Source organism: Mesorhizobium sp. 2RAF45 (assembly GCF_052115225.1).
GTDB lineage: Bacteria > Pseudomonadota > Alphaproteobacteria > Rhizobiales > Rhizobiaceae > Mesorhizobium > Mesorhizobium jarvisii.
In genome coordinates, this window is sequence record NZ_JBFRGG010000020.1 from 1 (window position 1) to 53905 (window position 53905).

A 53905-nucleotide genomic window follows, 5' to 3' on the forward strand; every position below is an offset into this window, starting at 1 on the left:
TCAAGCCCAGCCTGGTCGAGCAGATGGAAGATGGCCTTCGCTTCGCCCGGCAATGGCTCGCTGAACTGAATACGCCCGCCGGGCTCGATCATGCTGGCCAGGATCTCGCGGCGCTCCTCCAGCGCCATTTCGCGAAGGTCGTGGCCGTTAAGGTGCAGAAGGTCGAAGGCCACGAAATACAGGTCGTGTTGCCGCCTGGTGATCGCCTTTCGCAGCTCGCCGAAGTCGGACAGGCCGGCCTCGTTCAAAACGATGATCTCACCGTCAACGATCGCATTGTCGGCGCCGATGTTCGCCGCCTCTTTCACCAGGTCGCGATATTTGGCCGTCCAGTCGTGACCGTTACGCGTGTAGATCCTGGTGCCGTCCTCATCGATGATCAGTTGCGAGCGGTAGCCGTCGAACTTCACCTCGTGAATCCAGCCGTCGCCTTCTGGAGGCTGCTCGACAAGGGCCAGCATCAAGGGAGCGATGAACCTCAAACGCATGCACAGGACTCACAAACCGCTATTCAATTAGCCTGCGCTAAAATAGTTCCGGAACATTTTAGACGAATTGCATGTTTGAACGTGATGAAGATCGAAGCCGACGAATGCCGGGCAGCCCTGACGCTTATCCGGCGCACGATCGAGGAACACTGCCCGCCGGCGTGCTGCCGAGCGAGGAAGCGGTGAACGGCCTCTATGGGCCGGAGTTAATTCATGAGGCGGAAGCGCTTGCGGCTGCCATCGTCGCGACTATCGAAAAGATGCAGTTGCGCGTGATGATGAAACCGCCTGCCTCCAGCATCAAATAGCAGGCCAGGAAGCCCACCAGCGCGCGTTTCGGCTGGCCGCCGCTCTAAGCGTAAGCGCGGCTTGCTGCGGGCCGCATCAATCGGGCAAGTAGCCGCCGATGCATATCTTAAGGGGTGGGGATCCTTCCCGAGCTCTTATTGCGCAAGCCGTAGCGATCTTGGCCTTGACGTCGTTGATTTGCATCTGCAGTACGTTGAGCTTCTCAACAAGCTCGGGCATTCGAGCGACCGTTTCCTCAACGAACTTCATCGCGGGGGCGCAAGCCAGATACTCGCCTCGCAGATGATCTGCCGCATCACGTTCAGCGCTTGCTAGCATTCCCGGGCTAAAACTATCCTGATGGCGAGCGGTCTCCTTCAACGTGACGCCGACAACATTGGCGTACGACTTTGCAGGGAAGCAATATCGGTCAATCGCTTCCGCGTAAGCCCATGCTCTGATGAACGGCATTTCCTCGATCTGGCCCGTGATGCCCCTGACAAGCCCTTCAAGTTCAGGTGTCCAGTTCTCGAGAATGACGGTAGCCTTGGCAGTTCCCGCGAAGCAGGTGACGATCAACAGGCAGAAAGCAATGGCCCGTTTCATTGCCCGGCTCCCCCAAAAGACCGAACTTAGACCGACTAGCCGCGCCACGCCAGCGCGCGTTTCCCTCTGCCCGCTCTCCTTACGCCGCCGAAACGTCCGGCTCGCTCATGCGCTTGCCTGTGCGCCCAATAGCAGTCGCGCCGACCCCACCCTGCGATACAATGTGGGCGATGGAGGAGGTGCGTATGAGAAAGGCATTATTGACGACTCTGACCGTCTTGATCTTAAGCGCCATGGCCTTCGCGCAGCCGGCCATGGCCAAGGGGAAGGGCTTCAAGAAGCAACTCCGACAAGCCGCCGACGAAGCAGCAATAGCAGCCGGAACCGCCACTCCCGAACAAAAGGCAAGGGACGCTAAACGCAAGAAGAGACAGGCCGAGCTTGAGGCTATCCGTGCCAAATTGCACTCTGCCATCGACCCGAACAAAAACTGACTGGCCTTGACGGCCTTATGCGGCCTGCTGCGTCTGATAGGCCCGTGCCAGCGCCATGCACCGTAGGGCCATGCCGCGGCTCAAGCGCGGCTGCTTCTCTACCCACGGCCCGAAATGGCCATGCGGCAACTGTGCCTTGACCTTGAGCAGCCAGCGGCCGACGGCGAGCTTCTGGTCGACGGATAGGTGGCAGCGCGGAATTGCCCGAGTGTCGGCCGGCGCCGGGTCGCCCAGCGGCACGACATTGCTCGGCGACATAAGGGCGAGTCAGGGGAACATTTTAGCCGTGTTGAATGTTCCGTGCCTATGGACAGCCGACACCTCCTCACAGCAGATCAAGCAAGGGCAGCGCGAGCCCTACTGAACTGGTCGCGAGTGCGCCTCGCCGCAAAAGCCAATCTTAGCGAGATGACGATCGCCGTTCTTGAGAACGGCACTAGGAAACCCCGTCCCCACAACATCACGGCCATTCGCAAAGCATTTGAGGACGCCGGAATTGTCTTCACCTCGGAAGGCTCTTCATCGCTAGCCCGCCCTGAAGGTGACAGCGGTCTCGTCACCGACAATAGAATGTGGCGCGGCCGGCAGAGAAAGGCGTAGTGGCAACTAGAGCAGCCTGGCCGCCCACCAATGGCTAGCTTTGGACTGTCTCGTTTCGGGACGAAAAATGTTGGCACCCGTTTTGCATTGCAGAGATTGCCGGTGCTCCTCCCACCGGTCCTGATCGGGGATCAGGAAGTAAACTTCGCCGGGCTTGAGGTATTGGGGTTCCTCGCCCGGCGAGTTTTCTGTCAATGCAGCACAATTGGCACCGACAACAGTTTAGCGGCGTCTGATGTATGGACTCACACGTCGATTGGAAGCATTCTCCAGTTGGGGGGAAATTGGACGTGGCAAAGTCCAGCATCAAATAGTTCGTGAGCAGGCTGACCAATGGGGAGCGCATTTACCACGTGCCCGGCCAAGAACATTACTGGGAAACGCGGATAAGCCCCCAGTATGGCAAGCGGTGGTTTTGCACCGAGGACGAGGCGCGCGCGGCCGGCTGGCGCAAGGCTCGGCGATGACGGATACCAGTCAATGGCCGGCCGCCCCGGTCTACACTCCTCATGATTACGCACTCATCCTCAAGCTTTCGGAAGTCGGTGATCTGCCGCCGACCTGGGAGGAGTGGTGGGAAAGTTTTAAAGCGTCTGAAGTTGAGCAACGCCGCCAAGGCTTTCCCGCCATCAGAGTGCAGGTCCACGCCGGCAAATTCAAAGCCTGGCTGCGGGCCAATTCCCTTTCGTCATCGAAACAGACCCGGCAGCAATTCGCTCAGCAGCGACTTGATATGAAACGAGCCAGGAAGGCAGAGCGTCGAATTCCGAAGCTTTCAGCGCCGCCCTCCTGGACGGTTCCGCCGCCCCTTCCAATGCACTGGACGCACAGGCCGTTAGAGGTGCTAGCCTATTTCCTACTGGCGATCGCGATAGGCTCTTTGCTGCTCGCGCTGTTTGACCCTATTCGCGCCGCTCGCGGTCTCGAGATGATGGCCGCCGTCGTACCTACGCCCGCGCCGGTAAATGGGCGTTAACGGCTTGTTGGCTAGTGGCTGTCTAGCATCTGCTGATGGAAGCCACGTTCGAACACCTGATTCAGGCTGTGAAAGCGCCGCCAAGGAGCCCTCGGGTTGCCATTGCGCTGGCCGCCTCTGCCGTCCTCGCTATCTTGGCCGGCGCGGGACTTCTGTTGAAAGGCGCCGTTCACGACGAGCCGCAGCGGCCAACTATCGATATCGGCCAAATACTTCACCCTGGAGTGGTTTAAAGCTAAGCCCGCCAGCATGAGCCCGGGCCGGTCACGGCCTTGCGGGCGCGCGGATCCAGCCGATCGCCGATCCTGCGGCGAAAGCGTAGACAACTGCAGCCATCACCGCGACAATCCATAGAGCCGCGGGCAGGTTTGGCGTTAGCGTCGAGGCGGCGCTCGCGGCGGCGACGCCGAGCAGGCTCCCGGTCTGGCGCAGCGCGTTCAAGAGACCGGAAGCCACGCCCGACGCGGCCTCGGGAACCTGCTCGAGCACGGTGGCTATCACCGGGGGCACGGACGTGGACGTGCCCGCACCGAAGATGGCAAGCGTCCCCACGATAGCCGGCCAGGACGCATGGCCGACCAGCAGCCCGGCCGCCAGGGGCGCGGAAAGGGCCGCACAGATCAAGCTGCCCGCGATGAGGCGCTGTGGCGACACTTTCGCCTGGAGCCTGCCCGCGATCACATTGCCGACCGACAGGCTCGCCGCGACGGGCAGCAGTGCAAGCCCGGTTCGCCTGGCGTCGAGCCCGTAGTCGCCGTGCAGATAAAGGCTCAGGATGAACAGCATGCCGAAATAGCCGACATAGACGAGGCAACCGACAAGGTTGGCCGCGAGAAAGGTCGGGTTTCGGAACCACACGAGCGGGACCATCGGATCGCGGGTGCGGCGCTCGATCAGGAACCAGCCTAGGGCGGCGCCGACGGCGATGGCCGCCGCAAGCCGGATCGCAAACGGCCCTCCTCCCCGTTCCGGCAATTCGATCGCGGCGAAGCAGAAGGCGCCGAGCATGACGATGCTGGTGAGTTGCCCGCCCCAGTCGAACCGCTTCGTCGGCTGCGTCGATCGGAGCCGCACGACCCAAATCGTCAGGCCAAATGCCAGCAAGCCCGCCGGCAAGTTGACGAGGAAGACGCTGCGCCAACCAAGACTGCCTACCAGCAACCCGCCGAGCACGGGCCCGATCGCCGCCGCGACCGAGGCGATGCCGGCCCATGTCGCGATCGCGCGCGCTCGTTCGTCGGGATCGTCGAAGGTTTCCCGCACGACGGCCAGCGAAGCAGGCAGGAACAAGGCGGCCCCGACGCCCTGCGCCAGCCGGGTCGCGACAAGCCACGCGACCGCTCCGGCGGCGCCACACAAGGCGGAAGCGAGGACGAACAGGGCCAGCCCGGCGAGATAGACGCGCTTCCCAGCGATCCGCGAGAACGCCTCCGGCGAGGATGAGTGCCGCCATGCTCAGCGTGTAGGCATCGACGATCCAGGCGAGGTCCCCGACCGTCGCATCGAGATCGGCGCGCATTGCCGGCAGTGCGACGTTGACGATCGTGGCGTCGAGCACCGCCATGAACATGCCTCCGGCCACGAGCCACAGGGTGAACCTGCGCCGCCTCGCCGAGATTGCGTCGTCGGTACCGGCTGAACCAGCGCGGCTGTCTTCCAGTGTTTCGCATCCTGCCATCGGACACCTCCTGCAGGTTCCAATCTAGGGAAGCATTTGATGCGATAAAGCAGTATATCTGCCTTTCTCTGATGCAAACTTGCATCATCCACTTCGCGTCGCCGGGAGGGTCACGATGAACTGGGACAATGCACGCTTCTTCCTGGAGATTGCGCGGGCGGGCACGCTGCGCGCCGCCGCGCGGCGGATGCGCGTCGATCAGGCGACGGTCGGCCGACGGCTGGCGGCGCTGGAGGACGAACTCGGCGCGCGGCTGTTCCTGCGCACGCCGTCCCTTTATGTGCTGACGCCGGCCGGCGAAGCGCTGGTCGAACCGGCCGAAGCGATCGAGCGGTCCGTCGCGCAGATGGAGCGACGGGTAATGGGCATCGACGAGCGGTTGATCGGCACGGTGCGGGTAGCCACGACCGACTCGCTCGGCAAGCGGTTCGTCATTCCGGCCATCGCCCGCATGCGCGCCGAACATCCCGGCATCGAGGTCGTCTGCCTGACCTCGCAGGACGTCGCCAGCCTGACCCGGCGCGAGGCCGACATCGCCATCCGCACCATCCGGCCCGACGCGCCCGATCTGATCGTGCGCCGCCTCGCCACGCTCAAAACCGGAATCTATGCCTCCCGTATTTATCTCGCCGCGCGTGGTACGCCGGCCCTCGGCAATGGGTTCGCGGGCCACGATCTCGTCGCATACCAGCAGCCGGTGGTGCCGACGAAGCCTTCGGTCCTCTGCGGAGAGCCGGCCGGCGCCGGCAAGGTGGTGTTCCGGACATCATCATCCGTCACCCTTGTCGAGGCGACGGCAGCCGGCATCGGTGTTGCCGAACTGCCCTGCTACCGCGCCGACGCCGAGCCGGAGCTGGTGCGGATCATGCCCGAGCGCTCGGCCGATTTCGACGTCTGGCTCGTCGCTCACGCCGATCTCTACAAGACCGCGCGGATCCAGGCGCTGATCCGCGAACTGGTCGGGGCGTTCGATCCGGCCGCGTGATGATTGGAAGTGAATGAGCTGAAGGACCGTGGCACGCAATGTCCGCCGAACCTTGCCGATTGCCACATCGGGCGCGGCCAATACCTTGGACAAAGATGTCGAGGATGACGGCTGGTTCAAGCGGATCGCAACGGTCAGCGATGGCGGAATAGCTCAAGGATATCTCCTCCATCAGCTTACCCGCAAATGCGTTTGCGTTACCATATTAGGTTTCGCGCATGAATAGGAGTAGAGTCTTCATTGGCGCGCACTAGGCATGGGGCAGCAGCCAACTCCAAAGAGCGGGAGCTGACCGTTGTGACGCGCAGATCACCCTGACGCTCGCGAGGGGAGTAAGCAATGCGCATCCATTCAAGCCGTGTGTTTTTGGCATCTATTGCCGTCGCTTGGGTATCTGCCGCCGTGGCAGCCGACAAAACCGATGAGCAGCTGATTGAGAATGCGATTTCGGCAGCACCTGAGGCAGTCGGCAAGAATGCCGCTGTCGTGAACTGGGAGATGAAGACGCTCAGAAAGGGCACGAATGGCTTCACTTGCATCCCTGACGACCCCGGCACTCCCACAGACGATCCCATGTGCACAGATGAGAACGGGATGGCGTGGATGCACGCGATCATGTCCAAGAGCGCGCCGCCCGAAGGCAAGGTCGCTTTCGCCTACATGCTGAAGGGGGGCGATGCGGCGAGCAATGCCGATCCCTATGCCCCTAGGCCGCCTGCAGACGGCAAATGGGTACACGATGGCCCCCACGTAATGGTCATGAACGCCCCGACCATAATGGCGTTGTATCCCCACGAGCCGGATCAGACACAGCCATATGTCATGTTTCCCGACACGCCCTATGCGCACCTGATGATTCCAGTGAAATAGTCCAGATCGGAAGCCGCCGCCTTTACCGCGGCAGGTCACCTCAAGGACGGAAGTCTGGTTGGTCAAGCTCTCGGCCATGACGTCCATGGCGGGGTGTCCTGTGCTGACCGTAGGCCACACGACAACAAGGACAATTCGCGACTGCCAAGATGGAAATAGAAAACCCCGCCGGCAGGGAACCGGAGGGGTTAGTCCTGGGAGGACGCGCGGCACGCGCTGCGTTCGTCGACCGCGCCTTGTCCACATATCGCCCGGTTACGACACCGATGTGACACTCTCGCTCCGATCCCATGGCTCGGCCATGCCTATGGCTCGGACACCGGCATCAAGCCTTTGGAAAGGAGAAATGTGGTTCTCTCCCGGAAGCCGAGGCGCGAGCGTTCTGGCTAAAGACGGCAATAGAGGCGGGCGAATGGACATATTTGGCATCAAGGGGCTGTTGATTTGCGCACTGATCTTCATTCCGTTCGAACATCTGTTTGCCGAGCGGCCCCAGAAGGCACTGCGCAAGGGCCTGGGTGTCGATCTGATCTATGTGCTGTTCAATGGGCTTATCGTAAAAACGGTCATCGTTCTGATCGCGGCCAACACACTCGAAGCCGCTGCGATCCTCGTTCCGCAATCGATCACGCAGGCCGTCGGCGGCCAGCCCGTCTGGCTGCAGGTTCCCGAAATCATCCTGATCACGGATATCGGCGTCTACTGGGCACACCGGGCATTCCACACAATCCCGGCGCTTTGGAAATTCCATGCGGTGCACCACGGCATCGAGGAACTGGACTGGCTCGGCGCATTCCACTCCCACCCGGTCGACGCCATCCTGACAAAGGCATTGTCGCTGACGCCGATCTTTTTCCTCGGCTTCTCCGAAGCCTCGATCGCCATCTTTTCGGTCATCTACTTCTGGCACACGCTGCTCGTTCATTCGAATGTGCGGATACCGTTCGGCCCCTTGAAGTGGTTGATCGCCAGCCCGCAGTTCCATCGCTGGCACCATGCCAACCAGCGCGAGGCCTATGACAAGAACTTCGCCGGGCAATTGCCTGTCCTCGACATGGTGTTCGGCACCTACAATGCCACCGGCAACAAGGTGCCGGAAAAATACGGCGTCGATGATCCGATCCCCTCCAGCTATCTCGGGCAGGTCAGCTATCCGCTCCTGCCGGGCGAGAAGCGATCGAACCGACCGGTGCCGAGCACCGAAGCCTGACGGCTGACACCGACACGCAGGACTTGTGCCGCTCGAAACTGGCGGTGTCGCCAGGTGGCAGCAGACGTTCCGTCGAGGGTTGGTTTCAGCTGATACCGGCAATAATTGTGGGTCCTGCGCATTCGCCTCGAGGCTTTCCCGGCATGGACCATCACGACGACGATCTCAGGAAATTCGAAGCGCATGGCGTGACGCCCCTGCCGGCCGCAAGGGACGAAGGCCGGGTGGCACATGAGGGCGCAGAAATCTGGTACGCCACGTTTGGCGCCGGCCTTCCGGTGATCCTGCTGCATGGCGGCCTCGGTCACAGCGGCAATTGGGGATTTCAGGTCCCCGCGCTGGTCAAGGCCGGCTACCAGGTCGTGGTGATCGACAGTCGCGGCCACGGGCGCAGCAGCCGCGACGAACGGCCGTACAAATATGAACTGATGGCTTCCGATGTCCTGGCGGTGATGGACACGCTACACTTAAAAAAGGCGGCTATGGTGGGTTGGAGCGATGGCGCCTGCGTCGCCCTGATCCTTGGCATGAAGGCCGCCGACCGCGTCACCGGCGTGTTCTTCTTCGGCTGCAACATGGATCCGAGCGGCACTAGGGAATTCGAGCCCAGTCCGGTCATCGATCGCTGTTTTGCCCGGCACGCCAAGGACTATGCCGAATTGTCGGCGACGCCGGACCGGTTCGACGCATTCGTTAAAGCCGTCGGCCTGATGATGAAGACCGAACCCAACTATACCGCCGCCGACCTGGCGCGGACGCGCGTGCCCGTGGCGATCGTTCACAGCGAGCATGACGAGTTCATCAGACACGAGCACGCGAGCTGTCTCGCCCGCAGCATCCCGGCATCGGAATTGATCATCCTGCCCGGTGTCAGCCATTTCGCGCCGCTGCAACGGCCCGGGCAGTTCAACAGCGTGCTGCTGGCCTTCCTCGAAAACATTCATTCTTGAACGTCGGGTGCGCGCCCCCAGGAGCCGGAAGGCTTTTTCGCGTCGAATCGGCTAAGCCTTGAAGCATGAACGAGACCTCACTTTATGCGCCGGTGAAGCGGTTCCTCGAAAGTCTCGACTTTGTCGTGAAGGGCGAGATCGGCGGTTGCGACATCGTCGCGCTGCGCGAGGGCGAACCGCCGGTGGTCGTCATCTGCGAATTGAAACTGCAATTCAATCTGGAATTGGTGCTGCAGGGCGTCGACCGCGCGGCCGCTTGCGACGAAGTCTGGCTGGCGGCGCGCATGTCGGCGCGCGGCAAGGGACGCGAAAGCGACGCCCGGTTCCGCAATCTCTGCCGCCGGCTTGGCTTCGGTGTGCTTGGCGTGACAGCCAACGACAAGGTCGAGGTGCTTGTCAGTCCCGCCGCGCCGGAGCCGCGCAGGAATGCGCGGCGGCGATCCCGCCTTGTCGACGAGCACCAGCGTCGCCGCGGTGATCCTGTCGCCGGTGGAGGATCGCGCAATCCGATCATGACCGCCTACCGCCAAAGTGCCCTCACCTGTGCAGCCGCGATGGCGGACGGACCCAAACGACCGCGCGATCTGAAGGCCTTGACGCCGATCGCGCCGAAAATCCTGCAGCACAATGTCTATGGCTGGTTCGCCCGCGTCGACCGCGGCCTCTACGATCTCACCGATGCTGGCCGCGCCTCGCTGGTCCGTTGGCCGCAGACACCGCATGATGATGTCCGACACGAGATTTTGATTGCGTCGACCGCCTGAATGCCGGGGCTTGCCAGCTATGGCGCGCCCCGCTTGGTTGATTTTTCAGACAAAACATGCTGCTAGTCCCGCCCATGAAGACACTCTGCATGATGGCCATTGCGTCCCTGACGCTGGCTTTCCCGGCCAGCGCTATGGACAATGCATTGCGTGCCGGGCTGATGAAACTTGATCCGCAAACACGCCTCGAACAGCGCTGCGATGCTGAAGTCCTGGACCGGATCACCCACGATGACCGCAAGTTCAAGGCCGACCGGGTCGTCGCCTACGCCTTCGCGACGCCCGAGATGAGCGCCGATGCGATCAGGAGTCCGGGTGCGGCGTTCCGCAGCAAGGGACAGTGGTACCGGCTGAAGTTCAAATGCCAGACCGGCCCCGACCATATGGAAGTCCTGCAGCTGCGCTACCGGATCGGCGACGAAATTCCGGAAGCCGACTGGGTGAAATACAATCTCTACGATTAGTTTTTCGCGGCTTGCGTAGGCTTCGGCTCACGTGCCGGCAGCGGCTGAAAATCCCCTGTAATACCCCTGCCACGAAAGTGGTTTTCCAGTGTTGTCTGTCCCTGCGTCTTGACGCCAGCGGACCATGCCTTTAGGCCCGTCTGGACAATCGACAACGAACACTCGGCGAAGGGCTTCCTGGTCGATGGAAATATTTACCGCCGCAGGCGTTTCGGCTCTTCTTCAGGTCATTGCCATCGACCTTGCGCTCGCGGGCGACAACGCCATCGTCATCGGCCTCGCCGCGGCCGGCTTGCCGGCCGCCCAACGCAAGCGCGCCATTTTGGTCGGCATCGCGGCGGCCACCGTGCTTCGCATTTTCTTCGCCCTGATCACGCAATGGCTGCTGACGATCGGCCCGATGCTGTTGATCGCCGGCGGCCTGCTTCTGCTGTGGGTCTGCTGGAAGATGTGGCGCGAATTGCGCGTCAGCCACGATGAGGAGCGCGACGCGACCGAAGCGCTGTCGAATGGCGATTTCGACAAGGACGGCGTCATCGGCGGCAAGGTATCCGGCAAGACCTTCTCGCAGGCCGCCTGGCAGATCGTCATTGCCGACGTGTCGATGTCGCTCGACAATGTCCTGGCCGTGGCAGGTGCTGCCATGAACCATCCGACGGTGCTGATCATCGGACTGGCCCTGTCCATCGCCTTGATGGGCTTTGCCGCGTCGTTCGTCGCGCGCCTGCTGCACAAATACCGTTGGATTGCCTATATCGGTCTGGCAATCATCCTCTATGTCGCGGTCAAGATGCTGCTTGACGGGGCCGTGCAGCAATTCCCCGAGCACTTCGCTTTCCTCGCGCCTTGGTTCGGATCCGGAGGCCACTGAGCCACCCGATGGCGCGGACCAGCCTGTCGGCCGGTTTGCTTGATTGCGCAACCCATGCTATTGCGCCGCGCGTATTGGCTCCTGCCATGCGCCACAGACCGACATTTACAGCGATTTGAGGCCGGACCAGCGTTTCGGCCCGTGCCCCCATTGGAAACTTGCCTATGTCCGCCCCTCGCGTCAGTTTCGTCAGCCTTGGATGCCCGAAGGCGCTCGTGGATTCCGAGCGCATCATCACGCGCCTGCGCGCCGAAGGCTATGAGATCGCCCGCAAACATGACGGCGCCGATCTCGTCGTGGTCAACACCTGCGGTTTCCTCGATTCCGCCCGCGATGAGTCGCTCAACGCCATCGGCTCCGCGCTTTCGGAAAACGGCAGGGTCATCGTCACCGGCTGCCTCGGCGCCGAGCCGGAGGTGATCCGCGAAAAGCATCCCAATGTGCTGGCGATCACCGGGCCGCAGGCCTATGAGAGCGTCATGGCAGCCGTGCATGAGGCAGCCCCACCCTCGCACGATCCCTATATCGACCTGCTGCCGCCACAGGGCGTCAAGCTGACGCCGCGCCACTATGCCTACCTGAAGATTTCGGAAGGCTGCAACAACCGCTGCACCTTCTGCATCATCCCCGCACTGCGTGGCGATCTCGTTTCGCGCCCGGCGGCCGATGTGCTGCGCGAAGCCGAAAAGCTGGCCAAGGCCGGCGTCAAGGAACTCCTCGTAATCTCGCAGGACACCAGCGCCTACGGCATCGACATCAAGTATCAGACGTCGATGTTCGGCGACCGTGAAGTGCGCGCGAAATTCCTCGACCTCTCGGAGGAATTGGGCAAGCTCGGCATCTGGGTGCGCATGCACTATGTCTACCCCTACCCGCATGTCGCCGACGTCATCCCGCTGATGGCCGAAGGAAAAATCCTTCCCTATCTGGATATCCCGTTCCAGCATGCCTCGCCGCAAGTGCTGAAAAACATGCGCCGGCCGGCACATGGCGAAAAGACGCTGGAGCGCATCCGCGGCTGGCGTGACGTGTGCCCGGATCTTGCCATCCGCTCGACCTTCATCGTCGGCTTCCCCGGCGAGACGGACGAGGATTTCGAGATGCTGCTCGACTGGCTGGACGAGGCCAAGATCGACCGTGCCGGCTGCTTCAAATACGAACCGGTCAAGGGCGCCCGCTCCAACGACCTCGGCCTCGAGCAGGTGCCGCAGGACGTCAAGGAGGCGCGCTGGCACCGCTTCATGCAGCGCCAGCAGAAGATTTCGGCGACGCAGCTGGCAAAAAAGGTCGGCAAGCGCCTGCCGGTGCTGATCGACGAAGCGAATGGCACATCGGCGAAAGGCCGCACCAAATACGACGCGCCCGAGATCGACGGCTCGGTCCACATCCAGTCGCGCCGCCCGATGCGTGCCGGTGACATCGTCACCGTCAAGATCGAGCGCGCCGACGCCTACGACCTCTACGGTTCGGCCGTCTGAGCTTTCCGTCGCTTTCTCCCGACAAATGAAAAGGGCGCCTCGCGGCGCCCTCTCCATATCCGATCGATCGTCCGTCGCTTACTGCGGCAGCTTGTCGTCAACGCCCTTCACGTAGAAATTCATGCCGAGCAGCGTGCCGTCGTCGGCGACCTCGCCGTCCTTCAGCCACGGCGTGCCGTCCTGCTTGGCGATCGGTCCGGTGAAGGGGTTCCAGCCGCCGGCGATCTTCTTCTCGGTCGCTTCGGCCAGAGCCTTCACGTCGTCGGGCATGTTGGTGTAGGGCGCGAGCTTGACCGCGCCGTCCTTGATGCCGAGCCACACATTGTCCGGCTTCCAGGTGCCGTCGATGGCTGCCTGCACGCGGCTGATGTAGTACGGACCCCATTCGTCGGTCAGCGAGGTCAGCTGCGCGTTCGGCGCGAACTTGATCATGTCGGACGACTGGCCGAAGCCATGCAGCTTGCGCTCCTCGGCGACCTGCAGGGCGGCGGTCGAATCGGTATGCTGGACGATGATGTCGGCACCTTGGTCGAACAGCGCCTTGGCGGCGTCGGCTTCCTTGCCCGGATCGAACCACGAATTGACCCAGACGATCTTGGCCTTGAAGTTCGGGTTGATCGACTGCGCGCCGAGCATGAAGGAGTTGATGCCCATCACCACTTCGGGAATCGGGAAGGAGACGATGTAGCCGGCAACGCCGGACTTCGATTCCTTGGCGGCGATCTGGCCGAGCACATAACGGCCTTCGTAGAAGCGTGCATTGTAGATGCCGAGATTGTCACCGGTCTTGTAGCCGGTGGCGTGCTCGAACATCACTTTCGGAAACTTCTTGGCGACCTTCACTTCGGCATCCATGAAGCCGAACGACGTGCCGAAGATCAGCTTGCAGCCTTCGCGCGCCAGGCGTTCGAAAGCACGGTCGGCATCGGGACCTTCGGAGACGTTCTCCAGATAGGCGGTCTCGACCTTGTCGCCGAGCGCCTTCTCGACTTCGAGCCGGCCCTGGTCGTGCTGGTAGGAGTAGCCGAAATCGCCGATCGGGCCGGTATAGACCCAGCAGGCCTTCAACTTGTCGGCAGCCTCTGCGGACGCGGCCAGCGACAAAGCCGCTGTCGTCGTCATCAGGGCAATAAGCAGTTTTTTCATCGTGTTACCTCTCTGTGTTAAGCCTTGGAGCTTCCCGTCTTTTTGTTTTGTCAACGATCCGGAACGAATGGCTGCCCCAGTGATGCCGGCGTGTTCATCATCGTCAGACGCTTGTTGCGCGAGATTAGAACGAGAACCACGACGGTTGCCAGATAGGGCAGAGAAGAAAGCATCTGCGAGGGCACCGGAATGCCAAAAGCCTGTGCATGAAGCTGGCCGATCCACACCGCGCCGAAGATGTAGGCACCGGCCAGCACCCGCCATGGCCGCCACGAGGCGAACACCACCAGCGCCAGCGCGATCCAGCCGCGGCCAGCGGTCATGTTCTCGACCCATTGCGGCGTGTAGACCAGCGACAGATGGCCGCCGGCCAGACCGGCGCAGGCGCCGCCGAAGATCACCGAGAGATAGCGGTAGCGGATGACCTTGATGCCGAGCGCATGTGCCGAGGCATGGCTGTCGCCGATCGAGCGCAGCGTGAGGCCGGTTCGCGTCTTGAACAGGAACCACATGACGGCGGCGGTCAGCACGATCGAGATGTAGAACACCGGATCCTGGCCGAACAGCAGCTTGCCGACAACCGGGATGGAGCTCAGGCCGGGAATGTCGAGATTGGGCAGCCTGACGCCGGGCTGGCCGACGAAGCTCGTGCCAATCATGCCGGAGAGGCCGAGGCCGAGCAGCGTCAGCGACAGGCCGGTCGCCACCTGGTTGGTGGCCAGCGACAGCGTCATGACGGCAAACAGCAGCGAGAACAGCGCTCCCATGGCGATCGCCGCCAAAAGGCCGATCCAGGGCGAGCCGGTCAGATAACCGGCCCCAAAGCCGCCGACCGCACCCATGATCATCATGCCCTCGACGCCGAGATTGAGCACGCCGGAGCGCTCGACCACCAGTTCGCCGATCGCCGCGATCAACAGCGGTGTCGCCGCCGTTGCGATGGTCAGGAGGATGTTGACGGTGATGTCCATCAGCGGGCTTCCTTCAACTTCGGTGCAGCGTCGAGCTTTGCCGCGCCTTCTTGTTTCGTCAGCGCCAGGCCGATCAGGCGGATGCGGTAGTGGATGAGCGTGTCGCAGCCGAGCACGAAGAACAAAAGCATGCCTTGGAACACCCGCGCCACCTTGTCGGAAATGCCGAGCGCGCTTTGCACCGCCTCGCCGCCGAGATAGGTCAGAGCCAGAACCAGGCCCGCGGCGATGATGCCGAGCGGATTGAGGCGGCCGAGGAACGCCACGATGATGGCGGTGAAGCCGTATCCGGGCGAAATCACCGGCTGCAATTGCCCGATCGCGCCGGAGACTTCAGAAATGCCGGCAAGTCCGGCCAGCGCGCCCGACAGCAGGAAGGCGAAGAACACCATGCGGCTGAGGCCGAAACCGGCAAAGCGCCCTGCCCGCGGGCTGGAACCCAGCACGCGCACCTCGAAGCCCTTGAGCATGCGCCCCATCAGGATCCAGATCAGCACCGCGGCAACCAGCGCGAAGACAAAGCCCCAATTGGCGCGTCCGGCGTCCGGCATCAGTTCCGGCAGCACGGCGGAGTCGCCGAACTGGATCGTCTGCGGGAAACCATGGCCCTGCGGATCGCGCCAGGGGCCGCGAACCAGCCAGTCGAGGAAGAGCTGGGCGACATAGACCAGCATCAGACTGGTCAGGATCTCGTTGGTGTTGAAGCGGGTCTTCAGAAACGCGGGTATCGCCGCATAGGCCGCGCCGCCGACCATGCCGAGCAAAAGCATCAGCGGCAACACCAGCGGGCCTTCGAATTGCGGAAATAGCACCGGAATGGCCGAGCCGAAGATGGCGCCGAAGATAAACTGGCCCTCGGCGCCGATGTTCCAGATGTTTGCCTTGTAGCAGACCGACAGGCCGACCGCGATCAGGATCAGCGGTGCCGCCTTGATCGCCAGCTCATGCAGCTGCCAGACCTGGCTGACTGGCTCGACAAAATAGATGCGGAACGCGGTCAGCGGATTGACGCCGAGCAGCGCGAACATAATGGCGCCGGCGATGATCGTCAGCGCGAAGGCGATGAACGGCGACAGGGCCGAAAACAGCGCGGAGCGCTGCGGGCGTTTGACGAGTTCGAGGCGCATCATGCCGTCTCCAGCGTATGTTCGGCGTGGCCGGGCTCGGCGCCGCCCATCAGCAGGCCGACCTTCTCGAAGGTTGCTTCGGCGATCGGCATCGGCTTGGACAATTCGCCATTGTGCATGACTGCGATCGCGTCCGAAATTTCGAACAGCTCGTCGAGATCCTGGCTGATCACCAGCACCGCCGATCCGCTCCGCGACAGTTCGATCAACGCCTGCCTTATGTGGGCTGCGGCGCCGGCGTCGACGCCCCAGGTCGGCTGGTTCACCACCATGACGCTGGGCCGGCGGTCGAGTTCGCGGCCGACGATGAATTTCTGCAGGTTTCCGCCCGAAAGTGCCGCAGCTTCCGGATCCGGCGCGCTCTTGCGCACGTCCATCGCCTCGATGATGCGTTGGGAGGCAGCGTAAATGGCGCCGCTCTTGACCATTCCACCGGTGCCGACAAACGCCTTGCCGTCCGTGGCGTGGCGCGACAGCAAAAGGTTTTCCGAAAGTTTCATGCGCGGCGCCGCACCATGGCCGAGGCGCTCTTCCGGCACGAAGGCGGCACCCAGCAACCGCCGTCCGGTTATGGTGAGCCCACCCGCATCCTTGCCGCGGATGCGCACCGAGGCGACGTCCTGCTGCAACACTTCGCCGGAAACGGATTCGAAGAACTCACCCTGGCCGTTGCCGGCGACACCGGCAATGCCGATCACCTCGCCGGCACGGACATTGAGGCTGATGTTCTTGAGCGGAATGGAGAACGGCGTTGCCGGCTTGCGGGTGAGACCGCGGACTTCAAGCAGCGGCTGCGCGGTCTCGATCCCCTCGACCGGTGCACGCACCACGGCCTGCACCTCGTTGCCGACCATCATGCGGGCGAGCGAGGAGGCTGTCTCCTCGCGCGGGTTGCAATGGCCGACCACCTTGCCGTGCCGCAACACGGTGGCGCGGTCGCAGATGCGTTTGACCTCTTCCAGCCGGTGCGAAATGTAGAGGATCGATTTGCCTTCCGAGCGCAGCCGCTCCAGCGTCTCGAACAGCTTGTCGGCTTCCTGCGGCGTCAGCACCGAGGTTGGCTCGTCGAGGATGATAAGCTGTGGCGTCTGCAGCAGGCAGCGGATGATCTCGATGCGCTGGCGTTCGCCGACCGACAGGTCGCCGACCAGCGAGTCCGGATCGAGCGGCAGGCCGTAGCTGTAGGAAAGCGCCCTCGCCTTTGCGGCGATGCTGCTGATCGGCGAGCCGTCGTCCAGGGAAAGCGCGATGTTCTCGGCCGCGGTCAGCGCCTCGAACAGCGAAAAATGCTGGAACACCATGCCGATGCCGAGCTTCTTGGCGGCACCCGGGCTGGTGATCCGCACCGCTTGGCCGTTCCAGAAAATCTCGCCGGAATTGGGCTCCAGCGAGCCGAACAGCATCTTGACCAGCGTTGACTTGCCGGCACCGTTCTCGCCGAGCAGCGCGTGGATTTCACCTTTGGCGATGTTGAGATCGATATGATCGCACGCCGTCAGCGTGCCGAATATCTTGGTCAGGCCACGAACCTCGAGCAGGTTCGCCCCATCATGATTTGCACTCACAGTGCCTCCCATCTGGTTCACCAGATATGTTCTGTGTTCCCGCAAGCATGGTAGGCGCCGCTGGCTCTCAACGGAAAGCGGCACGCGTCTTGAAAGAGCTTCAAGAATTTCAGCGGAAATTCAAGGGATAGCAAGCCCGGCGGGACTAAGGGATGAGAATGGTCGTCCCTGTTGTCCTGCGCCCCTCGAGGTCGGCATGCGCCTTGCCCGCATCCTTCAGCGCATAGCGCTGGTTGATCTGGATCTTGACGGCGCCACTGAGCACCACGTCGAACAGCGCGGCAGCGGAGGCGTCGAGATCCTCGCGCTTGGCGTTGTAGACGAACAGCGTCGGCCTTGTGGCGAACAGCGAGCCCTTCTGCGCCAGCAATGACATCGAGAAGGGCGGGATCGGTCCCGAGGACTGACCGAAGCTGACGAACATGCCGAGAGGCTTGAGGCAGTCGAGCGAGGCCGGGAATGTATCATTGCCGACCGAATCGTAGACGACATCGCATTTCTTGCCGCCGGTGATGGCCGCGACGCCGGCGACGAAATCCTGCTCCTTGTAGTTGATGACATGGTCGAAACCGTGCGCCTTGGCGAGTTCGATCTTGTCGGTCGAGCTTGCCGTGCCGATGACGGTTGCACCGAGATGTTTCGCCCATTGGCCGAGAATGAGCCCGACGCCGCCGGCAGCGGCATGGAACAGGATCGTGTCGCCCGCCTTCACCTTGAAGGTCCGGCGCAGGAGATATTCTGATGTCATGCCTTTCAGCATCATCGCGGCCGCCTGCTCGTCGCTGATGCCCTCGGGAATCTTGACCACGAGGCTTGCGGCGATAACGCGTTGCTCGGCATAGGCCCCGACATTCGTCGAATAGGCGATCCGTTCTCCTGGCTTCAGCCAGTCGACGCCCTCGCCGACCTCCTGCACCACGCCGGCGGCCTCGCTGCCCGGAATGAGCGGAAAACCTCCGGGCGGCGGATAAAGGCCAGAGCGATGATAGACGTCGATGAAGTTGAGGCCGATGGCCGTATGCCTGACCAGGATCTGTCCGGAACCCGGCCGGCCGGGACCGGCGTCCTCATAGGTCAGAACTTCCGGGCCGCCATGGGCGTGGATGCGGATCGCTTTGGACATGGATTGGGATTCCTGTGGGAGCGGCTAGTCAGGCCTTTTTGGCGCCGAGATTTGGAAAGAACTGCATGATGCCACCGATACAGGCCAGGTAAAGCCCGGTAATGGTGATGCCGATCTTGATGAAGGTGCTGACCTGTGCGCCCAACACACCGATCTGGTCATAGAAAGCGGCAAGCGCCGCCTGTGCGAGGGCAAGCGCGCCGAAGGCGCACCACAAAAGGGTCATTGTGAGATTGATGGGCCGCAGCCGCACGACCCGCACCGGATGAATGAAATTGATCGGGATGAAGGTCAGAATACCGGCCACCACCACCACCGCGAATGACACCCATTGTCCGGGCTCGATGACGAACAGCGTGAACACCACCATGTTCCAGACCACGGGGAAGCCCTTGAAGAAATTCTCCTTCGTCTTCATGCCGGTGTCGGCATAATAGATCGCGCTGGAGACAACGATGATCGCCGCCGACAGGAACGACAGACCCTCGCCCATGAAGCCGCGCTGGTAGAGCGCGAAGGCCGGGATCAGCACATAGGTCACGTAGTCGATGATGTTGTCGAGGAGCTCGCCCGACCAGGTCGGCAGGATTTCCTTGACCTCGAGCTTCCTGGCGATCGGCCCGTCGATGCCGTCGACGAACAGCGCCAGTCCAAGCCACCAGAACATTGCCGTCCAGCGTTCCTCACTCGCCGCCACCAGCGACAGGAAGGCAAGGAACGAGCCCGACGCCGTCAGCAGATGGACCGAGAATGCCCTCGCCTGCGGCCAGGTGACCTTCTTCTTCGGTCGCGGAATCCGATCCGTGATCTTCTTGGCGGCTCTCCGTGCCGCCATGTTCCTGGCCGATGTGTTCTTGCTCACGGGCCCCGCCAATCCAGCTTGCAGATTTCGGCCGATCGACCGGCAAAATTCCAGTTGCGGCCAAAGGCTCGCATCTTGCTCTTGTCGGATCTCGCCACGATGATCTCCGGTGCAATCCAGTATTCCGAATTGGTGATCACCGTATCCCTCTCGCGATCCTTGCCCGCGATTGGCGTGACTGCGCCATCGATGATCTTCGGTATCTGGAAGATACGCGTCTTGTCCCGTGTCTCATAGGTGATCGGCACCTGTTCCACACCCAGGAATTTTCCGACCAGGATCGACAGCAGCGATGTGGTTCCGCCGGCCTTGCCGGTGAAGATCTTCGTCAAGGCCTTGATCGCGTAGACCGAGGCGCGTTTGTCGATGAAGAGGCCGGCGGTCCAGTTGCCGCGGCTCATGTAACCGGGGATTTCCATGATCAGCCCGAGGTTGAGGCCGGACAGGTCGACCTCGCCGAAATGGCCGGCATCGATACGGAAACCCGCCCAGGTCTGGCAGTAGCCCTCGGTCGGAGGGTGACTGCCGAGCGACAGCACGCAAGGGCAAAAAACCGTGCAATTGCAGGAGAGTACGAGCTCTCCTTTCATTGCCCAGCCCTGATCTGTCATTGAATTTCCCCCACTCACAGCGAGACTACTAGCAGCGCGGCTGCCCAGACAAGCAGTATCGCACCGGCCAGCCGGGTTGGAAGACGGCCCGTGGTCTGTTTTTCAATCAGGGTGAACACGCCGATCAGCGCCATCCAGAAGATGTTCATCACGCCGACTGCGAACATCACCAGCATCAGCGCCCAGCAGCATCCGAGGCACCAGATGCCTTGCGCCGCACCAAGCCGGAAGACGCGGACGGGTTTGGCGCTCCAGTTCGAAAACAGGATCGAGAACGGGTTGCGGCATTTCTTCAGGCAGGCCTCCTTGAGGCCGCTGAACTGGTAGAGGCCTGCAACCAGCAGTGCGAGCGCCCCGGCAAGGCCAAGCAGCGGATCGTAGATTTCGCCGGACACGGCGAATGCATGCACGCAGAGCGTCAGCGCCGCAAACAGCATCGAGGCGGCGAGCCAGACACCGAGATAGCCGGCAACCAGCACCAGCGGATGGACGACCGGCTCGCCCTTGAGCCGGGCCGTATCGGCGATCTCGCAATAGGTGCGGATCATCGGCGCCGCCGACGGCAGCATCGCGGCGATCGCCATCAGGAACCACATCAGGATCAACGCCAGGGCACGCGGGACGATGCTTGCATCCAGCGGCGCCGGCGACAGGCAGAGCGCGAAGAACCGCTCCAGGAAATCGGGCAGCGGCAGCTGCGGCAGGCCGCGCAGAAGTGTGTCGCCGGGCGCACTGCCCCAGGCCTCGGCGCCGCGAATCGCCATCGTTGCCAGCGACGACCATGCAAGCAGAATGCTGGCGCCGACGACGATATTGACCATCAAACGTGGGTGGCGCGCAATATCAGCCGTGGCGCGGCCGGCGCGGTCGAGATGGCTGAAATCGTCCTGGGGGCCGGTCATGACACCCGAATGAGCCGAATCGCCGCGTTGATCAAGCCGCATGAACTGACCTATATGCTTCTCGACTGGCAGGTCTGGTGACCCGCCTCGCATCGCAAGCCGGAAACCGATCTTGGAGCATCAGGAAACAGCGCGAATACTGATTGCCGGAACCGGTCCGGCAGGGCTGATCGCGGCGCTGGCTTTCGCCGATGCCGGCTTCCCGGTGACGCTGGTCGGGCCTGAGGCGTCGGCCCCCGATGGCCGCACCACGGCCTTGATGAACCCTGCCCTGAAAGTGCTTGAGCGGCTCGAGGTCCTCGGAGCCATCAGGCCCAAGGCCGCTCCCTTGAAAGTCATGCGCATCGTCGACGCGACCAGCCGGCTGATCCGCAGCCCCGTCGTCACCTTCCGCGCCAGCGAGATCGACGAGGAGCAGTTCGGGCTAAACCTGCCCAACAGCGTCCTTGGCCCGGCGCTTGGCGACAAGGTGGCCGCGCATTCCGGGATCGAATGGCGCAGGTCGATGGTGAAGACCTGGCACCTCGATGTCGATCGGGCTCATGCCGTTCTCGCCGACGGCAGCGAGATTGGCGCTTCACTGGCGGTCGCCGCCGATGGTCGCCAGTCGCCTGCGCGCGAGGCGGCGGGCATTTCGACCGGTTCGCACGCCTATCCGCAGGCCGCACTCGTGCTTAATTTTGGCCATAGCCGTGAGCACGCCTCCACCTCGACCGAGTTCCACACCGAAACCGGTCCGTTCACTCAGGTTCCGTTGCCCGGTAATCGCTCAAGTCTCGTCTGGGTGGTGAAGCCCGAGAACGCCAAAGAGCTTGCCGCCCTGGATGATGCAACGCTCTCGTTGCGGGTCGAGCAGCAGATGCAGTCGATGCTGGGTCGGGTGACGGTGGAGCCGGGCCGCCAGATCTATCCGCTTTCGACCGTGACGCCCCTGCGTTTCGCACGAGACAGGGTGGCGCTTGTCGGCGAAGCCGCGCATGTGTTCCCGCCGATCGGTGCACAAGGCCTCAACCTTGGCATCAGGGATATTGACGATCTGGTTGGAATTGCAAAAGAAAATAGCGGAGATCCAGGCGCGGCCAAGGCCCTTGCCGCCTACGATTTCAAGCGCCGGCCCGACATTCTGGCGCGCAGCAGCGCGGTCAACCTGCTCAACATGTCGCTGCTTTCCGACATGCTGCCCGCGCAGATGGCACGCGGCGCCGGTCTCGGCGTAATCGGCGGCTTTGCACCGCTGCGCGCCTTCTTCATGCGCGAAGGGCTTCGCCCCGGCAGTGGTTTTGCAGCACTCGCGGGCGGCCTGCGAAAACCCATGCGGCAGCAGTAGCGATTTTGCGGATTTTATCGCGACATCGCGACATCAATCAAAACCTTTGCGTCGCATTCTGCGTAGCTTGAAGGCGCTCGAACGCTTCGGGATTGAATTGACTCGGAGTCTGCGCCAAATAAAGTCAAGGAATTCAGTGGTGAGTACGATGAAAACGGCCAAATTCGCGATCGGACAGGTGGTTCGCCACCGGCTGTTTCCGTTTCGAGGCATCATTTTCGACGTCGACCCCCAATTCGCCAACACCGACGAATGGTACGAAGCCATCCCCGCCGACGTGCGGCCGCGCAAGGATCAGCCATTCTACCATCTGCTCGCCGAGAATTCGGAAACCGAATACATCGCCTATGTGTCGGAGCAGAATCTCCTCGAGGATCGGTCGGGCGAGCCGGTCCGCCACCCGCAGATCAAGGAAATGTTCGACAAGAGGCCGGACGGGCGTTACGAGCCGAAACGCCAGTCCAGGCACTGACCTTGCGGCATTCTGTTCGTCGGTCAGGAAATCCGGGCCAAGGCCAGACACGAAAAAAGCGGGGCATGACCCCGCTTTTTCTTTGACTCGAGAATGGCCGAGCCGGTGATCAGTTGGCGGTCTTGGCCTTGTCCTGCTCATCCTTGAGCTTCTTGGCGAAGTCCTGGTTGTTCTTGGCGACGAAGTCCTGGAGCTTCTTCTGCCGGTCCTCGATGTCCGACTGCTGCAGCGGCGGACCGTCATAGGCGCCGCTGAAGCCCTGGAGCGCGATCTTGATCGGGTTGGCCTGGTTCTGGAAATTGATCGAGGTCAGCGTGATCCCCTGACCCTTCTTGAACGAGGCCACGAGCTGGTCGGTCAGCGGCACTTCGGCCACGCAACGATCCGGGAAGCAGATGACATAGTCGAGCTTTACGGCCTTGCCGGTGTCGATCTGCAGGCCGATGCCGGGAGGTACCAGGCGGCCGGTCGGGACCGTCACCTGAAACACCTTGCGGTTCACCTTGCCCTTGAGCTCGATCAGGCTCACACCCGTGACGAGCTGGCCGTTGCCGGCCGTGACGATGTTCTGGACGTTGCAGATATCGACGTCTTCCTGCTTGGTGCAGGCCTTGAACCAGCCCTGTGGAATCTGTTGCTGCTGCTGTGCGGAAGCAGAGGGAAGTCCTGCGCCCAGAAAGCCGACCACGCCCGCGGCCATGACCGAAAGGCGGTACGCATTGCTGTTCAGGCTCGTCATGTCGTGCACTTCCTCTCAAATGATCCCGGAACCGGCTTCTCTATGCCGTGTGGTCCAGCTACCTGTTGCCGAAATGAGGCAACAGAATGACTTCGGACGGCGTGTTACACTGCAAGCGGTGCCGAATCCAGCCCCGCCCACTTGTAATTCTTGATGACACGATTGGCCGGCAGGGACCTGCCTCATGCTAGGGTGCGCACCGAATCATCAAGCCGACCTGTTAAGGAGACGGTCATGGGCCGCGTTCTTGTTTGGCTGATCACCGCGATATCGCTTTTCACCCTTTCGCTGCGGCCGGCCATGTCGGAACCGAAGCATGCCATCGCCATGCAGGGCGAGCCGGCACTGCCGCCCGACTACACCCATTTCGACTACGTCAATCCCGATGCGCCGAAGGGTGGCAACATCACCTATTGTGTTGTCGGCAGCTTCGACAACCTCAACCCTTTCATCCTGAAAAGCCTGCGCACGACGGCGCGCGGCATGATGGATCTGACCTACGGCAACCTCGTTTTCGAACCGCTGATGCAGCGCAACTACGACGAGGCCTTCAGTCTCTATGGACTGCTCGCTGACAGCGCGGACATGGATCCCGAGCGCAAGTCGATCGAGTTCCATCTCAATCCCAATGCAAAGTGGTCGGACGGCGAGCCGGTGACGCCGGAGGATGTGCTGTTCACCTACGACGTCTTCACCGACAAGGGTCGCCCGCCCTACAACGCACGCATGAGCCTGATCGCCAAGCTTGAAAAGACCGGTGATCACAGCGTGCGCTTCACCTTCAATGACAAGGCCAATCGCGAAACGCCCATGATCATTGCGCTGACGCCGATCCTGCCGAAACATGCCTTCGACAAGGAGACTTTCGACAAGACAACGCTGAAGCCGCTGATTGGCAGTGGCCCTTACACCATTGCCCAGGTGGCGCCGGGTCAGCGCATCGTGTTCAAGCGCAACCTCGATTATTGGGGCAAGGATGTCCCGGCCAAGCGCGGCTTCGACAATTACGACCAGATCACCATCGAATATTTCCTCAACGCCAACGCCAAGCTCGAGGCTTTCAAGAAAGGCCTCTGCGCCATCGACGACGACGGCGACCCGGTCAAACGGGAGCGCGATCTGGACTTCCCGGCGTTCCATAGGGGGGACGTGGTTTCTGAAACCTTCGACACCGGCATTCCGCCCGTGGTGACCGGTTTCCTGTTCAACACAAGGCTGCCGAAGTTCTCCAATCCGGTGGTTCGGCGCGCGCTCGGCATGCTTTACGACTTCGAATGGGCGAACAAGAACCTGTTCGGCGGCAAATACACCCGCACGATGAGCTACTGGCAGAACTCGGAACTTTCCGCGCTCGGCCATCCGGCCGACGACAGGGAAAAGGCCTTGCTCGCCCCCTACCCCGGCCGTGTGCCGCCCGATGTCATGGACGGCACCTGGAAACCGCCCGTGACCGACGGTTCAGGTCAGGACCGCAAGGTGTTGAAGACAGCCTTCGATCTCCTGAAAAGCATCGGTTACCACGTCCAGGACGGTACGATGCTCGATCCCGACGGCAAACCTTTCGCATTCGAGATCCTGACTGCTTCGCAAGACGAAGAGCGCCTGGCCGGTATCTATCAGCGCACACTGGAGAAGATCGGCATCAACGTCAGCATCCGTAGCCTCGACGGCGACCAGATCCAGTCACGCAAGCAGCGCTTCGATTTCGAGGCTCTGATCGGATCGAGCGGCTTCAACAATTCACTGTCGCCAGGCTTCGAACAGCTCGGGCGCTGGAGCTCCGAGGCGGCCAAGGCCGAAGGCTCGTTCAATCTCGCCGGCGTTGCCGATCCGGCAGTCGATGCGGCGATCGACGCGATGCTGCGCGCCCGCTCGAAGGAGGATTATGTCGCCGCCGTCCGCGTTCTCGACCGGCTGCTGATCTCGGGCAATTACATGGTGCCGATGCAGTACAACACGCAGCAGTGGCTTGCTTACTGGAATTATCTGGAACATCCGAAGAAGACGCCCATATTCGGTTATCAGCTGCCGACATGGTGGCGCAAACCGAACTGAAAATCCGGAGATCGAGATGAGCGAAGCGAACGCCATAACCGTTGATGTGGTGTCGGATGTCGTCTGCCCATGGTGTTTCATCGGTCAGAAGCGGCTGGACAAGGCGGTTGCCGCGGCCGGCGACGTCGATGTGCATATACGCTGGCGGCCGTTCCAGCTCGATCCGACCATTCCGCCGCAGGGCAAGGACCGCCGGGAGTATATGCGGGCCAAGTTCGGCAGCGATGAGCGCATTCGCGAGATTCATGCCCGCATCGAGCCGCTTGGCGAGGCAGAGGGCATTTCCTTTGCCTTCGATGCCATCAAGGTGGCGCCGAACACGCTCGATGCGCACCGCCTGATCCGTTGGGCGGGTGCTGCCGGTGAAGCCGTGCAGAACAGGCTGGTCCGTCGCCTGTTCCAGTTGAATTTCGAGGAAGGTGTCAACATCGGCGACCATGCCGTGTTGGTCGAAGCCGCCCGCGAGGCCGGCATGGATGCGTCGGTGGTCGCCACGCTCTTGCCGACCGACGCCGATGTCGAGGCGGTGCGCACGGAGATCGCCACGGCGTCGCGCATGGGCATATCGGGCGTGCCGTGCTTCCTGCTTGAAGGCAAATATGCCGTGATGGGCGCCCAGGACGTCGACACGCTGGCCGATGCCATCCGCCAGGTGGCGGCGGCAAAGGCAAGCGGCGAATTGGACAAGGTCGGCTGAGGCCGGTCATTCCTTCACCTGCGACAAGACCGTTTCAGGTCACTTCTCGGCTCCCGGAAAGGTCGATCGCGGCAGGAATCAGACGTTAAAGGACGGCCGGTTTTCGGGAATTTGGTTAGCCCCAACAAAAAATCGGCTCGCCGGACAAGCCAAAATGAGTCACGAAATCGTGTGGACGCCTTCCCTAAGGGAAGGTTGTGGCTCACCGCGTCGTATCCAAGTAACCATCTGACATTGTTATGTTAAATCGCCTTCCTGCCGGCTTACGCGAAGCACTTGGAAAGCCTGCTCTGTTGCCTTCCCGACACGGCCGGATCTTCAAATACGCTGACCCCCTATAAAAATTAATGGAAAATGATCAATTGGTGTTACCATCCGTAACAAAACAAAAAAGGTTTGGGCGGGATCGTGATTCGGATCGGCAGACGATCGCAGGAGTCAGTACCGGATAGACTACACCGCGGCGCCGCAGGGCGGTCGCATTTGACGCCGGTATCCTCGATGCGCAGTTTCTGGGGGCTGATGAAGGCCTACTGGTTCTCCGAGCGCTGGAAGGAAGCCTGGACGCTCACCATCGTCATCGCTCTGCTGACGGCGCTTTCCAGCAAGGCCGGCGTCTGGTTTGCCCTGGCATTGGGCGAGTTGGGCAATTCGATTGCATTCTTCCACGATGCAGCCAATACCAGCCCACTGCAGGCAATTCTGACCAATGCCGGCATATTGGTTCTGCTGGTCGTGCTCAAGGATGCCGGCTTCACCGGCGTGCGTGGTCTTGTCTCGGCAACCCTGCACCGAAAGTGGCGTGGCTGGCTGAATAGCCAGTTCAACGAGGCTCTGCTCGACGGCAATCATACCCACTTCCACGCTCAGCATGGTTCGGCGGCCGGCGATATCGTCGCACCCGACAACATCGACCAGCGCATCCAGGAATCGATCAAGGACATGACGGGCGGGGCGATCGGTCTCGCCATGGGCGTTCTGGGTGTCGCTACCTCGCTCTATTTTATCGGCGAAAATCTGATCGGATCCTCGGTTGAGGTCAAAGGACTGGAGTTCCTCGGCAGTTATGGCAGCGCAGTGCTGGCCTTCCTCGCCGTCGCCATTTACGTGCCGCTGAACACTTGGATTGCGGTCAAGCTTGGCCGCTTGCTCGAGCGGCTCAATATCCGCATGCAGCAGGCCGAGGGCAGCTACCGCAGTGAACTGACGACGTTCCTGCGCCGCAGCTTCCATGTCGCCGCCTCGCATGGCGAAGATGTGCAAAAGTCGATGCACGACAAGCTCTACGTCGATATCGACAAGACCTGGGGCAAGCTCAATGTCGTCAACAATAGCTACACGTCGTTCGAGCTGATCTACAACTTCCTCGGCGCCCGGATCGTCGCCTATGGTCCCGGTCTGGTGTCGTTCATACACAATCGCTTGGACTACAAGGGCTACATCACCGGCTCCGAAATGGTCGCCCAGCTGATCAGCCAGTGCTCGTGGTTCATCCATGTCATGCCCGCCATCGCCACGCTGCGCGCCAACAGCCAGCGTGTCACGGAACTGGCAAACGCGATCGAGAGCGTCCAGCATCCGCAGGCGTTCTACAGCCAGACCGGCCAGTCCGACTTCCACTATGCCAGCCAGAACCCGGTGTTCGGTCTGACCATCCAGAAGCTCGAACTGGCGCATCAGGGCGAGGACGCGACACCGTTCCTCAGCGCCGCCAATTTGCGCTTCCGGCGCGGCGAGTGGACATTCCTGAAGGGCGAATCCGGTTGCGGCAAGACATCGCTGGTCAAGGCGATCAACGGCCTCTGGCCCTACGGCCGCGGCACCATCGTCTTCCCCGATGGGGTGAAGAGTTTTTATGCCGCCCAGGAGATCAAGCTCCAGCAGGTGTCGCTGAAACAGCTGGTCTGCCTGCCGGGCTCCGAGCACGACCACGGCGATGCGCAGGTCGCGTCCGCGCTGCACAAGGCCGGCCTTGGCGACTTCATCGAGCATATGGCCAATGAAAGCCGTGAAGGCAAAAGCTGGGATCAGGTCCTGTCGGGCGGCCAGAAGCAGAAGCTGGTGGTGGCCCGCATCATCCTGCAGCAGCCGGGGCTGCTGTTCCTCGACGAGGCGACCGGCGCCCTTGACCCGGAAGGCAAGATTGCCTTCCATCAGGCGATCAAGGACAACTGCCCCGATGTCACGGTGATCAGCGTCATGCACGAAGCGGTGGCGCCACGATCGGCTGCCGGCACCGAGTTCTATCATTCGATCGTGTTGATCGCCGACGGCGTCGCCACCAAGAAGCCGCTGGTTCCGACCCTGCCGGTCGAACTCACCACGATTCTGACCCAGCCACGTCCGGTCGAGGACAAATGGCTGCGTTTCTCACGTCGGCTGAAGCAGAAATAACGTTGGTTTCACGGCGACTTGCCGGGCACCGCGGCAGTCGGCGATCACAGTATCGCGATCGGAGCCATCAGGCGCCGTTTTCCTCACTCACCGCGATTGACTCGGCAAGGCGCGCTCCTATGTTGCGCCGGCTTGCTGATAGTCAAACGCGAACCCGCAAGCGGAAAGGTCACCGCGCCATGCCTGGCGACAGTATTAGTCGAACGCAACCGCCGTCCGCCTAGACGTGACCTGAATGGTTCATGTCCTGCCGGACGGCAAGGAGTGAACCATGAACGATTTTTCCCCCGTAGCGGACGACGAGGCCGTCGCCATCGCCCGCATCCTTGCAAACGACCATGTCGCCGACGTGGTCGAGGCGCTCAACCACGAATCGCGCGAAACCGCGACTGATCTGCTTTGCGCGGTACCCTTCGAGCGCCTGGTCGAGATCTTCGACCAGCCCGAACTCGACGGTGCGCCCGAACTCGCGGAAGCCCTGCCCCGTGCCAAGGCAAGCAAGCTGCTCACCGCCATGTCGGTCGACCGTGCGGCCGACATACTGCGCGAGCTCGATGAGCCGGCACGTTCCGAACTGCTCGGCGCACTGGCGCCGCCACTGCGCGCCACCCTGTTGTCCATTCTGGGCTATCCCGAAGGCAGCGCCGCATCGATCATGACGACTGAGTTCGTCAGCGTTCCCTCTGACTGGACCGTCGGGCGCACGCTGGACTACATCCGCAAGGTCGAGCGGACGCGCGAAACCGTCTACGCGATCTACATCGTCGATCCGCAAACGCACCTCCTGGTGCGGTCGACCGGCCTGCGCCGACTCATCACCGGTGAGCCGGACGACCCGATCCTGTCGGTCGCGCCGGACCGTGTGCCGGTGACGGTCACCCCGCTGACCGATCGTGAAACCCTGGCGCAGACGATCTCCAAATACGATCTGCTCGCCTTGCCTGTCGTCGACCACGGCAAGATTCTCGGCATCGTCACCATCGACGACATCATCGACACGATGATCGAGGAAACGACGGAGGATGTGCATCGCTTCGGCGGCATGGAAGCGCTCGACGAGCCCTACATGAAGATGAGCTTCCTCTCCATGATCAAGAAGCGGGGCGGCTGGCTGTGCGCGCTGTTCATCAGCGAGATGCTGACCGCCAACGCCATGCAGAGCTACGAGGGTGAGTTAGAGAAGGCGATCGTGCTCACCCTCTTCATCCCGCTGATCATGAGTTCCGGCGGCAATTCCGGCTCGCAGGCAACCTCGTTGGTCATCCGCGCGCTGGCGCTGCGCGAGATCGGCCTTCGTGACTGGTGGCGGGTGGCGTTGCGCGAGCTACCCACCGGTCTCGTGCTGGGCGCCATGCTTGGCGTGGTTGGCATCTGCCGCATCGCTCTCTGGCAATATATGGGCTTCTACGACTACGGCCCGCATTGGCCGCTGATTGCCGCGACGGTTGGCGCGGCACTGGTCGGCATCGTCACCTTCGGCTCTTTGTCGGGCTCGATGCTGCCCTTCGCGCTGAAACGGGTCGGTTTCGACCCCGCCAGCGCATCGGCGCCGTTTGTCGCCACGCTGGTCGATGTCACCGGGCTGGTGATCTATTTCTCGGTGGCACTGGTGATCCTGCGCGGCACGTTGCTGTAGCCGCATTGCTGTCTCCGCCGCTGGCCATGGCCGGCGGCGGCTTCCGCCCTTCAGGCTTGCCTGCCGTGGATGGTTCCGTCGACCTTGATGGAGCAAACCGCGCCCGTCACTGGACGCGCTGGCCGTCCTTCACGCGGTAGGTCGGCTTGTACATGGTGACGAGTTCTTCCGACGCGGTCGGGTGCACGGCCATTGTGCGGTCGAAATCATCCTTGGTCAGGCCGGCCTTCAGCGGAATGCCGAGCAGCTGCGCCATTTCGCCGGCATCCGGCCCCAATATGTGGGCGCCAAGCACTTTGCGGGAAGCGCCGTCGACCACCAGCTTTATCAGCATCTTCTCGTCACGGCCCGATAGCGTATGCCGCATCGGCCGGAAGCTGGCCCGGTAGATTTCGACATCGGCGAAACGCTTGACGGCTTCGTCTTCCGACAGGCCGACGGTACCGATTTCCGGCTGTGAGAAGACCGCGGTCGCGATCGTGTCGTGATCGGGCGCGGTCGGGTTGCCCTTGAAGGCCGTCTCGACAAAGCACATCGCTTCGTGGATCGCCACCGGTGTCAGCTGCACGCGGTTGGTGACGTCGCCGATCGCCCAGATATTGTCGATGTTGGTGCGGGAGTACTCGTCGACCTTGATCGCGCCGGCCGGGGTCATCTCGAGGCCGATGCCTTCCAGGCCCATATTCTCGGTGTTGGGGATGCGCCCGATGGCCAGCATGACCTGGTCCACTGTCAACGTCTGGCCGCTGGTGAGAAGGGCGTCGAGCCGGCCGTCCGGCCGCTTGTGCACCCGCTCGCTCACTGCATGGCAGAGTATCTTGATCCCCTTCTTTTCCATGGTCTCGTGCAGCGTGCGGCGCAGATCCATGTCGAAGCGGCTGAGGATCTCCTTGCCGCGATAGACCAGCGTGGTGTCGACGCCGAGACCGTGGAAAATGTTGGCGAATTCGACCGCGATATAGCCGCCGCCTTCGATCATGATCGCCTTCGGCAGTTCCTTGAGGTCGAAAGCCTCATTGGAAAAGATGCAATGCTCATGACCGGGAAGCGCTGGGTGGGCCGCCGGACGGCCGCCGGTGGCGATCAGGATCTGGTCGGCGGTGACGGTGCGGTCGTTGTCCAGGAGATGCACCACATGCGGGTCTACGATCATCGCCCGCGAATGGAAGGTCTCGCCGCCGGCGCCCTCGACATTCTTCTTGTAGATTGCCTCCAGCCGGCTGATCTCGCGGTCCTTGTTGGCGACCAGTGTCTGCCAGTTGAAACTGGCTTCCGGCACCGTCCAGCCATAGCCGGCGGCATCGGCGAAATGCTCCGGAAATTGCGAGGCGTAGACATAGAGTTTTTTCGGCACGCAGCCGCGGATAACGCAAGTGCCGCCAAAACGGTATTCCTCGGCGATGCCGACGCGCTTGCCGAGTGCGGCGGCAATGCGCGCCGCCCTCACCCCGCCGGAGCCGCCGCCGATGACGAAAAGATCATAGTCATAACCGGCCATGAGGCGGCTCCTTGAACGTCGGAAAATGTGAGAGACAGGTAGGCCGCCAAAGGCCAAAAGAAAAGCCCGGACAAGCCGGGCTTCACAGATGGCCGCAAGGCCGCATTTGAAAACGCAGGATCAGTTCTGCGTGCCGTCGGCGGGAGCCGAACCGTCGGCCGGTGCTGAACCGTCTGCGGGCGCGGCGCCATCCGCCGGAGCCGCATTGTCGGCCGGAGCGGCACCATCGGCGGGCGCAGGCGCGGCCTTGGCCTTTGCCTTGGCGGCCGCTGCCAGCGTTTCGCCGACCTGCTGGGCGAGGTCACGGCCAAGGCCGTTCTGCCAGATGTCGGCTGCCTTGACCAAATCACGCGTCACGGTCGGGCCGCTGTCGAGCAGCTTCTTGCCGGAGTCGGAGTTGTAGAAGGCCGCGATATCGTTGAGTTCCTTTTCGGAAAACACCTTCGCATAGGCAAGGGCTGCTTCCTTCTCGAGATCGGCGCGGCGCGAGGCCAGCGCCAGCGCCTTCTCGTTGATCGTCTTGCCGATCAGCTCCTGCATGTCCGGGTTCTTCTGGATGAGCTGCGATTCGAGCGCGGCCGCCGCCTGCGGCAGGATATTGTCGAACGGGTCGGTCGCATGGATCGCCGCGACCGCCGCTCGGGCCGCCTTGAGGTGCGATTCGGTAACGTCCTGCGAGAACGCCGGCGACGACAAGGCGAAAACGGCCGAAGCCGCCAGAACGACGCAAAGGCCGCGAACCCGGTTATGCAACATCATGGTTGGTAGAACTCCCTGGTTTTCGGGCGGCATGGACGGTTTGGATACCGTCGCCGCCGGCGATGATGGCCGCTGACGCCAGCCCGATGAAAAGACCATGCTCGACCACGCCCGGAATGGCGTGGAGAGCATTCGAAAGCGCTCTTGTATCCGGAATGCGGCCAAAAGATGCATCGAGGATAAAATGGCCGCCGTCTGTAACAAAAGCCTGGCCTCCCGTCATCCTCAATGTAATCGGACCGGAAAGGCCGAGCTCCGCAGCCGCCTTGGCTACGGCGATCTCGGTGGCGCGCAGGCCGAACTGGTTGACTTCGATCGGCAGCGGAAAACGGCCGAGCGTCTGGACCATCTTCGACCGGTCGGCGATGACGATCATGCGCTGCGACGCCGCCGCAACGATCTTCTCGCGCAGCAGTGCGCCGCCGCCGCCCTTGATCAAGGTCAGTTCCGGGTCGACCTCGTCGGCGCCGTCGACGGTGAGATCGAGCTCGGGGGTTTCCTCCAATGTCGACAGCGGCACGCCAAGCTCGCGGCAAAGTGCTGCGGTGCGCTCCGACGTCGGCACGCCGATGACAGTCATGCCGGTGGCGACCTTGTCGGCGAGCAGCCGCACGAACTCTTCCGCCGTGGTGCCGGTGCCGATGCCGAGCCGCATGCCGTCGCTGACATGGGCAAGGGCGGCCCGCGCGGCCTCGACCTTCAACTGTCTTGCATCCATGCCGCTTGCTGCCCAGAAACCCGAGTGTTCGGGGCTCCTAGCATTTTTGCCGGCCGGGTCAAAGCTTTTGCCCGTGGTCAAAGCCTTTGGGCACCTATCCACCGCTCTGCTTGCCTTGACGCGCCGCAGCCGCTATCGCCTCCGGATGTATAAACCTGCGCAGGATGGATCATGAGTCGCCCGATCGTCGTGTTCGACCTGGACGGAACGCTGGTTGACACGGCGCCGGACCTGCTCGACAGCCTGAACCACAGCCTGGCCGCCAGCGAACTCACGGCCGTCGACGAGGCCGGCTTCAGGCGCTTCGTCGGCCATGGCGGCCGCGTGATGATAGAGCGGGCGCACGCCGCCCAGCAGCGCTCGCTCGACGTCGCCGAGCATGACCGGTTGCTCAAACTGTTCCTCGATCACTACACCGACAACATCCCCGGCAAATCGCGCCCTTACCCCGGTGTCATCGAGGCGATCGCCCGCTTCGAGAAGGCTGGCTATCTCCTGGCCATCTGCACCAACAAATACGAGGCCAATTCGCTGGCGCTGATCGAAGCACTCGGCCTGACCAGGCATTTCGCGGCCATCGCCGGCCAGGACACGTTCGCGTTCCGCAAGCCCGATCCACGCCACCTGACCGAAACCATCCGGCTGGCCGGCGGCGATCCGCACCGCGCTCTGATGGTCGGCGATTCGCAAACCGACATCGACACCGCCAAGGCCGCCGGCATTCCGGTGGTGGCCGTCGATTTCGGCTACACCGACCGGCATGTCCGCGAATTCGAGCCCTCGGCGGTGATCTCGCATTTCGATGCCCTGACCGTGGATCTGGCGGAGCGGCTGATCCGCGCCGCGGGACACTGAACGGACAGCAGCGAGAATACAGTCGGCACGGCCCCGAAAGGCGCGGAATCCGATCTCTGAAAGAACGCCTAACACCGCCTTGACTTAACCGGCCGGCCTCCCTTATATCGCGGCTCGCTTGGCCTTCGGGCAACGAGCGGGCGATTAGCTCAGCGGGAGAGCACACCCTTCACACGGGTGGGGTCGCAGGTTCAATCCCTGCATCGCCCACCATTTCCCAAATGGTTTTCCAGCCTTAGCCCGTCGACACTCTGTTGGCAGCGGCGCGGCGAATTGCAGCTTGCGCGGACATGGCCGGGCACGCATGGCGTCCATCTGGAACCAACCGCCACGCCAGCTCGTTTCCTTGCGTCGAAACTTGAGGGAAAACCATGTCCAGATTTCTCGTAGCGACCAGCATCGCCGTTCTTCTCGCCGCCGGTCCTGCTCTGGCCGCGGATGACAAGCCGCTGCCGCCGCCCAACGCCAAGAAGCTGTCGGAGATACTCGCCAAGGTCGAGCAGCGCGACGGCTTTCGCTATGTGAAAGAGGTCGACTGGGACAATGGCGCCTATACCGTCACTTATTACACGTCGGACAAGGCGAAGGTCGAAATCACCTACGATCCAGTGACGGCCGAGCCTAAGTAAGAGCTGCCAGCAGAGACTCTCCATTTCGACGGGTCTGCCCATTTTCTCCGTGCACCTGGACGGCCAATCCGATTGCCGCAAATTGTCCATCCTTGGCGTGTGATATGCACGCCAGGCGCGGGCAGCGCCTGTTGGCTTGGGGGTAGTCATGCGATTTTCCGTTCGAACCGATCTCTTGCTCGTCTTAGCCATCGTCCTGGCTGGCGGCATGCTTGCGGCGACTTCGGCGCGAGCGGACGGGCCGTCCTTCGACTGCGCCAAGGCGAGCCTGCCGGCGGAGAAGGCGATCTGCGCCGATCCTCAGCTGTCGGCCATCGATCTGCTGGTCGCCAAGGCCTACAAGGGGTTCGAGCCGGCCTTCGGCGGCGACAAGCGCAAGATCGCCCGCGGGCTGATCGCCGACCGCAACGCCTGCAAGAGCGATACCGCCTGCATCGTCAGCGCGCTGAACAACGCCTTGCAGACCTATGGCAATGCGCCGTCATGGGTACAGGACTACAACATCGCCCTGATCGGCAAGAAGGCTCTGGATACCGCCGCGCGCAATCCCGGCAACAACGATCAGCCCCTGCCCTCGGCCGTCGGGCAATGCGCGTCCACGCATATCAAGACGCTGACCGCGCGGCTTGGCGACGATCCGCTAGAAACCGCCTCGCCCGACGCCGGCAGCGCAGCCACCTTCACCAATGGCGGTGGGGCCGTCTCCTATGATCGCGAACCGGGCCTTGCCGCCTCCAAGGTCGGCGAACCCGCCATGATGTGCCTGATCGCGATTCCCAGGGATTGTCCGAAGGGCGACGACCGTGGCCGGGTCTATTATTCGATCGATCTGGTTGCGAAAGGCTCGTGGGCCTTGCCGGACTCCGAGCATCTCTGTGGCGGCGCCTGATCGGCTCCGCTTCATGTTCGCGAGCCCGCCAAAGCCGCCCGCTCGGTGCCTGCCCTTGCGCTGGATCGTCTTTGATGGCTGATTGCAACGGTTGACTCCGCCGCATGGGGGGATGGGCATGGCGACGGCGAAGCATGTGATGAAGCGCATCCTGATGATGCTGGCCGGCTATCTGGTCGCGGTACTGATCGGCCTGGTCGCTGTGGCGGCGATCTACGCCGCGCTCAGTTCCCTGCCCAACGCGCCGGCCTATTTCGACGTCATGGGCGTCAGCCCGATCGCCGTCCTGGCGGTGCCGCCGCTCGGCATGTTCGTCTACTTCCTGACGATCGTCGTGACGGGGCTGCAGACGCTGATCTTCGCGCTGATCGCCGAGTTCTTCTCGCTGCGCAATGCCCTGATGCACATGGTCTTCGGCGCCGCCGCCGCCGCCGGCGGCTTCTTCCTCATCTGGCCGAGCTCGGCGGAAGACATAGACCCGGAGCGATGGGCCGATATCGGCATCATCGCCGCCGCCGGCCTCGTCGCCGGATTGATCTGCTGGCTGATCGCCGGGCGGGAGGCGGGTTTCCGCCGCCCGTTGTCGCAAATCTAACCGATCAGCTCGACGGCGAGCGAACTGCTTCCGTGGCATCCAGCGCCTGCTTCAGCCGCGAATCGCGGTCGTAGACATCGCTGAAATACTCGACCTTGCCGGACATGTCGGGCCATGCGGTGAAATAGGCGACATAGACTGGAATCTTGCGCGTCACATCCTCGGTCGAATGTCCGTGCTTGAGCTTCTCGGCGACATAGTCGACCGAGGTGCCGAGCACCGCCGCCGCCATGCCGCGCGGATCCTGCAGGCGCACGCAGCCGTGGCTGAGCGCGCGCATATCCTGCTTGAAGAACGATTTCTGCGGCGTGTCGTGCATGTATATCGCATGTTTGTTGGGGAACAGGATCTTCAGCTCGCCCAGCGCATTGGCCTCGCTCGGCTGCTGGCGCACGCTGTAGGGAATGTTGGCGCCATAAGCGCCCCAATTGACCGCCGACGAGGGAATGCGCTTGCCGCGCGAATCCGTCACCTCGTAGCCGGCCCGATCGAGGTAGCCGGGATCGCTGCGCAATCTGGGCAGCATCTCATTGACGATGATCGATTGCGGCACGCCCCAATAGGGATGGAAGTCGACCTGCTTGATCTGGTCGTAGAAGAAAGCCGTCTGGTTGGTCACCCGGCCGACGACGACGCGCGTCTTCAGCTTCTCCTCGCCATTGTCGATATAGCTCGCGGTGAACGCCGGCTGGTTGATGAAGACACGCGGGCTGCCGAGATCGGAAGGCAGCCAGCGCAGCTCCTCAAGCGCCACCTGCACCTTGAGCAGCCTGTCGGCCTTCGACGTGCCGGCCAGCAAGGCGACAGTGCGCGGACCGATGACGCCGTCGCCCTTCATGCCTTCCTTCACCTGCACCGCCTTGATCAGCGGTACCAGCTCGGGGACATAGACCTCGCTGGTCGCCAGCCGGGACAGCAGCTCGCCATAGGTGCCGCCCATATTGTCATCGAGATTGCGCGCGATCAGCGACAGCAGTTTTGGCAGCTCGGGGCTGGTCTCGCCGGGCTTAAGCAGCAGCTTTGGATCGACGACGATCTCATTTTCCGCACTGGCCTGCAGGGCCTCCAGTTCGACGCGCAGCGCCTGATATTCCGCATTCTGCGGATGCCGCGATTCGAGATAGGTGCGCACTTCCTGCGTATGCGCCAGCGTCTTCAGCACGCCGACCATGTCGAGCGGCTTGGCTGGGAAATCATAGTAGCCGGTCATCCGGTTGGGCTCGACACGGCCGTTCTGGGCGTCATGGGCGTAGCGCAAGACGCGTGCCGACAGCGCCATCTCGAAGCGCACGAGTTCCTTGAGCTTGGCTGCGTCATCCGTTGAGGCCGAAGTCGTGGCCGGCACATCGACGGTGTAGTCGGCGGGCGTCAGCCCGTAGCTCGCGGCCTCGCCAAGCACCCGCACCGCATCCTGGGCGCGGTTGTTGGGGCTTGTTCCGTTCACCCAGATGAAGTCCGGATTGGCCGAGTAGTAGGCGATCAACGCCTTGGCGATATCGGGCTCGGCATAGAGTTCGTAGTCACTGAGGCTGGCAATGGCATCGTGGAACGCAGCCCCGGTGGCCGACGGAACGAAGGCCGCGTCCTGCGCCGTCGCCGGCTGCGGCGCGGCGGACAGCGTCGAGAAGTCGACGCGAACAAGCTTGTCAGCCTTGTAGGTGTAATAGGACGGGCTGCTGATCTTTGCGCCGCCACCGCCACCGCTGCCGGCCGGGGCTTTGGGTTTGTGCTTTGGCGGAGGCGGAAATTCGCCCTGCGGCTCATGCCTGATGCCGCCGCCGAACAGCATGTCGAAGAGCCCCTGGGCGCCTGCCTGAGGCGCGCCCAGGGCGAGCGTTGCCGCGATCGCCACAAGCGGCATCGCGGTTGCTTTGTTACCGAGGAATTTCATAGATCACCCGCTCCGGTCGCAACCGGTTCCCGTTCCGCACGCTAGACCGTCTCGCTCACCGCATGGCGGATGTAAGGCGCGACTATACCGATTCATACCGATTTCGTTAAGCTTTCATAAATTTTGGAAAGCCTGTTGCAGAACGGTTTCACAAGATCGTGACGGCTGGAGCGCGGGTGCTTCGCTCCAGCCTGCAGAGCTCCCCAAATTCAGGCGTTGGCGCCACCATCGATGGTCAATGCGGCGCCGGTGACGAAACGTCCTTCCGGACCGGCAAGCCAGGCAACCATGCCCGCGATGTCATCGGCCTTGCCGAATCGCGGCGTCGCCATCTTCTGGCGCTGATGCTCGGCATGCGGTCCATCCGCCGGGTTCATGTCGGTGTCGGTCGAACCGGGATGGACGACATTGGCTGTGATGCCGCGCGGACCGAGGTCGCGTGCGAGCGCCTTGGTCAAGCCGACCAGCGCTGCCTTGCTGGCGGAGTAGGCGCCGAGGTTGGTGTCGGTGACGCGTTCGGCGAGATTGCTGCCGATCGAGATGATCCGGCCGCCCTCGCCCATATGCGCCGCCGCCGCTTTCGAGGCGATGAACGGGGCTCTGAGATTAACCGACATGGTCTCGTCGAAGTCGGCTAACGACAATGTGTCGATGGGGGCCACGCGCCAGATGCCGGCGCTGTTGACCAATATGTCGAGCCGGCCGAAGGCGCCAACGGTCTCATCGACGGCCCTGTCTATCGCCACGGCATCACGATTGTCCGCCTTGATGGCGATGGCGCGGCCGCCCTTGGCCTCGATCTCGGCAACGACCGCGCGGGCCTGTTCCTCGCCATGCACATAGGTCAGCGCGACTTTGGCTCCATCGGCCGCGAGCCTTCGCGCAATCGCCGCCCCAATGCCGCGGCTGCCGCCGGTGACGAGTGCCGCCTTGCCGTTCAAATTGCTGGAAGACATTAGTTTCTCCATTTACGTATCGATTGATACATAAATGTCTGGCAGCCTTGCTCGACCGCGTCAACTCATTTATGTATCGATCAACACAGAAAAGAAGAACATGTCGGAAAGAGGCCGTCCCCGCACCTTCGATCGAACGGCCGCCCTGCGGCGCGCGATGGAGCTGTTTTGGGCCAAGGGCTATGAGGGTACGTCGATCGCCGAGCTGACCGCGGCAATGGGTATCAATTCGCCCAGCCTCTATGCGGCCTTCGGCAGCAAGGAGGCGCTGTTCCTCGAAGCGACCGAATACTACACGCAAGCCGAAGGAACCGAGATCTGGGCCGCCTTGGACGAGGCACCGACCGCATGCCAAGCGATCGAGAACTTCCTGCGCCAGACAGCCAAGGCCTATTCGCAGACCGATCGCCCGCAGGGGTGCCTGATTGCGCTGGGCGCACTGCATGAGGATTCAAGCAGCGGTGCCATCTGCACGGATTTGCGCCGCCGCCGCGCCGAAAATCTTGCGGCCCTGCGCAAGCGCCTGGAGCGCGGTGTGGCCGAGGGCGAATTGCCTGCCGATTTCGACTGCGATGCCGTGGCGACCTTCTACGCCACGGTCCAGCACGGCATGTCCATCCAGGCGCGCGACGGCGCGTCACGCACCGCGCTGATGGCGACCGTCACTGGCGCGATGGCTGCCTGGCAGGTATTGGCAGGCCCCGACAGAGCGTGACAAACGCAGGCTGTTGTGCTCGAAATTCCGACCTGCCAGCAAGGCCGGGAGGGATGATAGTGAAAAAGGGTTATCGCGAACTGCTGGACGAAGCCAACGCCGAGATCGAAGTGGTTTCGCCTGAGGAAGCCGCGGGACTGCTCGAGGACGAAGGCACCATCTTTGTCGACCTGCGCGACCCGCGCGAGGTCGAACGCGACGGCAGGATTCCCGGCGCCAAACATGTCACACGCGGCATGCTGGAATTCTGGATCGATCCCGAAAGTCCCTATCACAAGCCGTTCTTCGCCTCGGGCAAGAGCTTTGTGTTCTTCTGCGCCGGCGGCTGGCGTTCGGCGCTCGCCACCAAGACGGCTCAGGATATGGGGCTTGGGCCCGTCAAGCATATCCTTGGCGGCTACACCGCCTGGAAGGCGGCCGGACTGCCTGTCGAGCCCGGCGAGAAGAAGAAGTAACCTGACCGCGGCTCAATGTAGCAAGGACGGCTCGCGGTCCGCGACGAAGGCAACAGCGCGTGCCACCACGCCCTTGTCCGCAAGGATGCGGCGGTGGCCGAGACCGTCGGCCCAGTGCAGCCGCACATGGCCGCCGGCACCGGCGTAGCGTTTCGCATGCTCGGCCGGCACCTCGCGATCGTCCGGCGCGTGCATGACCAGCGTCGGCACAGGCGCCTGGGCAAGCTGGCGGTCGCCGGTGAATTCATGCAGCGGCCGGCCGGACAGGTGCTGGACACGGTCCGCCATCGCAACCTGTGAGCGCGGCCCGACATTGAGCATGCGGCTGAAATCGGCGAAGATTGCCGGCAAGGAGCTCGGTGCTGCGATCAGCACGAGACGTCCGGCCGCCAGCGGCGGAATGTTCTTGATGGAACCGGCAATGGCATTGGCGGCGACAGCCCCACCGAACGAATGCCCCACCGCCGCGACAAACGGGCCGAACCATTCGCCGGCGACGCGCACCGCGTCGACCGCGTTGGCCATGTTCAGGTGCCGGCCCTGCGAATGACCGTGCCCCGGCAGGTCCAGGGAAACGACCCTGTAGCCGGCCGCGCGATACCCCTCGATCAAGGCGCGCATATATTCGGTGCGCGAACGCCAGCCATGAACGACAAGCACGGTGCCAAGTGCGGCCCTGCCCGGCTCCGGCCGGAACTCGTGCACCATGACGCAGCCGGTTGCCGTCTTCAGCCGATGATGGCGCGCCTCGGTCATGAACTCGGCGGCACGGCCGATGGCGCGGCGCTCGCCATCGGTCAGCGCCTTTGCGCTCGGTGTGCGGCAGAACAATTCGAAAGCCGCGCGCCCGCTGATGCGTGGCGCAATATGTTCGGTCGCACCAAATACGCTCCGGATGACCTTCAGCCCGATTGATGCCATAGTGAGAATCCATCCATACGTTCAAGCATGAACATAATAGTTCAAAGATGAACAATAAACAAGAGCTACCCTGGGACAACCCGCGTTTTCGCAACTGGGTCGCGGTGGCGCGCGCCTGCCATGTGCTGGAGCGCACGCTGGCGGTGAAACTCGCGCCGCTGGACCTGAAGCCGGCGCAGCTCGACGTGCTGATGAACCTCTACCGCCATCCCGGCATGTCGCAGCACGACCTTGCCCGCAAACTGCTCGTCGGCCGCTCCAACATCACCATGCTTTTGCCGCAGCTGGAGACGCGCGGCCTGCTGCGCCGCGAAGGCGACGAGAAGGACAAGCGCATCCTGCGGCTCGCCTTGACCGAGGCTGGCGAGGCGCTGCTGATGCAGGCGCTGAAAGTGCATATGGCACTGATCGAGAAAGCGATGAGCCAGTCGACGCCGGAGCAGTGTGACATGATCGGCGAACAGATGCGCAAGATCTATGAGGTGCTGAAGGAGGCCTGACAGCCTTTTCAGTCACTCACCACATGGTATTCTTCGCCCGCTCCGGCCATTCCTTGTCGTAGGCCTCGCCGTCGATGTTCTTGCGGCTGGTGATTTCCAGGATTGTTCCGGGCGTCGGCAGCGATTTCGGATCGACATGTTTTGCCGGGTTCCAAAGCTCCGACCGCACAATGGCGCGGGCGCACTGGAAATAGACCGAATCGACGTCGATGACGGTCACCGAGCGCGCCGCCTTGCCGTCGACCTTGAAGGATGCGCAAAGTTGGGCGTCCGTGGTGATGTGCGCGCGGCCGTTGATGCGCAGCGTCGTGCCCGAGCCCGGCACCAGGAACAGCAGCCCGACACGCGGATCCCGGATGATGTTGCGCAGCGAATCGGCGCGATTGTTGCCGCGCCGGTCCGGCATCATCACTGTCTTGGGATCAACGATACGCACGAAGCCGGCGAGATCGCCGCGCGGCGAACAGTCCAGTCCCTCCGGGCCGCTGGTGGCAAGCGCGACAAAGGGCGAAGCTTCGATGAAGGCGGCGTATTCGGGAATGACATGGTCGAGTTCCTTGACCAGCGAGGCTGCGCCTGGAACGCCGTAAAGCGCCTCGAGCTGTTCGACCGTGGTGACAAGCGACATCTTCTTCGTCTCCGAACCTTTGCCGGCGCTACTCCACATCGATGACGTTTTGACGACAGCGAAGGGATCTAGCGATCGCGGCTCAAGCCTTTTTCCGCAAGCTCCGCCAGATAGGCGTTCCAGCGCTCATCCCTCTCGTGGCCGAGCGTATGCAGGTAATTCCAGGTGAAGATGCCGGTGTCGTGGAAATCGTCGAAGGTGATGCGCACCGCATAGTTGCCGACCGGCTCGATCTTGAGGATGGCCACGTTGCGTTTGCCGGGAACCGTCACCCGCTGGTCGGGCGAATGGCCCTGCACCTCGGCCGATGGCGAGGCGACGCGCAAAAGCTCCGCAGGCAGTTCGAATGGCTGATGACTGGGAAAGGTGACCGACAGCAGCTTGCGGTCCTTGGAGACCCTGAGTTCTTTTGGCGCGGTCATGCTGTTTGATCCCATGTCGATTGCCTTTCCCTACGCCGCTTCGCGAAAGGGGAAAAGTCCTGATAGAACAACCGACATACCGTGTCGGCTCCGGGATGTTACCAAAGATCGAGAAGCGGTATCTTGAATGCCGGGCTGGATCGTATCACATAGCTGTATATAACGGCGCCGCCAACGGCCACGGAAACGCTCGAACATGAACATGATCGACCCCTTCGGTCGCACGATCAGTTATCTCAGGGTGTCAGTCACCGACCGCTGCGATTTTCGCTGCACCTATTGCATGGCCGAAGACATGGCCTTCCTGCCGAAGAAGGACCTGCTGTCGCTGGAAGAGCTGGACCGGCTCTGCACCGTCTTCATCGAAAAGGGCGTGAAGAGGTTGCGCCTTACCGGCGGCGAGCCGCTGGTGCGCAAGAACATCATGCATCTGGTGCGCCAGCTGTCGCGCCACCTCGATAGCGGCGCGCTGGAAGAACTGACGCTGACCACCAACGGCTCGCAGCTGTCACGCTTCGCCGCCGAGCTCGCCGAGTGCGGCGTCAAGCGTATCAACGTCTCGCTCGACACGCTCGATGCCGACAAGTTCCACCAGATCACCCGCTGGGGCCATCTCGACAAGGTCATGCAAGGCATCGATGCCGCTCAGGCGGCCGGGCTGAAGGTCAAGCTCAACGCGGTGGCGCTGAAGGATTTCAACGACGCTGAACTGCCCGACATGATGCGCTGGGCGCATGGCCGCGGCATGGATCTCACTGTCATCGAAACCATGCCGATGGGCGAGATCGATGCCGATCGCACCGACCAATATGTGCCGCTGTCGCTGCTGCGCGCCTCGCTGGAGCGCCAATTCACGCTGACCGACATTCCCTTCAAGACCGGTGGCCCTGCCCGCTATGTCCACGTCGCCGAGACAGGCGGAAAGCTCGGTTTCATCACGCCGATGACGCATAATTTCTGCGAAAGCTGCAACCGCGTCAGGCTGACCTGCACCGGCACGCTCTATATGTGCCTTGGCCAGGAAGACGCAGCCGATCTGCGCGCGCCGTTGCGTGCATCCGAAAGCAACGAACTTGTCGCCGACGCCATCGACGAGGCCATCGGCCGCAAGCCGAAGGGCCATGATTTCATCATCGACCGCCGCACCAGCCGTCCCTCGGTGTCCCGGCACATGAGCGTCACCGGCGGCTGATTTCTTCTCCGATTTGGTGCAAGAGTATCTTTGGTCACCAAGGCCAAGGGGGCATCGTGCTGCGTCTTTATCGTATCGGCTTGTCGTCGCTGACCACAGTTCTGTCCTTGGCGACGCCAGTTACAACAACTGCAAGCGCCAAGCCCTTCACGTATGTGAACGCGCGCTTCGGCACCGTCTGCACCTTTCCCGATGAGATATTCACCGATCGTCAGCCCGAGCCGGAAAATGGCGACGGACAGGTTTGGCTGAGCGCGGATGGCGCCAGCCTGACCTGCTCCGGCATCCTCAACGTCGATGACGACACGCCGAAAGGCTTTGTCGCCAATGAAAAGGTAAGCAAGGAACCTGGCTATACCGTTACCTACAGCAAGACCGGCAAGAACTGGGCGGTGCTGTCGGGCACGAAGGATGGAAAGATCTTTTATGAGCGGCGCCTGTTCGGCAGGGATGGCGTTATCCGCACGGTCTGGATCGACTACCCGCCAGCCCTGAAGTCGAAATACGACCCGCTGGTCGGCGCCATTGCCGGCAGTCTCGAGGGGCAGTGAGTATTTCCGATCACACCCCAGAAAAAGTCTTGTTCGCGAACCGCCGCCGGATTTACCGCCACGTCGTTCCGGCCTAGCCTTCCCCTGAAAGCGGCTCTTCGCTGATAGGGGGCAAAAATCGTGCGCAAACTCATTCTTTCTCTTGCATTGCTCGGCCTTGCGGCCGTGCCCGCGGCAGCTCAGTCGATCGGTGGAACCTACACCGTCGCCGGCACCAATTTCGACGGATCGAAATATGATGGCGAAGCCACCATTACCCTGACCAGCGGGACGACCTGCGCGATCCACTGGGAGACTGGCGGCTCTTCCTCCGACGGCATCTGCATGCGCAACGACGATGCATTCTCCGCCGGCTATGTCATGGGCAAGGACATCGGCCTCGTCGTCTACAAGGTCGAGGATGACGGCTCGCTGCATGGCCTTTGGACCATCGCCGGCAAGGAAGGCAACGGCACCGAAGTGCTGACGCCGAAGAAATAGACATAACCACGCCTGCGCAGCTTCCGGGAGGCGAAGCCGCCTCCCGACCAGATTGGCGCCGAATTGAGGACGTGATTTCATGCCGGCACCGGCGAATGCCCCGGTCCTGGCCCAGCCCTTTGCCATTGCTGTTTCGTGGCGGGCTGTTACAGGCTTGCTTGCCCAAGCAACCGGTAGATGTCTTGCCTCTTTCCCCCAATCTTCGCGGCGCGTTGTTCATGATGGTGGCGATGGTTGGCTTCACGCTCAACGACGCCATCACCAAATACTCTTCGCAATCGATGAACATGGCGCAGGTCATGCTGATCAGAGGAGCCTTTGCCTCGCTCTTCGTCGGCTTGCTGGCCTGGCAACGCGGCGCGCTTTTGCAGCCGCGCCTGATGCTGCAGCCGCTGGTGGCAATCCGCGTGCTGGGCGAAGCTGGCGCCACCGTGTCATTCCTGGTCGCGCTTGCCCATTTGCCGATCGGCAGTGTCTCGGCCGTTCTTCAGGCGCTGCCGCTGGCGGTGACGATGGGGGCCGCACTGTTTTTCGGCGAAGTGGTCGGCTGGCGACGCTGGCTGGCGATCGCAGCCGGTTTTGCCGGCGTACTGGTCATCGTGCGGCCCGGCTTTGATGGCTTCAGCATCTATTCCCTTTGGGCGCTGGCCAGCGTCGCCTGCTGCACCGTGCGCGACCTCGCCACCAAGCGCATTCCCCAAACCATACCGACCATGCTGGTCTCGACCGCGACGGCGCTGGCAATGACCGTCGTCGGGGCGATGCTGTTGTCGCCGATGGGTGGCTGGACGCCGATGACCGGCAAGACCACGGCGTTGCTGGCGCTGGCCGCGGTGCTGGTGCTTATCGGTTATCAATTCATCATCATGGCGATGCGCTCGGGCGAGATCTCCTTCATCGCGCCGTTCCGCTACACCGCGCTGCTCTGGTCCATTCTGCTTGGCTTGATCGTCTTCGGCGACATACCGGACATGGCGATGATCGTCGGCGCGACAATCGTCGTCGGTTCGGGTCTCTACGCGCTCTATCGCGAGCGGGTTGTCGGCCGGCGAAGGATCGTCGCCGAAACAACCGGGCCGGCCATGGCGCCGGATGGAATCTAGCCGGGTCTTGTGATTTCCGGCGGCTGGCGTACAGGCTCGATGCATGAGGCGAGATATTGCAGGGATCGTCCTGGCCGGTGGTCAGTCGAGGCGGATGGGAGGCGGCGACAAGAGCTTGTTGCCGCTTGGCGGCGGCAGCGTGCTTGACCAAATCCTGTCGCGCTTTGGCCCGCAGATCGAAACCCTGGCGCTGAGCGCCAATGGCGATCCCGAACGCTTTTCCCGTTTCGGACTGCCCGTGCTTGCCGACACCGTCGAAGGCTTTGCCGGGCCACTTGCCGGAATTCTGACCGGCCTCGAATGGGCAGTTGCCAATACGCCTTGCGAGGCCGTCGTCACTGCTGCCGGCGATACGCCTTTCCTGCCGCTTGATCTTGTCGCGCGCCTTGCGGCGGCGGCCGGCGAACATCCGGGTTCAATCGCCGTCGCCTCCTCGGCCGGTCGGCTGCACCCGACCTTCGCGCTGTGGCCGATGGAGTGTCGCGACGCCTTGCGACATTTTCTGGTTGATGAGGACAACAGGCGCGTTTCGACCTTCATCGAGCGCCGTGGTCACGTCGAGGTGGAATTCCAGCTCGTGCAATCCGCTGGGCTCGATCCTTTCTTCAACATCAATGTGCCTGACGACCTTGCCCAGGCCGGGCGCCTGTTGCAGAGCATGACATCATGAACGTCTTCGGCATCACCGGCTGGAAAAACTCCGGCAAGACCACACTGACCGAAAAGCTGGTCGCGGAGCTTGTGCGGCGCGGCTGGAAGGTCTCGACGGTCAAACACGCCCATCATGATTTCGACATTGACAAGCCGGGCGCCGACAGCTTCCGCCATCGGCAGGCCGGCGCCACAGAGGTCGCGATCGTGTCCGGCAACCGCTGGGCGCTGATGCACGAATTGCGCGGCGAGGATGAGCCGCCGCTGCAGAGCATCCTCTCGCGGCTCGCCCCATGCGACATCGTGCTGGTCGAAGGCTACAAGCGCGAATCGCACCGCAAGATCGAAACGCGGCGCCTGGAAGCGAAGGATCGGACGCCGCTTTCAGCGGGTGATCCCAATATTGTCGCCATCGCCGCCGATTTCGCCGTCACGGACAAGAGCCTGCCGGCATTCGACCTCGACGACGTAAAATCGATAGTCGACTTCATCGAGCGCACCACCGGCCTCGTTGCTTAAGATGTAACGCAACGGCAGAACCCCATTGCCGATTTCGGTGGTTTTGCAGTTGCTTTTTTCTTGGAAAGAGTGGGAGTATCGCTTCAGCGGGCGGTCAAAAGCACCGCCCCATAGAGCCGTTTCGGAACGACGGCCGGGACCATTAAAGAGAGGACTATCATGCGTATTGCACTGCGTATCGCGCTCGCCGCATCGGCTGCGCTGCTGACGCTCGGCGTCGCCCAGGCCCAGGAAAAGACCCTGCGGATCGGCACCGAAGGCGCCTATCCCCCGTTCAACAACCTCACCTCCGACGGCAAGCTCGTCGGCTTCGACATCGACATCGCCCAGGCGCTTTGCGATCAGATGAAGGTCAAGTGCACCTTCGTCGCCCAGGATTGGGACGGCATCATCCCGGCACTTCAGGCCGGCAAGTTCGACGCTATCGTCGCCTCGATGTCGATCACGCCGGAGCGCAAGGAAAAGGTCGACTTCACCCACAAATACTACAACACGCCCTCGGCTCTCGCCGTGCCGAAAGACAGCACGCTGAAGGGCGTGACCAAGGAAGATCTGGCTGGCAAGACCATCGGCGTCGCCACGACGACCACCCATTTCAACTATGCCTCGAAGACCTACACCGACAGCACCGTGAAGGGTTATCCGAGCAGCCCCGAGGAGCAGGCAGATCTGGCCAATGGTCGCCTCGACGCCATCGAGGACGATATCGTCGTGCTGCAGCAATGGCTGGACTCGCCTGATGGCGCCTGCTGCAAGATTCTCGGCCAGCCCTCGCCGCAGCCGGTCGAGATCTTCGGGCCGGGCGCCGGCATTGCCGTGCGCAAGGGCGAGACCGACCTGGTCAACAAGCTCAATGAGGCCATCGACGCCATCCGGGCCAATGGAAAATACAAGGAAATCAACGACAAGTACTTCAAGTTCGACGTCTTCGGCGCCGAGTCCTGATAGACAGGATCAAGACGGCGGGGAAATACCCCGCCGTCTTTCTATTCATCCTGGGAACGTCGTGGGGATAACACCTGTCAATGCCAGCCCAAAGCATATGGACACTTCTCAGTTGGGGACCTGATGGCTGGAGTGACGACATTGCCTATGGCGTCATTGTAACGGTTCTGCTTGCGCTGGCGACGCTCCCCATTGGGTTGGCGATCGGTTTTTTCATTGCGCTGGGCAAGCAATCCGAGGAGCCGTCGCTTCGCCTCGCCGCCAATATCTACACCACGGTCTTTCGCGGCCTGCCGGAACTGGTGACGCTTTTCCTGTTCTTCTTCGGCATGCCAATCCTGCTGCAGCATCTCATCCGGTATTTCCGCCCCGAAGCGACCATCGACGTCAACAGCTTCGTCGCTGGCATGATCGTGCTCTCGCTGATCTTCTCGTCCTATGCCAGCGAGGTTTTCCTCTCGGCCTTCCGCGCCATCCCGAAGGGTCAGTATGAGGGTGGTTATTCCATTGGTTTGTCCAAATGGCAGACCATGCGACTGGTGATTTTGCCGCAGCTGCTGCGCATTGCCTTCCCCGGTCTCGAGAATTGCTGGCTTAGCCTTCTCAAGGACACGTCGCTGGTTTCGGTCGTCGGTCTTGCCGAGACACTGCGCAATGCCGGCGTGGCGGCTCGCGTCACCAAGCATTCGTTCCTGTTTTACAGCATTGCGGCTCTGGTCTTTCTCGGTCTGGCCGTCGTGTCATCCTTCGCCACCAGTGCCATCTTGCGCTCGCTTGGCAAACGGGAGGCACAACGATGAGCGCCACCGCCGCCATGGTCGAACGGCCGCCACCGCGGACCCGCGGCTGGCCGCGACCGCGCATCGTCGGCTACGCGCTGGTCTGCCTGTGGATCGCCTTTGGCCTCGGCATCGTCAGCTATCTGTTTTTTGCCTGGAACCCGGCCTTCTTCGCCAAATATGCGCCGGCCTATCTGCGCGGACTGGGCGTTACCCTGTCACTGGTCGCCATTTCGATGGTGCTTGGCGCCGTCCTGTCCATGCCCGTTGCTTACGGGCGTATGTCCAGGAACCGGATCCTGTCCGGTCTTGCCTACTGTTACGTCTATTTCTTCCGGGGCACGCCACTGCTGGTTCAGACCTTTCTGGTCTATTACGGGCTAGGGTCGTTCAGACCGGAGCTCCAGATGATCGGGCTTTGGGATTTCTTCAAGGACGCCTTCAACTGCGGCGTCTTCGCCTTTGCGCTCAACACCGCCGCCTACCAGGCCGAAATCCTGCGCGGCGCCATCGAAAGCGTGCCCAGGGGCCAATGGGAAGGCGCCGCCTCCCTCGGCCTGCACAAATTGCAGACGCTGCGCAAGATCGTCCTGCCGCAAGCTCTGATCGTCGCCTTGCGGCCCTACGGCAACGAGCTGATCCTGATGGTCAAGGCATCCGCCATCGTCGCCATCATCACCGTCTACGACCTGATGGGCAATGCAAAACTCGCCTTTGCCAATTCCTTCGACATCCAGGCCTATATCTGGGTGGCCCTGGTGTACCTGGTGATGGTCGAGTTGTTGCGCCATGCGATCGAATGGATCGAGCGCCGGATCACCATCCACCTGAAGCGGTGACCCGTTTTTCGCCTGTGCCAGTCGATCAGACCACAGGCGTCTTGACGAATTGAGCGCAGGGCCTAGAGCTTCCGCAGCAATTTCGTTTCCGTCTGAAGGGCAAGCTTATGGCATCTGTGGCATTTCTCGGTCTTGGCGTTATGGGCTACCCCATGGCCGCGCACCTCAGGAACAAGGGTGGCCACGACGTCACCGTCTATAACCGCACCAAGGCCAAGGCCGAGCAATGGGTCGGCCAGCATGGCGGCAGCCATGCGGTGACGCCGGCGGAAGCCGCGAAGGACAAGGACTTCGTCTTTTCCTGCGTAGGCAATGACGACGATCTGCGCTCGGTGACGACAGGTCCCGAAGGCGCCTTCAAATCGATGAAGAAAGGTTCGGTCTTCATCGACAACACCACCGCTTCGGCGGAAGTCGCGCGCGAACTGGCGGCAGCAGCGGAGGCAGGTGGATTTTCATTTCTCGACGCGCCGGTCTCCGGTGGCCAGGCCGGCGCCGAGAACGGCGTGCTGACCGTCATGGTCGGCGGCGACCAGGCTGCCTTCGACAGAGCGAGGCCCGTTATCGACGCCTATGCCCGCATGGTCGGGCTGATGGGGTCGGCGGGCGCTGGCCAGCTCACCAAGATGATCAACCAGATCTGCATCGCCGGGCTGGTGCAGGGATTGTCGGAGGGTATCCATTTCGGCAAGAACGCCGGGCTCGACATCGAGAAGGTGATCGAGGTGATTTCCAAGGGGGCCGCCGGTTCCTGGCAGATGGAAAACCGCCACAAGACGATGAATGCCGGCAAATATGATTTCGGCTTTGCCGTCGACTGGATGCGCAAGGATCTCGGCATCTGCCTGGCGGAGGCCGACCGCAACGGCGCCAAACTGCCGGTGACCGCGCTTGTCGACCAGTTCTACAAGGATGTGCAGGCCATGGGCGGCAAGCGCTGGGACACGTCCTCGCTGCTGGCGCGCCTGGAGAAGTAGGGGTCGCGATGGCCGAGCTTTCGCCCCAATCGAATGCCGACGAAATCGTCGAGCATCTGCGCTCGATCGGCTCGGAGGAAAATCGTCTCGGCATGCTGCGCTACGGCATCAAGATCGACCGCGCGCTTGGAATTCCGCATGGCATTCAGCGGCAGATCGCCCGGAAGATCAAACGCAACCACGAGCGCGCCTTTGAGCTGTGGGCGTCAGGCATCATGGAGGCGCAGTTCATCGCTTCCGTCACGGCCGACCCGAAGCGGTTTTCCGCCAGGGATGCCAGGCAATGGGCGTCGAGTTTCGACTCCTGGGATATTGTCGATGGCGTCTCGGATCTCTTCGTCGACACGGACGCCTGGAAAGAGCTGATCGGCGAGTTCGCGGCCGATGAACGGGAATTCGTTCGACGCACGGCTTTCGCCATGATGGCCTGGTCTGTCGTGCACCGCAAGGAAGAGCCGGAGGCGACTTTTCTCGCCTTCCTGCCGATCATCGAAGCGCATGCCACTGACGAGCGCAATTTCGTCAAGAAGGCTGTGAACTGGGCGCTTCGTTCGATCGGCAAGCGATCGATGGCTATGCACGGTGCTGCCCTTGCTGTCGCCGAAAGGCTCGCGCGATCGACCGACAAGACGGCACGCTGGAACGGCAAGAATGCCGTGAAGGAACTGACCGATGCCAAAACGCTCGCGCGGATCGCCGCCAGAAAAATTTGACCTCGCCAATATCCGCTTTACCGAGGTGACGCTGGCGACCCGTGGCAGATTCGAGACGTTGTTCGAGCAGCCAGGTGCGCCAAAATACTGCTGGTGCATGGCCTGGCGGCACTCTGGCCGCGAGCATATCCAGAACGACGAGAAGAAGCGGCAGATGATGACGCTCATCGATGCCGGAACCCCTGTCGGCATCCTCGCTGAGATCGACGGCAAGACCATTGCCTGGTGTTCGGTCGCTCCGCGCGAGACCTATCGCAAGCTTTCAAAGCGGCAGGATGACAGCGAGACGGGTGTATGGTCGATCGTCTGCTTCTATGTGCCGAGGGCTTTGCGCGGCGGCGGCCTTGCTTCGGCCTTACTTGATGCAGCCATCGATCATGCCTTTGCCAAGGGCGCGCGCATCATCGAGGCCTATCCCGTGGCCGAAGCGTCGCCGAGCTACCGTTTCATGGGCTTTCGCGACATGTTCGCGTCGCGCGGCTTCCACGAGCCCGGCATGGCCGGTTCTCGCCGACATGTGATGCGGCTCGAGCATTGACGTCATTTGGCATGGCGTCTTTACTCGCCTGCAAAGGGAGCGGCCATGAACCATTTCACGTCAATCACAGGGCTTGCGGCCGCGTTGTCTCTCTGCGCGGCCGGCGCCTCGGCCGAAACCATGCACATCTTCTGGAAGGACTTGCGCCCGGCGACCCAGGCGGTCGCCGAAGACGCAGGCCTGCCGATGATCGCGGCTAAACTGCCGGATCATGGCGAGACACTGTCCGTCGGCCTGCAGGACAAGACCATACAATTAGCCGGCTATGCATTGCCGGTCGATCGCGATGGTGACCTCGTCTATCAGTTCCTGCTGGTGCCATGGACGGGCGCGTGCAGCCACATGCCGACGCCGCCGCCCAATCAGATCGTGCTGGTCACGCCAGCCCATCCCTACAAGATGTCGCAAGCCTACCAGTCGGTCGCCATCACCGGCGCTCTGAAACCGGACATGGAGAAAAGCCAGTTGTTCATTTTGGATGGCGTCAGCGTCATCCAGTCCGGTTACAGCGTGCGCAAGGCGGATGTGATCGGCGTCGACACCGTGCCGGACACCGTCACCCTGCCGGTGAACTCGCCCTGGAGTTTCCTCAACAAGAAGAAGAACTGAGCGGGCGGCGCCCGCTCAGGCGGCGTTGGCGCCGGATTCCTTGTCCAGCACCATGTAGTCGAGCGGGATTTCGGTCGTGTACTTTATCTGCTCCATGGCGAAGGACGACGACACGTCACGGATTTCGATCTTGGCGATCAGCCGCTTGTAGAAGGCGTCGTAGGCGGCGATGTCGGGCACCACGACACGCAAGAGATAGTCGACGTCGCCGCTCATGCGGTAGAACTCGACCACCTCGGGAAACTCTTGGATGACCTCGGAAAAGCGGCGCAGCCATTCGTGGCTGTGCGAATTCGTGCGGATGGAGACAAAAACGGTGACCCGCACATTGACCTTCTCGTGGTCGAGAATGGCGACGCGCCGCTTGATGACGCCCTCCTCCTCGAGCTTTTGGATGCGGCGCCAGCAGGGCGTGGTCGACAGGCCGACTTTCTTGGCGACATCGGCCACCGCGAGGGTAGCGTCCTCCTGCAGGAGGCGGAGAATTTTTCGGTCAAGGCGGTCCATTAGAGGCTCCTGAGGAATAGTTTGGCTATATTCCCCTTTATTCGGGGCTTTCACAAGAAAGAAATTCTGCCAATCACTATGAAAGCGAGTGATTTCTTGCTGAATGCCTAGCCAAGGCGATAGCGGATTTCCGAGCGCAGGAAAGGCAGCAAATCCATTTCAAACCACGGATTCTGCTTCAGCCAGCCGCTGTTGCGCCAGGATGGATGCGGCAGCGGCAGCACTTTTGCGCCGACTGAATTCTCCCAGATGGCGCGCCAGTCCATCACCGTTTCGGTCAGCGAAGGGCGGCGCGCGGCGCCCATATGCCAGGACTGCGCGTAGATGCCGATCGTCAGCACCAGGTCGATCCGAGGCATCAGCGCCATCAGGGGCGCACGCCAGGCCGGCGCGCATTCGCGCCTTGGCGGCAGGTCACCACCCTTGGCATCCTGGCCGGGAAAGCAGAAGCCCATCGGCACGATGGCGAATTTCTCGATGTCGTAGAACTCGTCGCTGGTCACGCCGAGCCAGCTGCGCAGGCGGTCGCCCGAAGCATCGGTGAACGGCATGCCCGACAGGTGCACCTTGGTTCCCGGCGCCTGGCTGGCAATCAGGATGCGGGCACTGGACGAGGGCCGCAGCACGGGCCGCGGCTCATGCGGCAGCGGCTTTCCGACGGGGCTTTCGGCACAGATGCGGCAAGCCCGGACTTTTGCGGCAAAATTGTCCAGTTCCAGGCTCAAGCGGCGGCACTCGGCCGGCTGGAGATCGCCTGATGCCAACGCAAGACATTGGTCCAC

At 62.1% G+C, this 53905-nt stretch carries 63 protein-coding genes, 1 tRNA gene and 1 pseudogene (1 of these 65 cut by a window edge); 40 read left to right on the forward strand and 25 right to left on the reverse strand.

Annotated features, from left to right (window positions below; genetic code table 11):
• Positions 1-488 (reverse strand): ATP-dependent DNA ligase (locus tag AB4Z43_RS30855; RefSeq protein ID WP_441940533.1); only part of this gene is annotated, 488 nt, incomplete at its 3' end.
• A gap of 71 nt (positions 489-559) precedes the next feature.
• Between AB4Z43_RS30855 and AB4Z43_RS30860 the strand changes: the two genes are divergently transcribed.
• Complete coding sequence (locus tag AB4Z43_RS30860; protein ID WP_441940535.1) at positions 560-796, forward strand: hypothetical protein; 237 nt, start codon at positions 560-562, stop codon at positions 794-796.
• 76 nt (positions 797-872) lie between these two features.
• Here the strand turns inward: AB4Z43_RS30860 and AB4Z43_RS30865 are convergent, their stop codons facing one another.
• Positions 873-1382, reverse strand: a complete 510-nt coding sequence (locus AB4Z43_RS30865) for a hypothetical protein (protein WP_441940536.1) — start codon at positions 1380-1382, stop codon at positions 873-875.
• Positions 1383-1567: 185 nt separating this feature from the next.
• Between AB4Z43_RS30865 and AB4Z43_RS30870 the strand changes: the two genes are divergently transcribed.
• A complete protein-coding gene (locus AB4Z43_RS30870) occupies positions 1568-1816 on the forward strand; it encodes a hypothetical protein (protein ID WP_441940538.1) in 249 nt (82 codons plus the stop codon).
• A gap of 15 nt (positions 1817-1831) precedes the next feature.
• Here AB4Z43_RS30870 and AB4Z43_RS30875 read toward each other — a convergent pair whose 3' ends face one another.
• On the reverse strand, positions 1832-2074 hold the full coding sequence (locus tag AB4Z43_RS30875; RefSeq protein ID WP_441940540.1) for a DUF3102 domain-containing protein: 243 nt from the start codon (positions 2072-2074) through the stop codon (positions 1832-1834).
• A 48-nt stretch (positions 2075-2122) separates the two neighbouring features.
• Between AB4Z43_RS30875 and AB4Z43_RS30880 the strand changes: the two genes are divergently transcribed.
• From AB4Z43_RS30880 to AB4Z43_RS30890, 3 genes and pseudogenes are all read left to right on the forward strand, one after another.
• Positions 2123-2416, forward strand: a complete 294-nt coding sequence (locus AB4Z43_RS30880; protein WP_064985437.1) for a helix-turn-helix domain-containing protein — start codon at positions 2123-2125, stop codon at positions 2414-2416.
• Between the two features lie 326 nt (positions 2417-2742).
• Positions 2743-2883 (forward strand): annotated as a pseudogene (locus AB4Z43_RS30885) (sunset domain-containing protein); the annotation flags it as partial.
• Entirely contained in the window at positions 2880-3392 is a 513-nt protein-coding gene (locus tag AB4Z43_RS30890; RefSeq protein WP_038646745.1) for a hypothetical protein, read from the forward strand. The pseudogene AB4Z43_RS30885 and the gene AB4Z43_RS30890, both read left to right, overlap by 4 nt.
• An 11-nt stretch (positions 3393-3403) precedes the next feature.
• On the opposite strand, the gene AB4Z43_RS30895 is transcribed toward AB4Z43_RS30890, so the two are convergent.
• Both AB4Z43_RS30895 and AB4Z43_RS30900 read right to left on the reverse strand, forming a co-directional pair.
• On the reverse strand, positions 3404-3610 hold the full coding sequence (locus AB4Z43_RS30895; protein ID WP_084791765.1) for a hypothetical protein: 207 nt from the start codon (positions 3608-3610) through the stop codon (positions 3404-3406).
• 46 nt (positions 3611-3656) lie between these two features.
• Entirely contained in the window at positions 3657-4751 is a 1095-nt protein-coding gene (locus tag AB4Z43_RS30900; RefSeq protein ID WP_441940543.1) for an MFS transporter, read from the reverse strand.
• 434 nt (positions 4752-5185) lie between these two features.
• On the opposite strand from AB4Z43_RS30900, the gene AB4Z43_RS30905 reads away from it, so the two are divergent.
• The 8 genes from AB4Z43_RS30905 (at position 5186) to rimO (ending at position 12662) form a co-directional block, all read left to right on the forward strand.
• Positions 5186-6055: a LysR family transcriptional regulator gene (locus AB4Z43_RS30905; protein ID WP_441940545.1), complete on the forward strand. Its 870-nt coding sequence runs from the start codon at positions 5186-5188 to the stop codon at positions 6053-6055.
• A 339-nt stretch (positions 6056-6394) separates the two neighbouring features.
• Entirely contained in the window at positions 6395-6925 is a 531-nt protein-coding gene (locus tag AB4Z43_RS30910) for a hypothetical protein (RefSeq protein WP_069092147.1), read from the forward strand.
• 412 nt (positions 6926-7337) lie between these two features.
• Positions 7338-8135, forward strand: coding sequence for a sterol desaturase family protein (locus tag AB4Z43_RS30915; protein ID WP_069092148.1), 798 nt, complete (start codon positions 7338-7340; stop codon positions 8133-8135).
• 143 nt (positions 8136-8278) lie between these two features.
• Positions 8279-9085, forward strand: coding sequence for an alpha/beta fold hydrolase (locus AB4Z43_RS30920; RefSeq protein WP_441940548.1), 807 nt, complete (start codon positions 8279-8281; stop codon positions 9083-9085).
• Between the two features lie 65 nt (positions 9086-9150).
• Positions 9151-9849, forward strand: a complete 699-nt coding sequence (locus AB4Z43_RS30925; protein WP_064985446.1) for a DUF2161 domain-containing phosphodiesterase — start codon at positions 9151-9153, stop codon at positions 9847-9849.
• A 56-nt stretch (positions 9850-9905) separates the two neighbouring features.
• Entirely contained in the window at positions 9906-10313 is a 408-nt protein-coding gene (locus AB4Z43_RS30930) for a DUF930 domain-containing protein (protein WP_019858077.1), read from the forward strand.
• A 184-nt stretch (positions 10314-10497) separates the two neighbouring features.
• Positions 10498-11184 carry a TerC family protein gene (locus AB4Z43_RS30935; protein WP_019858078.1) on the forward strand — a complete coding sequence of 229 codons (687 nt, stop codon included), beginning with the start codon at positions 10498-10500 and terminating at the stop codon, positions 11182-11184.
• Positions 11185-11348: 164 nt separating this feature from the next.
• Positions 11349-12662, forward strand: a complete 1314-nt coding sequence (gene rimO / locus AB4Z43_RS30940; RefSeq protein WP_019858079.1) for a 30S ribosomal protein S12 methylthiotransferase RimO — start codon at positions 11349-11351, stop codon at positions 12660-12662.
• 78 nt (positions 12663-12740) lie between these two features.
• On the opposite strand, the gene AB4Z43_RS30945 is transcribed toward rimO, so the two are convergent.
• The 8 genes from AB4Z43_RS30945 to AB4Z43_RS30980 all read right to left on the reverse strand — a co-directional run bounded on the left by AB4Z43_RS30945 (position 12741) and on the right by AB4Z43_RS30980 (position 20969).
• Positions 12741-13808, reverse strand: a complete 1068-nt coding sequence (locus AB4Z43_RS30945) for a BMP family ABC transporter substrate-binding protein (RefSeq protein WP_202360013.1) — start codon at positions 13806-13808, stop codon at positions 12741-12743.
• Between the two features lie 50 nt (positions 13809-13858).
• On the reverse strand, positions 13859-14779 hold the full coding sequence (locus AB4Z43_RS30950; RefSeq protein ID WP_038646757.1) for an ABC transporter permease: 921 nt from the start codon (positions 14777-14779) through the stop codon (positions 13859-13861).
• Positions 14779-15909 carry an ABC transporter permease gene (locus tag AB4Z43_RS30955; RefSeq protein ID WP_038646758.1) on the reverse strand — a complete coding sequence of 377 codons (1131 nt, stop codon included), beginning with the start codon at positions 15907-15909 and terminating at the stop codon, positions 14779-14781. The genes AB4Z43_RS30950 and AB4Z43_RS30955 overlap by 1 nt, the downstream gene beginning before the upstream one ends.
• Entirely contained in the window at positions 15906-17483 is a 1578-nt protein-coding gene (locus AB4Z43_RS30960) for an ABC transporter ATP-binding protein (RefSeq protein ID WP_038646759.1), read from the reverse strand. The genes AB4Z43_RS30955 and AB4Z43_RS30960 overlap by 4 nt, the downstream gene beginning before the upstream one ends.
• A gap of 133 nt (positions 17484-17616) precedes the next feature.
• The gene (locus AB4Z43_RS30965; protein WP_038646760.1) at positions 17617-18594 is read right to left on the reverse strand and encodes a quinone oxidoreductase family protein; all 978 of its coding nucleotides are present in this window, start codon (positions 18592-18594) and stop codon (positions 17617-17619) included.
• Positions 18595-18622: 28 nt separating this feature from the next.
• Positions 18623-19429 (reverse strand): phosphatidylcholine synthase, encoded by an 807-nt coding sequence (gene pcsA / locus AB4Z43_RS30970; protein WP_027046831.1) that lies wholly within the window; start codon positions 19427-19429, stop codon positions 18623-18625.
• 23 nt (positions 19430-19452) lie between these two features.
• Positions 19453-20067, reverse strand: a complete 615-nt coding sequence (locus AB4Z43_RS30975; protein WP_027046832.1) for a DUF1326 domain-containing protein — start codon at positions 20065-20067, stop codon at positions 19453-19455.
• Positions 20068-20081: 14 nt separating this feature from the next.
• Positions 20082-20969 carry a DUF2182 domain-containing protein gene (locus AB4Z43_RS30980; RefSeq protein ID WP_441940554.1) on the reverse strand — a complete coding sequence of 296 codons (888 nt, stop codon included), beginning with the start codon at positions 20967-20969 and terminating at the stop codon, positions 20082-20084.
• A 112-nt stretch (positions 20970-21081) separates the two neighbouring features.
• Here AB4Z43_RS30980 and AB4Z43_RS30985 point away from each other — a divergent pair, with 112 nt between their 5' ends.
• Entirely contained in the window at positions 21082-22296 is a 1215-nt protein-coding gene (locus AB4Z43_RS30985) for a UbiH/UbiF family hydroxylase (protein WP_441940556.1), read from the forward strand.
• 148 nt (positions 22297-22444) lie between these two features.
• A complete protein-coding gene (gene hspQ / locus AB4Z43_RS30990) occupies positions 22445-22768 on the forward strand; it encodes a heat shock protein HspQ (protein WP_019858091.1) in 324 nt (107 codons plus the stop codon).
• 109 nt (positions 22769-22877) lie between these two features.
• On the opposite strand, the gene AB4Z43_RS30995 is transcribed toward hspQ, so the two are convergent.
• Positions 22878-23507, reverse strand: a complete 630-nt coding sequence (locus tag AB4Z43_RS30995; RefSeq protein ID WP_027046833.1) for an invasion associated locus B family protein — start codon at positions 23505-23507, stop codon at positions 22878-22880.
• A 234-nt stretch (positions 23508-23741) separates the two neighbouring features.
• Here AB4Z43_RS30995 and AB4Z43_RS31000 point away from each other — a divergent pair, with 234 nt between their 5' ends.
• The 4 genes from AB4Z43_RS31000 (at position 23742) to mgtE (ending at position 30289) form a co-directional block, all read left to right on the forward strand.
• Complete coding sequence (locus tag AB4Z43_RS31000) at positions 23742-25562, forward strand: extracellular solute-binding protein (RefSeq protein ID WP_038646764.1); 1821 nt, start codon at positions 23742-23744, stop codon at positions 25560-25562.
• A gap of 16 nt (positions 25563-25578) precedes the next feature.
• Entirely contained in the window at positions 25579-26259 is a 681-nt protein-coding gene (locus AB4Z43_RS31005; protein ID WP_019858095.1) for a DsbA family oxidoreductase, read from the forward strand.
• A gap of 501 nt (positions 26260-26760) precedes the next feature.
• Complete coding sequence (locus AB4Z43_RS31010; protein ID WP_038646766.1) at positions 26761-28653, forward strand: ABC transporter ATP-binding protein/permease; 1893 nt, start codon at positions 26761-26763, stop codon at positions 28651-28653.
• Positions 28654-28924: 271 nt separating this feature from the next.
• A complete protein-coding gene (gene mgtE / locus AB4Z43_RS31015; protein ID WP_038646768.1) occupies positions 28925-30289 on the forward strand; it encodes a magnesium transporter in 1365 nt (454 codons plus the stop codon).
• Positions 30290-30395: 106 nt separating this feature from the next.
• Here the strand turns inward: mgtE and gor are convergent, their stop codons facing one another.
• The 3 genes from gor to rpiA form a co-directional block, all read right to left on the reverse strand.
• Entirely contained in the window at positions 30396-31787 is a 1392-nt protein-coding gene (gene gor, locus AB4Z43_RS31020) for a glutathione-disulfide reductase (protein WP_019858098.1), read from the reverse strand.
• Positions 31788-31907: 120 nt separating this feature from the next.
• Positions 31908-32546 carry a DUF2059 domain-containing protein gene (locus AB4Z43_RS31025; protein ID WP_038646770.1) on the reverse strand — a complete coding sequence of 213 codons (639 nt, stop codon included), beginning with the start codon at positions 32544-32546 and terminating at the stop codon, positions 31908-31910.
• Positions 32533-33264: a ribose-5-phosphate isomerase RpiA gene (gene rpiA, locus AB4Z43_RS31030; RefSeq protein WP_019858100.1), complete on the reverse strand. Its 732-nt coding sequence runs from the start codon at positions 33262-33264 to the stop codon at positions 32533-32535. Before rpiA ends, AB4Z43_RS31025 begins: the two co-directional genes overlap by 14 nt.
• 171 nt (positions 33265-33435) lie before the next feature.
• Between rpiA and AB4Z43_RS31035 the strand changes: the two genes are divergently transcribed.
• The 5 genes from AB4Z43_RS31035 to AB4Z43_RS31055 all read left to right on the forward strand — a co-directional run bounded on the left by AB4Z43_RS31035 (position 33436) and on the right by AB4Z43_RS31055 (position 36232).
• Positions 33436-34119 carry a phosphoglycolate phosphatase gene (locus tag AB4Z43_RS31035; protein ID WP_069092155.1) on the forward strand — a complete coding sequence of 228 codons (684 nt, stop codon included), beginning with the start codon at positions 33436-33438 and terminating at the stop codon, positions 34117-34119.
• 138 nt (positions 34120-34257) lie between these two features.
• Positions 34258-34332: transfer RNA gene (locus AB4Z43_RS31040), tRNA-Val, on the forward strand.
• A 158-nt stretch (positions 34333-34490) separates the two neighbouring features.
• Entirely contained in the window at positions 34491-34748 is a 258-nt protein-coding gene (locus tag AB4Z43_RS31045; protein ID WP_019858102.1) for a PepSY domain-containing protein, read from the forward strand.
• Positions 34749-34896: 148 nt separating this feature from the next.
• The gene (locus AB4Z43_RS31050) at positions 34897-35637 is read left to right on the forward strand and encodes a lysozyme inhibitor LprI family protein (protein WP_441940561.1); all 741 of its coding nucleotides are present in this window, start codon (positions 34897-34899) and stop codon (positions 35635-35637) included.
• Between the two features lie 112 nt (positions 35638-35749).
• On the forward strand, positions 35750-36232 hold the full coding sequence (locus AB4Z43_RS31055; protein WP_441940562.1) for a hypothetical protein: 483 nt from the start codon (positions 35750-35752) through the stop codon (positions 36230-36232).
• A 4-nt stretch (positions 36233-36236) separates the two neighbouring features.
• Here the strand turns inward: AB4Z43_RS31055 and AB4Z43_RS31060 are convergent, their stop codons facing one another.
• Together AB4Z43_RS31060 and AB4Z43_RS31065 are read right to left on the reverse strand one after the other, a co-directional pair.
• Entirely contained in the window at positions 36237-38123 is a 1887-nt protein-coding gene (locus AB4Z43_RS31060) for a L,D-transpeptidase family protein (RefSeq protein ID WP_019858106.1), read from the reverse strand.
• A 209-nt stretch (positions 38124-38332) separates the two neighbouring features.
• On the reverse strand, positions 38333-39079 hold the full coding sequence (locus tag AB4Z43_RS31065) for a 3-oxoacyl-ACP reductase family protein (protein ID WP_019858107.1): 747 nt from the start codon (positions 39077-39079) through the stop codon (positions 38333-38335).
• A 100-nt stretch (positions 39080-39179) separates the two neighbouring features.
• On the opposite strand from AB4Z43_RS31065, the gene AB4Z43_RS31070 reads away from it, so the two are divergent.
• Together AB4Z43_RS31070 and AB4Z43_RS31075 are read left to right on the forward strand one after the other, a co-directional pair.
• Positions 39180-39794, forward strand: a complete 615-nt coding sequence (locus AB4Z43_RS31070; RefSeq protein WP_064985709.1) for a TetR/AcrR family transcriptional regulator — start codon at positions 39180-39182, stop codon at positions 39792-39794.
• 59 nt (positions 39795-39853) lie between these two features.
• The gene (locus AB4Z43_RS31075; protein ID WP_038652669.1) at positions 39854-40249 is read left to right on the forward strand and encodes a rhodanese-like domain-containing protein; all 396 of its coding nucleotides are present in this window, start codon (positions 39854-39856) and stop codon (positions 40247-40249) included.
• Positions 40250-40261: 12 nt separating this feature from the next.
• On the opposite strand, the gene AB4Z43_RS31080 is transcribed toward AB4Z43_RS31075, so the two are convergent.
• Positions 40262-41170, reverse strand: a complete 909-nt coding sequence (locus AB4Z43_RS31080) for an alpha/beta hydrolase (RefSeq protein WP_441940565.1) — start codon at positions 41168-41170, stop codon at positions 40262-40264.
• Positions 41171-41217: 47 nt separating this feature from the next.
• Here AB4Z43_RS31080 and AB4Z43_RS31085 point away from each other — a divergent pair, with 47 nt between their 5' ends.
• Positions 41218-41670 carry a MarR family winged helix-turn-helix transcriptional regulator gene (locus tag AB4Z43_RS31085; protein ID WP_019858112.1) on the forward strand — a complete coding sequence of 151 codons (453 nt, stop codon included), beginning with the start codon at positions 41218-41220 and terminating at the stop codon, positions 41668-41670.
• A gap of 16 nt (positions 41671-41686) precedes the next feature.
• Here AB4Z43_RS31085 and AB4Z43_RS31090 read toward each other — a convergent pair whose 3' ends face one another.
• Both AB4Z43_RS31090 and AB4Z43_RS31095 read right to left on the reverse strand, forming a co-directional pair.
• Positions 41687-42298, reverse strand: a complete 612-nt coding sequence (locus tag AB4Z43_RS31090) for a pyridoxamine 5'-phosphate oxidase family protein (RefSeq protein WP_441940567.1) — start codon at positions 42296-42298, stop codon at positions 41687-41689.
• A gap of 68 nt (positions 42299-42366) precedes the next feature.
• The gene (locus AB4Z43_RS31095) at positions 42367-42720 is read right to left on the reverse strand and encodes a gamma-butyrobetaine hydroxylase-like domain-containing protein (protein ID WP_019858114.1); all 354 of its coding nucleotides are present in this window, start codon (positions 42718-42720) and stop codon (positions 42367-42369) included.
• 196 nt (positions 42721-42916) lie between these two features.
• Here AB4Z43_RS31095 and moaA point away from each other — a divergent pair, with 196 nt between their 5' ends.
• The 13 genes from moaA (at position 42917) to AB4Z43_RS31160 (ending at position 52616) form a co-directional block, all read left to right on the forward strand.
• A complete protein-coding gene (gene moaA, locus AB4Z43_RS31100) occupies positions 42917-43912 on the forward strand; it encodes a GTP 3',8-cyclase MoaA (protein WP_441940569.1) in 996 nt (331 codons plus the stop codon).
• 56 nt (positions 43913-43968) lie between these two features.
• Entirely contained in the window at positions 43969-44463 is a 495-nt protein-coding gene (locus tag AB4Z43_RS31105; protein ID WP_019858116.1) for a hypothetical protein, read from the forward strand.
• Between the two features lie 120 nt (positions 44464-44583).
• A complete protein-coding gene (locus AB4Z43_RS31110) occupies positions 44584-44943 on the forward strand; it encodes a hypothetical protein (RefSeq protein WP_038646786.1) in 360 nt (119 codons plus the stop codon).
• 182 nt (positions 44944-45125) lie between these two features.
• The gene (locus tag AB4Z43_RS31115) at positions 45126-46046 is read left to right on the forward strand and encodes a DMT family transporter (RefSeq protein WP_441940570.1); all 921 of its coding nucleotides are present in this window, start codon (positions 45126-45128) and stop codon (positions 46044-46046) included.
• A gap of 43 nt (positions 46047-46089) precedes the next feature.
• Complete coding sequence (mobA, locus tag AB4Z43_RS31120) at positions 46090-46716, forward strand: molybdenum cofactor guanylyltransferase MobA (RefSeq protein WP_019858118.1); 627 nt, start codon at positions 46090-46092, stop codon at positions 46714-46716.
• Positions 46713-47216, forward strand: coding sequence for a molybdopterin-guanine dinucleotide biosynthesis protein B (gene mobB / locus AB4Z43_RS31125; RefSeq protein ID WP_019858119.1), 504 nt, complete (start codon positions 46713-46715; stop codon positions 47214-47216). The genes mobA and mobB overlap by 4 nt, the downstream gene beginning before the upstream one ends.
• A gap of 159 nt (positions 47217-47375) precedes the next feature.
• On the forward strand, positions 47376-48161 hold the full coding sequence (locus AB4Z43_RS31130) for an ABC transporter substrate-binding protein (RefSeq protein ID WP_019858120.1): 786 nt from the start codon (positions 47376-47378) through the stop codon (positions 48159-48161).
• Between the two features lie 80 nt (positions 48162-48241).
• Positions 48242-48961: an ABC transporter permease gene (locus tag AB4Z43_RS31135; RefSeq protein WP_019858121.1), complete on the forward strand. Its 720-nt coding sequence runs from the start codon at positions 48242-48244 to the stop codon at positions 48959-48961.
• Positions 48958-49779 carry an ABC transporter permease gene (locus AB4Z43_RS31140; protein ID WP_038646794.1) on the forward strand — a complete coding sequence of 274 codons (822 nt, stop codon included), beginning with the start codon at positions 48958-48960 and terminating at the stop codon, positions 49777-49779. The genes AB4Z43_RS31135 and AB4Z43_RS31140 overlap by 4 nt, the downstream gene beginning before the upstream one ends.
• Before the next feature lie 107 nt (positions 49780-49886).
• A complete protein-coding gene (locus AB4Z43_RS31145) occupies positions 49887-50756 on the forward strand; it encodes an NAD(P)-dependent oxidoreductase (protein ID WP_441940574.1) in 870 nt (289 codons plus the stop codon).
• Between the two features lie 8 nt (positions 50757-50764).
• Positions 50765-51469 carry a DNA alkylation repair protein gene (locus tag AB4Z43_RS31150; RefSeq protein WP_441940576.1) on the forward strand — a complete coding sequence of 235 codons (705 nt, stop codon included), beginning with the start codon at positions 50765-50767 and terminating at the stop codon, positions 51467-51469.
• On the forward strand, positions 51429-52007 hold the full coding sequence (locus tag AB4Z43_RS31155; protein WP_019858124.1) for a GNAT family N-acetyltransferase: 579 nt from the start codon (positions 51429-51431) through the stop codon (positions 52005-52007). Before AB4Z43_RS31150 ends, AB4Z43_RS31155 begins: the two co-directional genes overlap by 41 nt.
• A gap of 45 nt (positions 52008-52052) precedes the next feature.
• The gene (locus AB4Z43_RS31160; protein ID WP_019858125.1) at positions 52053-52616 is read left to right on the forward strand and encodes a DUF3299 domain-containing protein; all 564 of its coding nucleotides are present in this window, start codon (positions 52053-52055) and stop codon (positions 52614-52616) included.
• A 15-nt stretch (positions 52617-52631) separates the two neighbouring features.
• Here the strand turns inward: AB4Z43_RS31160 and AB4Z43_RS31165 are convergent, their stop codons facing one another.
• On the reverse strand, positions 52632-53123 hold the full coding sequence (locus tag AB4Z43_RS31165; RefSeq protein ID WP_006205209.1) for an Lrp/AsnC family transcriptional regulator: 492 nt from the start codon (positions 53121-53123) through the stop codon (positions 52632-52634).
• Positions 53124-53230: 107 nt separating this feature from the next.
• Positions 53231-53905, reverse strand: coding sequence for a uracil-DNA glycosylase family protein (locus AB4Z43_RS31170; protein ID WP_441940578.1), 675 nt, complete (start codon positions 53903-53905; stop codon positions 53231-53233).
• On the reverse strand, positions 53845-53905 hold the 3' portion of the coding sequence (locus AB4Z43_RS31175) for a glutathione S-transferase (protein ID WP_441940580.1). Its footprint extends 551 nt past the window's final position; only the last 61 of its 612 coding nucleotides appear in the window; its start codon lies off the right edge, out of view; its stop codon occupies positions 53845-53847. The genes AB4Z43_RS31170 and AB4Z43_RS31175 overlap by 61 nt, the downstream gene beginning before the upstream one ends.

Excerpts from the sequence above, each read along its gene's own strand:
- AB4Z43_RS30860 (WP_441940535.1), top strand. The coding sequence starts at position 560 with ATGTTTGAACGTGATGAAGATCGAAGCCGACGAATGCCGGGCAGCCCT.
- AB4Z43_RS30865 (WP_441940536.1), bottom strand. The coding sequence starts at position 1,382 with ATGAAACGGGCCATTGCTTTCTGCCTGTTGATCGTCACCTGCTTCGCG.
- AB4Z43_RS30870 (WP_441940538.1), top strand. The coding sequence starts at position 1,568 with ATGAGAAAGGCATTATTGACGACTCTGACCGTCTTGATCTTAAGCGCC.
- AB4Z43_RS30875 (WP_441940540.1), bottom strand. The coding sequence starts at position 2,074 with ATGTCGCCGAGCAATGTCGTGCCGCTGGGCGACCCGGCGCCGGCCGAC.
- AB4Z43_RS30880 (WP_064985437.1), top strand. The coding sequence starts at position 2,123 with ATGGACAGCCGACACCTCCTCACAGCAGATCAAGCAAGGGCAGCGCGA.
- AB4Z43_RS30890 (WP_038646745.1), top strand. The coding sequence starts at position 2,880 with ATGACGGATACCAGTCAATGGCCGGCCGCCCCGGTCTACACTCCTCAT.
- AB4Z43_RS30905 (WP_441940545.1), top strand. The coding sequence starts at position 5,186 with ATGAACTGGGACAATGCACGCTTCTTCCTGGAGATTGCGCGGGCGGGC.
- AB4Z43_RS30910 (WP_069092147.1), top strand. The coding sequence starts at position 6,395 with ATGCGCATCCATTCAAGCCGTGTGTTTTTGGCATCTATTGCCGTCGCT.
- AB4Z43_RS30915 (WP_069092148.1), top strand. The coding sequence starts at position 7,338 with ATGGACATATTTGGCATCAAGGGGCTGTTGATTTGCGCACTGATCTTC.
- AB4Z43_RS30920 (WP_441940548.1), top strand. The coding sequence starts at position 8,279 with ATGGACCATCACGACGACGATCTCAGGAAATTCGAAGCGCATGGCGTG.
- AB4Z43_RS30925 (WP_064985446.1), top strand. The coding sequence starts at position 9,151 with ATGAACGAGACCTCACTTTATGCGCCGGTGAAGCGGTTCCTCGAAAGT.
- AB4Z43_RS30930 (WP_019858077.1), top strand. The coding sequence starts at position 9,906 with ATGCTGCTAGTCCCGCCCATGAAGACACTCTGCATGATGGCCATTGCG.
- AB4Z43_RS30935 (WP_019858078.1), top strand. The coding sequence starts at position 10,498 with ATGGAAATATTTACCGCCGCAGGCGTTTCGGCTCTTCTTCAGGTCATT.
- rimO (WP_019858079.1), top strand. The coding sequence starts at position 11,349 with ATGTCCGCCCCTCGCGTCAGTTTCGTCAGCCTTGGATGCCCGAAGGCG.
- AB4Z43_RS30945 (WP_202360013.1), bottom strand. The coding sequence starts at position 13,808 with ATGAAAAAACTGCTTATTGCCCTGATGACGACGACAGCGGCTTTGTCG.
- AB4Z43_RS30950 (WP_038646757.1), bottom strand. The coding sequence starts at position 14,779 with ATGGACATCACCGTCAACATCCTCCTGACCATCGCAACGGCGGCGACA.
- AB4Z43_RS30955 (WP_038646758.1), bottom strand. The coding sequence starts at position 15,909 with ATGATGCGCCTCGAACTCGTCAAACGCCCGCAGCGCTCCGCGCTGTTT.
- AB4Z43_RS30960 (WP_038646759.1), bottom strand. The coding sequence starts at position 17,483 with ATGGGAGGCACTGTGAGTGCAAATCATGATGGGGCGAACCTGCTCGAG.
- AB4Z43_RS30965 (WP_038646760.1), bottom strand. The coding sequence starts at position 18,594 with ATGTCCAAAGCGATCCGCATCCACGCCCATGGCGGCCCGGAAGTTCTG.
- pcsA (WP_027046831.1), bottom strand. The coding sequence starts at position 19,429 with ATGGCGGCACGGAGAGCCGCCAAGAAGATCACGGATCGGATTCCGCGA.
- AB4Z43_RS30975 (WP_027046832.1), bottom strand. The coding sequence starts at position 20,067 with ATGACAGATCAGGGCTGGGCAATGAAAGGAGAGCTCGTACTCTCCTGC.
- AB4Z43_RS30980 (WP_441940554.1), bottom strand. The coding sequence starts at position 20,969 with ATGACCGGCCCCCAGGACGATTTCAGCCATCTCGACCGCGCCGGCCGC.
- hspQ (WP_019858091.1), top strand. The coding sequence starts at position 22,445 with ATGAAAACGGCCAAATTCGCGATCGGACAGGTGGTTCGCCACCGGCTG.
- AB4Z43_RS30995 (WP_027046833.1), bottom strand. The coding sequence starts at position 23,507 with ATGACGAGCCTGAACAGCAATGCGTACCGCCTTTCGGTCATGGCCGCG.
- AB4Z43_RS31000 (WP_038646764.1), top strand. The coding sequence starts at position 23,742 with ATGGGCCGCGTTCTTGTTTGGCTGATCACCGCGATATCGCTTTTCACC.
- AB4Z43_RS31005 (WP_019858095.1), top strand. The coding sequence starts at position 25,579 with ATGAGCGAAGCGAACGCCATAACCGTTGATGTGGTGTCGGATGTCGTC.
- AB4Z43_RS31010 (WP_038646766.1), top strand. The coding sequence starts at position 26,761 with ATGCGCAGTTTCTGGGGGCTGATGAAGGCCTACTGGTTCTCCGAGCGC.
- mgtE (WP_038646768.1), top strand. The coding sequence starts at position 28,925 with ATGAACGATTTTTCCCCCGTAGCGGACGACGAGGCCGTCGCCATCGCC.
- gor (WP_019858098.1), bottom strand. The coding sequence starts at position 31,787 with ATGGCCGGTTATGACTATGATCTTTTCGTCATCGGCGGCGGCTCCGGC.
- AB4Z43_RS31025 (WP_038646770.1), bottom strand. The coding sequence starts at position 32,546 with ATGATGTTGCATAACCGGGTTCGCGGCCTTTGCGTCGTTCTGGCGGCT.
- rpiA (WP_019858100.1), bottom strand. The coding sequence starts at position 33,264 with ATGGATGCAAGACAGTTGAAGGTCGAGGCCGCGCGGGCCGCCCTTGCC.
- AB4Z43_RS31035 (WP_069092155.1), top strand. The coding sequence starts at position 33,436 with ATGAGTCGCCCGATCGTCGTGTTCGACCTGGACGGAACGCTGGTTGAC.
- AB4Z43_RS31045 (WP_019858102.1), top strand. The coding sequence starts at position 34,491 with ATGTCCAGATTTCTCGTAGCGACCAGCATCGCCGTTCTTCTCGCCGCC.
- AB4Z43_RS31050 (WP_441940561.1), top strand. The coding sequence starts at position 34,897 with ATGCGATTTTCCGTTCGAACCGATCTCTTGCTCGTCTTAGCCATCGTC.
- AB4Z43_RS31055 (WP_441940562.1), top strand. The coding sequence starts at position 35,750 with ATGGGCATGGCGACGGCGAAGCATGTGATGAAGCGCATCCTGATGATG.
- AB4Z43_RS31060 (WP_019858106.1), bottom strand. The coding sequence starts at position 38,123 with ATGAAATTCCTCGGTAACAAAGCAACCGCGATGCCGCTTGTGGCGATC.
- AB4Z43_RS31065 (WP_019858107.1), bottom strand. The coding sequence starts at position 39,079 with ATGTCTTCCAGCAATTTGAACGGCAAGGCGGCACTCGTCACCGGCGGC.
- AB4Z43_RS31070 (WP_064985709.1), top strand. The coding sequence starts at position 39,180 with ATGTCGGAAAGAGGCCGTCCCCGCACCTTCGATCGAACGGCCGCCCTG.
- AB4Z43_RS31080 (WP_441940565.1), bottom strand. The coding sequence starts at position 41,170 with ATGGCATCAATCGGGCTGAAGGTCATCCGGAGCGTATTTGGTGCGACC.
- AB4Z43_RS31085 (WP_019858112.1), top strand. The coding sequence starts at position 41,218 with ATGAACAATAAACAAGAGCTACCCTGGGACAACCCGCGTTTTCGCAAC.
- AB4Z43_RS31090 (WP_441940567.1), bottom strand. The coding sequence starts at position 42,298 with ATGTCGCTTGTCACCACGGTCGAACAGCTCGAGGCGCTTTACGGCGTT.
- AB4Z43_RS31095 (WP_019858114.1), bottom strand. The coding sequence starts at position 42,720 with ATGACCGCGCCAAAAGAACTCAGGGTCTCCAAGGACCGCAAGCTGCTG.
- moaA (WP_441940569.1), top strand. The coding sequence starts at position 42,917 with ATGAACATGATCGACCCCTTCGGTCGCACGATCAGTTATCTCAGGGTG.
- mobA (WP_019858118.1), top strand. The coding sequence starts at position 46,090 with ATGAGGCGAGATATTGCAGGGATCGTCCTGGCCGGTGGTCAGTCGAGG.
- mobB (WP_019858119.1), top strand. The coding sequence starts at position 46,713 with ATGAACGTCTTCGGCATCACCGGCTGGAAAAACTCCGGCAAGACCACA.
- AB4Z43_RS31130 (WP_019858120.1), top strand. The coding sequence starts at position 47,376 with ATGCGTATTGCACTGCGTATCGCGCTCGCCGCATCGGCTGCGCTGCTG.
- AB4Z43_RS31135 (WP_019858121.1), top strand. The coding sequence starts at position 48,242 with ATGCCAGCCCAAAGCATATGGACACTTCTCAGTTGGGGACCTGATGGC.
- AB4Z43_RS31140 (WP_038646794.1), top strand. The coding sequence starts at position 48,958 with ATGAGCGCCACCGCCGCCATGGTCGAACGGCCGCCACCGCGGACCCGC.
- AB4Z43_RS31145 (WP_441940574.1), top strand. The coding sequence starts at position 49,887 with ATGGCATCTGTGGCATTTCTCGGTCTTGGCGTTATGGGCTACCCCATG.
- AB4Z43_RS31150 (WP_441940576.1), top strand. The coding sequence starts at position 50,765 with ATGGCCGAGCTTTCGCCCCAATCGAATGCCGACGAAATCGTCGAGCAT.
- AB4Z43_RS31155 (WP_019858124.1), top strand. The coding sequence starts at position 51,429 with ATGCCAAAACGCTCGCGCGGATCGCCGCCAGAAAAATTTGACCTCGCC.
- AB4Z43_RS31160 (WP_019858125.1), top strand. The coding sequence starts at position 52,053 with ATGAACCATTTCACGTCAATCACAGGGCTTGCGGCCGCGTTGTCTCTC.
- AB4Z43_RS31165 (WP_006205209.1), bottom strand. The coding sequence starts at position 53,123 with ATGGACCGCCTTGACCGAAAAATTCTCCGCCTCCTGCAGGAGGACGCT.